The organism is Methylicorpusculum sp. (genome assembly GCF_030651835.1).
In the GTDB taxonomy this organism is placed as follows: domain Bacteria; phylum Pseudomonadota; class Gammaproteobacteria; order Methylococcales; family Methylomonadaceae; genus Methylicorpusculum.
On the sequence record NZ_JAUSBX010000062.1, the window covers coordinates 1 to 57,671 of the forward strand.

Consider the following 57,671-nt stretch of genomic DNA (forward strand, 5'->3'; position numbering starts at 1 on the left):
GTGGTCAGCGAAGACTCGGTGCGGCGCAGCTTCAGCAAAGCGCCGGAAGAGGAAGTCATTCCTTGGTTACAAGGAAGCCTTCAGCGAGTCTATACACCGGTGTTGAGTGAGCCTTGGATTCTGGATGCGGATACCACGGTAAAGACGATTTACGGCCAGCAGGAAGGCGCAGAAGTCGGTTACAACCCGCATAAACCGGGACGCCCGTCGCACACCTACCACACGTATATGATCGCCAACCTGCGCTTGATTCTGGATGTGGAAGTCCGGAGCGGCAAACAAGTCGCGTCCAAGCACAGTGCCCCCGGGTTATGGGCATTACTGGAACGCCTGCCGCGTGAGCACTGGCCGACGTTGATCCGAGGCGACCGCGACTGGGGCACCGAAGCCAACGCTTAAAATCTTGGAAACGGAGCGCCAGCGAAGTGAAGATTTTTAGTCCCCGATAGCCGTAGCGCCGGGCGGGTTTTCGTAGCTTGCGGAGAAAACCTGCAAGGCATCGCGAAAGGGCGTTAAGTCATGCGAGAGCCAATGTTTCGACCCCTTGTTGGGTCGAAACGAGGCGACGCGGACGAATCGGGGCCGCCGGAGGCATCAGTGGTCGCGTATTTTTTTGCTGCTTGATTGGGCTGGGATGCCCAAAACAAGCTTTCGCAAAAATAGCGACTCCCCGAGTATTCAAGCGTTGGGCCAGACGCGTGCCTATGCCCCAGATTTTATTAACCGGCACCTGACGCATCAGTTTCGCTCTGCGCTCAGTGTCAGCGAGATCCACGACACCGGCAGTTTTAGGCCATTTTTTAGCAGCATAATTTGCAAGTTTCGCCAATGTTTTGGTCGGTCCCATACCGATACAGACCGGGACGCCGGTATTTTGAACAATGGTGCGCCGGATGTCCTGACCGTATGCGAGCGGATCCTTATCGCAGATACCTGTCAAATCCAGGAATGATTCATCGATAGAATACACTTCCAGTGTTGGCGAGAAGCTTTCCAGCAATGTCATGACGCGGGCTGACATGTCCGCGTACAGCGTGTAATTGGATGAAAACAGCGTGATGTGATGTTGTATTATCAAGCGGCTGATCTGATAGACCGGGGTACCCATTTTTATGCCGAGTGCCTTGACCTCAGGGCTTCTGGCAACAATGCAGCCGTCGTTGTTGCTCAGTACGGCAACCGGTTTGAGGGTCAAATCGGGTCTGAATACGCGTTCGCAGCTGACATAGAAATTATTGCAATCCACTAAAGCGATGCGTGTCTGAGCGGCCATAACCGTTAAACCGAATGAATCACGTTGGTGACCACGCCCCAGATGACCATATCCATACCGTCCTGAACGACAATATCGGGATAAGCCGGATTCTCGGCGCCCAGCACGATGACGTCACGCTCACTTTTTAAGCGTTTTACCGTCAGTTCGCCGTTTAGTGCGCAAATAATAATTTTACCGGTGACAGGTTCCAGCGACCGGTCCACGACCAGAATATCGTTGGGATGAATGCCCGCACCCAGCATCGATTCGCCTTCCGCACGCACAAAAAAAGTCGCGGCCGGTCTTTGCACCAGCAATTCATTCAGATCCAGCGTTTTTTCAATATAATCGTCAGCCGGGGAGGGGAAGCCGGCCGCCACTTTACCGCTGAATAAAGGCAAGGCTGTTTTCGGCGCGTCTCTGTCAGGCCGGAAAGTTTCGAATGAAACCGGGGTCTGCTGACTTTGCCGTTGACGTTGTTGCAGCAGATTTTTCAATTCCGGAATCATACTTTCCGGGACCCGGATCACCTGTGTCGTTTCACCGTAAACCGACGAGCCTTTTTTACGGCCTGCGCCGGATCTGGCCCCGCCGCGTGCATTTTGGTGTGTGATAAGAGTCATGGTGAGTTACTTTAATAATGTACACTTTTCAAAGTGACATATTAGCACTGATTGTAACTGTTCAGCGTGTTTTATATTGTGAGGGACATAAGCAAACAGCGTGCTGCGCAGGAAAGAGGGCAGCAGAACGTCTGTTTTTGGATCACCGGCCAATTTAAAAAGATAACGGCTACGCCCTGTTCAGCAGAACGGCTATTTCAGCCAGCATAGTTTGATGCGTGAAATAATCAACGGTAATCGCCGACTGCTGCTCATCATGCAGCAAGCGTAAGGACGGATAAGTCGTTACGCTCATGCCTCGTGACGTTTCAATGTCATGCTGTAAAGCCTGCTCAATCGCGGGACTCCGTATAGCACGAGCAAACGCAACCGTATCCAGGCCCACCTCCGCAGCGCATTGTTCAAGCGTGTCAAGCAGCGATGGATTTCGGGCCTGTTGGTAATAGGCTGACTGAATCGTTCGTAACAGCCGCGTCTCGCACTCAGAACCTTGTTGCCTCGCGGCCAATAAGGCCCGGCAGGCCGGATAGGTGGAGCGCACCGGCGTGGTCAATGTCCAGAAATCAAAATTGAACTGCACGCCGGGCACCGTTGTTTCAATGCGTCGCCAAGTCTGCTGAAGGGCCTGCTGCATCTCAATCGGCATCGGTGTGGTGGTGTCCGGTGCCAAACCGCCCAGGACATAATCAAACACTATCCCCGGCGGCAAGTCCCGCTGCAACGCCTTTAAGCTCGCGCTGAACGCATAGCACCAACTGCACATCGGGTTATGGATATACATCAAACGCGGTTCCGGCATGATCTTTCTCCTCAGTTATCGGTTACAGGACAGGGCCTTAAGACCGATCAAGCCTATGCGCCATGGTCTATAGACCCATACCCCGTTCAAGCCAAGCACGAAATTCAAGAGACAAAGGAAAAAAGGGGGCAAATATTAAAACCAATTGGTCTGTCGTCGCTTCTCTGCTCTTGGCTCCAGCAATTCTCAGATTGATCTTTTCGGCGTTATTTTGGGCTGGAAAAAGCCTTTTGAGGAACGCCGTAAACCCTTCCATGGGGGCTTGACGGCAGCATCCCTGCTGCCGACATCCTCAAAAACCTTCCCCCAGTCCTTTTTTCTCTTCAAATTGAGAATTGCTGGTATTGCATGGCCCGATAATCAACTAGCCAGTCTCCACGACCGGAAACCTGAGCGCGATTAATTTGTTTATTTCGTAGGGTTAAGTTTAAGGCTTTAGAAAAATACTCTTAAAAAAGCATGTTATGACACTAAATCCAAAGCCGGTTATATGCCGGTTTTTTTGCGACTGTTTTTCGGCAAGTGTTGCGGTTGTTTTTTTGGAAATGGGGCAAAATTGGGGAAAAATTATTTCAGGCATAAAAAAAGGACTGGGCCAAAAAGCCTAAGTCCTTATTTTATCTTTGGTACCGAGGGCCGGAATCGAACCGGCACGATGTTGCCATCACCGGATTTTGAATCCGGCGCGTCTACCAGTTCCGCCACCCCGGCAAAGAGCGGATAATATAATCAAAGACTAGGCGCATTGCAAGCGTATATTTGAGGTATTTTTCAGTTTAATAAACTGGTAACATCGCATGCCATGAAAAAGAGCGATTATTTTTACCAGTTACCAGAGCATCTGATAGCTCAAAGGCCTCTACCTGAACGCAGTGCGAGCCGACTCTTATATTTAGATTCTGCGAACGCCCAGATCAGGGACAAGCATTTTTCCGATTTTATTGATTTGGTCAGTTCTGACGACCTGTTAGTTTTTAATAACACCAAAGTCATTCCTGCCCGGTTGTTTGGCCAAAAAGCAACGGGCGGTAAAGTTGAAATTCTGATTGAACGGGTTTTGGGGGATGATCAGGCGTTGACTCATATCAGAGCGAGTAAAGCACCCAAGCCGGATTCGTTAATTATCTTGGAGCAGGGCTATTGTTGCCGCGTGCTGGGGCGTGATAACGATCTGTTTCATTTATCATTTCAATGCGATAAAAGTCTGTTGGAGATGCTGACGCAAATCGGTCATATTCCGTTACCGCCTTATATCGATAGAGCCGACGACCAAACCGACATCACGCGTTATCAAACCGTCTTTGCACAAGAGGAAGGTGCTGTTGCAGCGCCAACTGCGGGGTTGCATTTCTCTGAAGAGATACTTGAAAAGCTGAGAGCTAAAGGCGTTCCTTCGGCTTTTGTGACCTTACATGTGGGTAGCGGCACTTTTCAACCGGTGCGGGTTGAAGACCTTTCGCAGCATATCATGCATAAAGAATATTTTGCCGTACGCGAAGAAACTGTTAAGGCCGTTGAACAGGCTCGTGCCAGGGGAGGGCGTGTCATTGCGATAGGAACGACGTCAGTGCGGGCTTTGGAATCGGCTTCGCAATCAGGCTGTTTGTCAGCGGGTTTTGGCGATACCGAACTCTTTATAACGCCGGGCTATCAGTTTAAATCGGTGGATGCCTTGCTGACTAATTTTCACCTGCCGGAATCTACCTTATTAATGCTGGTTTCTGCCTTTTCGGGATATGAGAACATCATGAAAGCTTATCAGCATGCAATTGAGCAACAATACCGGTTTTTCAGTTACGGCGACGCGATGTTGTTGACACGCTGACCCGCTGCGAACGGTTTAAGGTATACTAACGCCTTTTTGAATCACCGTTTTAAGCGCGCCTGGATATGCCTGAAAATCCTGATTTATTTCACTCTGCTCAACTTCCTAAATCTCCCTCGCAACCCTTGATCTGGACAGGATTAAACGGATGCGGCGATTCGCTGGCTCTAGCTACCGCGATAAAACGTGAAAACCGACTGTTTTTGATCGTGACTCCGGATAATCAAACGGCCTTGCGATTGGAGCATGAACTGGCGTTTTTTCTGCAAAATCAGCTGCCGATTCTGCATTTTCCCGACTGGGAAACCTTGCCTTACGACGTTTTTTCTCCGCTCCCCGATATCGTTTCTGAACGCCTGAAAACTCTGGCTTTGTTACCCCAGGTTTTGCATGGCGCATTGGTGGTGTCGGTGGCAACGCTGATGCATCGCTTGGCTCCCCGTGAACATGTGCTGGCCAACAGTTTTTCGATCAAATTGGGCGATTTGTTTAATCTTGAATTGAATCGTATCAAGCTGGAAAGCGTCGGTTACCAATGTGTGTCGCAGGTTTATCAGCATGGCGAATTTGCGGTCAGAGGCTCGATTGTCGATTTGTTTCCGATGGGCAGCAAAGTCCCTTTTCGCATCGAATTATTTGATGAGGATATCGAGTCGATTAGAACCTTTGATCCGGAAACGCAGCTTTCGGTAGGCAAGGTCGAGGCGATTCATTTATTTCCGGCTCGAGAATTCCCCTTTACCGATGAGGCGATCAAGCACTTCAGGCAATCGTTCCGTATTCATTTTCCTGAAAGTTCGCCCAAAAATACCTTGTATCTGGACGTCAGCAAAGGCATAACGCCTGGGGGTATTGAGTACTATCTGCCGCTTTTTGTGGAAGCGACGGCAACACTGTTTGACTACCTGCCCAAGTCCACGGTTCTGGTTGCCAACGATGCCTTCGAGACCCATGCCCAGGGTTTTTATGCGGAAGCACAAGACCGTTATCAGCAACGTAAATACGATGTTGAAAGGCCTTTGTTATCGCCCGACTTGCTGTTTCTGTCAGCCGAAGAATTGCTGAATCGGAGTGGTGGCTTTACGCGGATCACGTTAAGACAAACGCTGCTGGCAAGCGAAAGTGCGGTCGACTTTAAGTGCAGGCTATTGCCTGATCTTACGATTGATGCCAAGCAAAAAGAACCGGCCCAGGCATTACGCAGCTTCATGGATGGATTCCCTGGCAAGGTGCTGTTTGTCGCCGAAACAGCCGGACACCGAGAGGGGGTTCAGGACAAACTCGCCAAAAACGGTATCCGTGTCAAACCGGTAGAGAATTGGGACGCCTTCCTCAAGTCCGAACAATCACCTTGTTTGCTGGTTGCGCCTATGGATCATGGGCTCTGGCTGGATCATCCGGCAATAGTTATTATCACGCAAAGCCAGTTAACCGGCGAGAAGGTCGAACAGCGACGCCGCAGAAAAAAATCGGCGGCCAGGGAGCTGGAAAATATCGTCAACAATCTCACTGAGTTGACTATCGGTGATCCGGTCGTGCATCAGGAGCACGGGGTGGGCCGTTATCTGGGTTTACAAACGCTGGAACTGGGCGGTGTGACTCAGGAGTTTTTGATGCTGGAGTATGCCGGCAACGACAAACTCTATGTGCCGGTGTCATCGCTGAATGTCATTGGCCGTTATACCGGCGTCAGCCCTGAAAATGCGCCTCTGCACCGATTGGGTGGGGATCAATGGGGTAAAGCCAAGAAGAAAGCGATGGAGCGGATTCGCGACGTGGCCGCTGAATTGCTGGATATCGTTGCCAAGCGTGCGCTCAAAAAAGGCCATGCTTTTGTGATTGATGATGCCGAATATCAGGCTTTTGCTGAGGCATTCCCATTCGAAGAAACGCCGGATCAGCAAACCGCCATTGAAGCGATTCTGGACGATATGCTCAGTTCAAGGCCTATGGATCGGGTGATTTGCGGCGACGTCGGCTTTGGCAAAACCGAGGTGTCGATGCGGGCTGCCTTTATTGCCGTTCAGGGTGGCAAACAGGTGTCTGTTCTGGTGCCGACAACCTTGCTGGCGCAACAGCATTATCAAAATTTTCGTGACCGGTTTGCCGACTGGCCGGTGCGCATCGAAGTCATGTCGCGTTTCGTATCGCCCAAGCAGCAACAGGTCATTATCAGTGATTTGGAGGAAGGCAAAGTCGATATCATTATCGGCACTCATAAATTACTGTCCAAAGACATCCGATACAAAGCTTTGGGTCTGGTGGTGATTGATGAGGAACACCGTTTTGGGGTGCGCCAGAAAGAGCATTTCAAAAAACTGCGCAATGAGCTAGACATCTTGACGATGACGGCCACACCCATTCCCAGGACTTTGAATATGGCCATGTCGGGTCTGCGCGATATTTCTATCATCGCCAGTCCGCCGCCCAACCGGCATGCGATTAAAACATTCATCAGCGAATGGATAGATTCGCAGATTAAAGAAGCCTGTCAACGCGAGATCAAGCGGGGCGGACAAGTATTTTTTCTGCACAATGATGTCAAGACCATGGAAAAAATGGCCCGCGAACTGGAATCATTGTTACCCGAAGCACGTATTGAAATTGCGCATGGTCAAATGCCTGAGCGCGAACTGGAAAAAATCATGCTGGATTTTTACCATCAGCGTTTTAACCTCTTGCTGTGTTCCACGATCATAGAAAGCGGTATCGATATCCCCAGCGCGAATACCATTGTAATCAATCGTGCCGACAAACTGGGCCTCGCGCAGCTGCACCAGTTGCGCGGCCGGGTAGGGCGCTCGCATCACCGCGCCTATGCCTATTTTATTGTGCCGCCCAAAGCCGCCATCAGTAAAGATGCGATAAAGCGGCTGGAAGCTCTGGAAGCTTCCGGTGATTTAGGCGCCGGTTTCATGCTGTCTTCTCATGATTTGGAGATTCGAGGCGCCGGAGAATTGCTGGGTGATGAGCAAAGTGGTCAAATCCAGGAAATCGGCTTTACCTTGTACACTGAATTGCTGGAACGCGCTGTCAATGCCATGAAATCCGGTAAGCAACCGGAACTCGATGCGCCGCTGGATATGGGCCCGGAAGTTGACTTACAAGCCCCGGCTTTAATTCCGGAAGATTATCTTCCGGATATTCATTCACGTCTGGTGTTATACAAGCGTATTGCCAATGCCGAATCTGATGAGGATCTGCGGGAATTGCAAGTCGAAATGATCGACCGTTTCGGGCTTTTACCTGAACCGGTTAAAACGTTGTTCAGCGTTGCGGAACTGAAACAGCAAGCAAGCGAACTCGGCATTAAAAAAATCGAGGCTAATGCAGCGGGCGGCCGCTTTGTGTTCTCGTCAGAACCGAAGATCAATACGGATCAACTGATCCGGCTCATACAAACCCAAGCTCAGATTTATAAATTTGACGGTGCCGACAAACTGCGGTTTATAAAGCCGTTTGCCGATGTCGGTGAAAAATTGATATTTATCACCGAATTGCTGAGCCAGCTTACCCCATTGGAAGCATAGGCAGATCAGATGAGTCGGGGAATCGGCTAACATTAGCGAGTAATTAAAATTGGGTAATTTCGATGTGGCCGCAATCTTGTCAGGCTTTAGAAACTTCGGTAAGCCAGTTCTATTAAGGTAGAATGTGCGAAAAATAATAATTATTATAAAAAATGACAACACAACCAGATTTTCCTGATTTTCGCCTGATCAAAAACTACATCAAACGGGTTTTGCCAAATTCTCAGGCGGTTGCCTTGTTACTTATCATACTGATCAGCTTAGGGCTTATCCTAACCTTATCTGATTTGCTGATGCCCGTGTTTGCTTCCGTTGTCCTGGCTTATTTATTGGATGGACTGGTCGAAAAATTGGTAAAACACAACATGCCAAGATTACCCGCTGTCTATCTGGTTTTTTCATGTTTTTTAGCGTTGCTTGGCTTCTTTATTTTCATTTTGATGCCGATGCTTTCCGGGCAGGCCATAGAGCTGGTTCATCATATTCCTGACATTATTAAACTCGTCCAATTTGAAATTCTGCGGCTTCCAGAAATGTATCCTCAATTCATTTCACTGGAAAGAATTCGGGATTTTATGTACACCTTACAAAAAGAGATTTTGACCTACGGACAAGGCGCTATATCGTTTTCCGCCGCTTCTGTGGTTGGTTTGGTCACTGCGATGATTTATCTTTTTTTAGTGCCGATGATGGTATTCTTTTTTTTAAAAGATAAACGGGTTTTGCTGAGCTGGTTTGTTCAGTTTTTGCCTAGAGATAGAGTGTTAACGCAAAGTGTCTGGCGTGAAGTGGATATGCAAATCGGAAATTATGTCCGGGGGAAATTTGCCGAAGTAATCATACTCATGTCTATCAGTTACGTGACATTTTCGGCAATGGGTTTGAATTACTCCATTTTGTTATCCGTATTGATGGGGCTGTCGGTCGTTATTCCCTATGTCGGCGCAACGTTGGTAACCTTCCCTGTTCTTGGGATAGCTTATTTCCAGTGGGGTATCATCAGTGACAATTTTATGTATATTGTCATTGCCTACAGTATCATTCAGGCGTTGGATGGTGTCGTATTAGTGCCTTTGTTGTTTTCGGAAGCGGTCAATCTTCATCCTATTGCCATTATTGTCGCCATTTTGTTTTTTGGTGGATTGTGGGGATTTTGGGGAGTGTTTTTTGCGATCCCGCTGGCTACCGTTGTTAAAGCGGTTTTAACAGCCTGGCCCCGGATTAGCGATGCCAATGACACCATTCAAGTATAAGTGAATGGTGATCAGCATTTTTGTTTTATAGAATTTCGGAAGCATAGTCAGCCAAGCGAGACCTTTCTCCTTGTCTTAATGTGATGTGCGCGCCGTGCGGCCAAGTCTTGAAACGATCTACAATGTAAGTCAGACCTGACGTTGTTGCTGTTAAATAAGGCGTATCAATCTGGCTCAGGTTACCGATACAGATTATTTTTGTTCCTGGTCCGGCACGCGTTATCAATGTCTTCATTTGTTTGGAGGTCAGGTTTTGAGCCTCGTCAATAATCAGGTATCGATTGAGAAAAGTGCGGCCTCGCATAAAATTAAGCGACCTGATTTTAATTCTATTCATGATCAGATTATTGCTCACGCCTTGTTGCCAGTCGGTTTGGCCTGACTGACTCCCAAGCAATTCCAGGTTGTCCATTAATGCGCCCATCCAGGGTGCCATTTTCTCCTCTTCCGTACCCGGCAGAAACCCGATGTCTTCTCCAACAGGTATGGTCTCGCGGGTCATGATGATTTCGTTGTAGGCTTTATTTTCCAGCGTCAACGTCAAGCCCGCAGCTAGCGCCAGCAAGGTCTTTCCTGTGCCTGCCGTGCCTAACAGCGTGACAAAGTCGATTTCCGGATCAAGGAGAACATTGAGTGCAAAATTCTGTTCTCTATTTTTGGCCGTGATTCCCCACACATTATTATGTGAGTTGCGAAAATCCCTAGCTAGTTCCAGAACAGCCGTTTTACCATCGCAGGAGCGAACAATCGCCTCAAAATTGGACTCGTTTTCTATGAAAAGGTATTGGTTGGGGTACCATCCTGCGACGAGCGGGCCTTGAAGTTTATAAAAAGTCCTGCCCAATTGCTGCCAGGATTCCATTTGGCTGCCGTGTTTTTCCCAGAAATCATCATCCAGCGCTGAAGAGCCGCTGTATAACAGGTTGATGTCATCCAGGGTTTGGTCATTATGATAATCTTCGGCATGAAGCGCCAGCGTGGCGGCTTTAATTCTCAGGTTAATGTCCTTGGAGACCAGGCAAACTCTGATATCCGGGTGCTGTTTGCTGAGCGCCAGAACAATAGCCAAAATTGAATTGTCAGCCAGATGCCCCGGCATTGACTCAGGTAACATTGACGACAGTTGACTGGTTTGAAAAAACAGTCGTCCCGCAGTCTTGTCCTCATGGTCAGGTGTATGTTCGATGCGGGATAGCGGCAGGCCCTCGGATAGCGTCTCAAAGGTTGCCCCCTGAATCAATTCATCAAGAAAACGGCTGACTTGCCTTACGTTACGTGCAACTTCAGACAGACCTTTTTTGCCATGATCGAGTTCTTCCAGAACAATCATGGGAATGAACAGGTTATGTTCCTGGAACCGGAAAATAGCCGTCGGGTCGTGCATCAAAACATTGGTATCCAAGACGAACAGTTTTTTTTGAGGGTCTAACGGCAGGTTCAGGTCTGTTTATGCCTTGAGTTGATTAATGGCGTCCAGGACTGCTTCTACATGGCCTTTAACTTTGACCTTACGCCATTCCCTGATCAACCGGCCTTCCGTATCGATTAGAAACGTGCTGCGTTCTATGCCTCTTACCTGTTTGCCGTACATGGATTTCATCTTTATGACATCGAACAAATTGCACAGCGTTTCATCGGGATCGGAAATCAGTTCAAATGGAAACGCCTGTTTGCACTTAAAACCTTCATGCATTTTTACGCTGTCGCGAGACACACCTAAAATAACCGTGTTAAGCGTTTCAAAATCGGTGATGTGATCACGAAATGCCTGGCCTTCCTGCGTGCACCCCGGCGTGTTGTCTTTAGGGTAAAAATAAAGCACAACATTTTTCCCCAACAGGTCTGCTGATTTAATTGTAGTGTTTCCGGTTGCCGCACCTTCAAATGGAGGAACGAATTCACCTAGTTTTACGGTTGTCATATCAATATCCTAACGTTTAATGGGCTCAAGAATAGCGTCAAGGTTTAGGTTATCGCAAAAATCTAAAAATTCTTCCCGTAATTGCAACAATCGTTGATCGGAGGGGATGGTGATAATTAATTTGGTCGATAAAATAGGCATTTGCGTATAAGAATCCAGATACCGACTGCTTTTAATTTCGATAATATGGATGTTATGCGTTGACAAGAAAGCAATCAGATTAAGCATGATGTCGCTTTGATCAATGGTCATGGCTTCAATCATGTAGGGTAAACCGGCTGGGTTTTCACCTTTCTTGTCTTGCCGATATTTGTAGATTTGGATTTTTAATTGTTTTTCCAGGTTCTCGAAAATATTTTCGAGTTTGGCGATGTGATTCCAGTTGCCTTCCACCAGCAGATATCCGGCGGTCATTCCTGACAGATCAGTGGCTCTAATCTCAAGGACGGCGCACTTGCACTGGTTGATGGCCATCAACAGTTGCTCAATATAGGCGGTACGGCTTTTTCCTAAGACGGTAAGGGCTAATTGCATAGTCTCTTTTCCATGGTTTTTGGGCGAAGTGTACCACTAAATACAACTGATTCAGAATATTAGTGGTGTTTTATACGCACTGGGTGTGATGTCTTTAAGCCCTTTAATTTCAACATTAGTCTGAGAAATTACTATAATTCCCCTATTATTTTTAAAGAAAAGTTTAAGAGAAAATCTATGGCCGATTCAAAAGAAGTCAAAACCAACGCTTCTTCAACCCCAAAAAGAACGGCAGGCAAGCCTCCCAGCTTTGCTGAAGATCTGGATTCAATGCTGGATGATGCGGCTTCATCATTCGATGAAGTGGGCGAGCTCATGGATGATGACGATGCAATAGACAAGTTGTTGATGGAAAATTCCCTGTCGTCAAAGGAAGACAGTGACGAGCAAGAGACTGACGAAGATTTGGATGCATTATTTGATGACGATGAACTGGCGCTTGATGAAAAAAATGACATTCGCTCAGACAAGGCTGTAACTGAAATAGATGATGATCAATTTGATGGCCTGGTTTCCGATGTGCTTGATGACTCTTTTGAAGAGGCATCGGTAATGGCTGAAATTGATGAATTTGATGATGCACTATCGGATAATTTGCTTGAACTTCCTGAGGCTAAAGTGGCTGATGAACCTATTGAAACCGATAAATCACCAATGAATGCTCTGGACGAAGATTTTACTTTAGCCAGCTTTGATATCGGTGATGATGACGAAGAACCTGAAGCTGATGCTTTTGATGATGAAACACAAGGCGTAATGGCAAGTGCTGAGTCCGAGTTAGATGATTTCGATATAGAAATTGATGAATTTGCAGATGATGAGTTTGCGGATGATGAGGTTGCTCGTCCGAAAGAAACTGTTCCGGCGGCCTTGTCAGATGACTCGGTCGATGAATTTCAGGAAACTGTTGACAGCAAACAAGATGAATCTGTCTTCAATGCCGCGGTAAGCGCTCAGATCAGTCAGTTATTCAGTGAGCTTGAAGCTATCAAACATAAGCAGGCGGCACTTGCTGAACCGGCCGGTACCGATAATTCGGAGGAGTTCGAGCAGCTCAAAAAAGCTCAGAAAACCTTAAAAGCACAACTAGATGAAAAAATTGTAAAGCTGCCAACGATCAGTTATTCAGCCTTGGGTGTCGGAATGCTTGGCTTGATTTTGGGAGCCCTGTCTACCTACATGGTTGTGAGTTCACAATCAGAGTTAAGCTCAGTTTCTGAATCGGTGTCGACGTTGGAAGATGACATGGGGGCACTCATTGTCAAAACCGGTCAAAAGGAAATGGATGAGTTGAAAGCAACCGTTGAGCAATTATCGCAACAAGTTGCCAGTTTGACTTCGGCTACTAACCCTGTTCCTGTATTGCCGGCCACTCAACTGGCGGCGGAAGCCCAGAAATCAGCAGAATCTGTCCCGGTTGTAGTGGCTGGAAAAGCGTCTGAACCGACAGGTAAAACGCCGGATGATTCAAAAGAGAAAGTCAGTGTTACCGAAACAGCGGCGCCTGAATCGACTGCGCAGATAAAAGAAAATGATGCGTTAAAAACTAATGAGTCTGCTCCATTACCCGCTGAAAAACTTCCAGAGGCAATCAAGCCGCAAGAAAAGCCAGTAGATCAACAAAGCCCTAAAAAAACCGTTCGACCAGCAGTAAAGAAACCTGCGCCGAAACCGGTCGTCAGGAAAGCAAAAGCTTCCAGTTCTAGAGGGTGGGCGGTCAATTTAGTCGCATTTCGTCAGGATTGGTACGCAGAAAGAAAAGCGGCTGAATTCGCGCGTCAAGGTATACCTGTTCGAGTGGTGCCCGTAGAGAAGCAAGGTGAAATGTGGTACAGACTGGCCGTTCCTGGTTTTGTGGAAAAAAGTGAAGCACAGGCCTATGCGGTCCGATTGAAAAAAGCTTTAAATTTGGATTCTGTATGGGTTGGCCAGGAATAAAGAACCCGACTCGCAAAAGCAGCAATTCTCAGTTTGATATTTTCAGCGTTATTTTGGGCTGGGAAAAGCCTTTCGAGGAACGCCGTAAACCCTTCCATGGGGTCTTGACCGCAGTATGACATCCTCAAAAAGCTTGCCCCAGCCCTTTTTTTCCTTCAAATTGAGAATTGCTGCCAGCAAAAGTGAGCCTTTTCTTTCGCGGATTCAACTATCAATAGGCAGTATTGAATAAGTGATTGGGTCAAATATAAATTAGGGTTTATCTTAAGTTTAAATTAAGATGCCCCTCACTATTTTAAATATTATAATTTTCTGATCAGGGAAGTTGCCCTGAAATCAATCCTTAACTGTTTAAGTGAAATTAACAATAACAACAATCACTTTTCTATTAAGCTCATTCGATCTCTATGCCTCGCATATTGACCTTCAAAAGAGCATGCAACCGGATTTACTGGAAGATCCGGTCTATACGGTATTGTCTGCTGAACATAATTTATCAACCGGCGCATTAGATGATAATTATAAGGTTTTTATAAATCCGGTGTCTGCGCCTCAGGTTACAGCGACTAAAAACGCGTCTGTTCAACCGGATAAAAAGAAAACCCTTCCAGAAAAGCAATCGAATCAATCCCATTCCCCAATAAATCAGAGCTTTGCGTCTCTCTGGGGGAAAACATTAACCAGTAAAAAGGCCTCCGCGAGCTCACCCAATTATTTCAGTGAATTGACTCATTTATTGCCAGCTACTGAATGGTCTTTAACCGGTTTATACCAGCTTGACTTAGGACAGCTGGGTGATATAACCGAAGCGACCATCCACAAAATGAATACCCTAAAATCAGCACTCAATGATTTGGATGATTTATTGACCTATAAGCTTTATCAAGCTATGGGTTACCTTGGCAGTGACTATTCTTTTGGCCGAGAGAGCACTCGATTTGACGAAGCGTTAAAAAGAGATGATTTTTTTAGAGAAAATCTCCAAGCCGCCGGATTAGCTAACGGACTTTCTCATACAGCAGAAGCCTCAGGCTTTTTTGCATTTTTATACGACTTGCCAAAATTGCTTACACTGACGAACATCCTGGGTGTTTTAGGTGTCATGTTCTTTTTAAGTGTGGCTTGGCGTGTTTTTCGCTTCATCATTATCCGTCTTTGAAGATTGTCTTCTTTGTTTCAATGGTGCAGGGCAATTTTCCGGTTTAATTAGAACTTATCTTTCATCGCTCTCAGCCGGGTAAAAATGCTTAACGACGATTCACATTCCCGTCCAACGGAAGTTTGCAACGAGGGTTTGTCCGCTCTAAAAAAAGGATTGGTTTTTTTTTCTAATCCTATTGTTGAAGGTATTGTTGGCGCGTTTACTTTGCGCAGGTCCTCTACTTTGAGCAATCTATGGACTAAGTCCTGATTGTCGGGTTCAACAGTCAAAGCAAAACGGCCATTATTAAGCGTATATTCGTGCGCACAATACACTTTTGTTTCATCCGGTAAGTCTCTCAATAACTTTAACGAGTTCCACAATTGTTCTGCCGTTCCCTCGAAAAGCCTGCCGCAACCCATGGCAAATAAAGTATCACCGCAAAACAAAAGCCGGTCCTCTATAGCGTGGTAAACAATATGGCCGGAGGTATGTCCTGGTGTTTCCATTACCTGCAGCTTGACTTCTCCCAGCTTTATCCAGTCACCCTGAGCCACCGTCTTATCGATGCCTGGGATGCGCTCTCTGTCCTTATAGGCGCCGATTATCCGGCAGCCGGTTTGGGTTTTCAGTTCAATATTTCCGCCTACATGATCCTGGTGGTGATGAGTATTAAAAATGTAGTTAAGTTTCCAGCCTTGCTGGTCGAGTCGTTCCAGTACCGGAGAGGCCAGTGCCGGGTCTACTACCGCTGTTTCTTTAGATGCGGGATCATGCAAAAGATAAATATAGTTATCGTTTAAAACGGGTATTTGTATGATATCCAACATAAATTAAACCTGTAATGGGTAATGGCACTATCAATGCAGCAATTCTCAATTTGAAGGAAAAAAGGGTTGGGAGAAGCTTTTCGAGGATGTCGGCAGCAGGGATGCCGCCGTCAAGCCCCCAAGGAGGGGTTTACGGCGTTTCTCGAAAGGCTTTTCCCAGCCCAAAGTGACGCTGAAAATTTCAAACTGGGAATTGCTGCTATCAATGCCTAAGATTATGCATTTGTTTGAGAATCCAGGCTTGGCGTTTGATCAAATAAGGACTGGGATTGATCGGGCTGTAGCGTCTTGGACTGGGCAAAATGGCCGCAAGTAGTGCTGCATGTTTTGGTGTCAGCTGGTCTGCGGACACTCCAAAATAGTAACGGCTGGCCGCCCCGATGCCAAACAGATGATCACCAAACTCAGCAATATTGAGATACACCTCAAGTATGCGCTGCTTGTCCCATACAAGCTCAATCAGGGCAGTAAACCAAAACTCAAGGGCCTTCCTGCCCATGTTGCGAGCGGGCGTTAAAAACAGGTTTTTCGCGACTTGTTGACTGATTGTACTGGCTCCACGAAGTTTGCCGCCTTTTTGATACTGGGTCAGTGCTTGAGAAATCGCTTCGGTATCAAATCCTCGATGTGAATAAAAGCGCTGGTCTTCGGAAGCAATGACTGCTTGCCGGGCATGGTTTGAAATATGCGAACGATTTATCCATTCATATTTAATCGGACGAAAGGTCTTGCCTTGTTCAAATTCCTCTAAATGACGAATGAGCATGAACGCAGTAGTGGGCGGTGGTAAATATTTCAGTGTACCGATTGCGACCAATGATAAGACAATGAATAAGAGGCTAACAGCAATAACAAAGCGTCTGATAGCAAGTAGTATTTTTGACAAGGTTGATTACTGACCTGAAGCTGAAAAGAAGCCACCTCAAATTAATAGAGGCGCATAGAACTAAGTCAAAAACGAACTGAATCCGGCTGCAATATGAAATATCCGGCGGCTTTAGCGGCTTTTGATGACGCCGTGTTCATCCGATAGAATGATCTCCACCCGGCGATTTTGTTGTTTTCCCAATTCAGTGTCGTTGGACGCTATCGGGTAGGTTTTACCGTAACCCACGGCATTGATTCTGCTAGGGTGAATGCCTTGGTGATTTAAAGCAACTTTAACCGCTTCGGCTCTTTTTTCCGATAAAGTCTGATTATAAACATCAGACCCAGTGCTGTCCGTGTGACCTTCAATAAGCACATTGCGTTCCGGATATTTTTCAAGAAACTCGACCAATTTGGTGAGAATACGCAGTCCGCCCTCATTAATGTCAGCTTTGTTGTAATCGAATAATACGTCACCCAAGGTGAGGACCATGCCTCTGTCTGTAGCTTGGGCTTGCAATTCAGTTAATTGTCTTGCCAGATCTTCGGCTTTAAGTCGGGCTTCTTCGGATTCTCTTAAGGCTTGTTCGGCTTTTTTCTGGGCTTCTTGAGCTTGCCTCGCTCTTAAATCAGCCTCCATGGTCCGCGCTTCAAGTTGAATATTTTTTCGTTCCGATTGGGCTTGGGTAATGATTTCTTTGGCAATCGCACTGTCGGCCTTGTGTTGCGCAATTTGAGTTCTGAGCTGGGTTTTGTAGGCCTGTCTCTGAAGCGTAGCGTTATCGGCTCCTTCATTCTCCAGTGTTTTTAAAGCATGAAGCGATTCTTCTGCCTCTCTTAATGCGACCGGTGCTTTTTCAGCAATGATGGGGTCGTTTTGCAAGCTCCTTACCAGAATTTCTGCTTTTACTATATCCGGATTAGGTTGAGTGGCACAGGCGGATATTAAAAGAATCAAAGAACAAACAAAAGTCAGCTTAGCGGTCGTCATCATCGGTTTTTTTACAACGTTGAAAAAATAAAATAGGTAGTTTGGACTGCTTATTGTTTAACAGATTGATAACGCAGCGACTCTTGTTTCAACACCAGGATACTCTCCTGAATATCTTCCGCCGCCTGTTTGTTTTTAATGGCTTCTGTCTTTGATTTGGCTAATTCTGCTTCAATCTCTGCGATAGATGCGAAATTTCTGGCTTCTTCATAACGTTCATCTTTTAATGCCTGTTGGGCTTTTTCAAGGGTTTGATGAGCTTGTCTCAACTCCAGCGGAGCATGGGTTTGGGCTCCATCTTCCTGAGCTTCTTCAATTACATAGGAGCTACGGGTAATTTCTTCGTAAGGAGGCGGCGTGCTTGAGCAAGAGATAACGACTGAATAAACTGGAAAAAGTAAGAAGCAATTAAGCAAGGTAGGCCGAAAAATTCGACGGATGAGCATTAAAAATTTCCTCCGCATAGACTGGATATTGATTCTGGGTAATTAAAACAGTATCTTGATAATCGCTGTTTATGAGCAAATTTTCAAGTTAATTTGAATCACCGGCAGGTTATCGCATTATTTGTTATCACCAGAGTTAAAGTCATGGACTATAGTCTTGAGAATAAATAAAGAGATAATGGGTAGGTAAATTCAGCAGATCAAGAGTTTTCGAGCTAGAGAAATTAAGCGTTGCTCAATAAAAAACGCTTTACTTTGCAAAATTATCGCGATAAAAAGCATTTTTTAATTACGGAGGCAAAATTATGGCCGGTTCTACGTCAGATGTATTGTCCGAAGATATGGATTATGACGACGAAGATGCTGTTGTTATCGCGGTCGACGAATCAGACGAATCAGAGGGCTCGATCCAGGCAAAAGCAGGATCAAATTATGACAAAGTGGACTCGCGTAGAAAAATTGAATTGTATTGGGAAAAACGAAGGCTTAAAGAAGAATTTGGCGATATAGAAGATTTCGATTTGGACTTTTAAACTGTTTGACCTGAACCCATTTGATTTATAAGCGATTAGCACATTAAGCTTACAGACTTTATTCCTCTTAATTGTCATACCGGCATGGACGCCACGGTTTGACAGTTTTTTATAGACCCCGCCGAAACTAGATTAAATTCCATAAGATTGCGATTTAAGAGCAGTTACAGCAGGTTTGAATCAACTCATCAGTTTTGTAAACGCTGATTTTTACGGGAAAAACTCACTTTTTGCCGCATAAAAGTTACTATAAAACAGTTATTTCATCATCTTGTCTTGAAAAATCACGTCCATTTTTTGTGTATTATCGTTATTCAGATAGGTCTCGTTATATTGAACAGGAGGAGATGGCACAGGCGTCGGTACATTAACCTGCTCGGCGATTGGGGTGGGCCTGGGTTTTCTAATCTGTTTTGATTTGTCCAGTCTGTAAGTATCTCCGTAGGTGGTATCCGTATCAAAATCGTCCCAGATATAAACCGGTTGGGCAATAGGCTGGGTTGGAAGCGGAAAGGTAATCAAGTCGGCAACTCCTACGCCGATTCGACCTCCCATATTTACAATCCCCTTGAATGTCCCACCGACCAAACCATAGAAAATATTGCTTTGATTGGTCGTGTTAATTACGTTTTTCGGAATTTCAAGAGGGCTGGAGACTATATTGGTAAAGCCGGTCAATGCTTTATGACCGATTTTTTCACCATAGCTGCCGCCCGGGCGGAAAGACGTATCGGCAAGTACTGCGGAATTTAAAAAAGAGCAGAGCCCAAGGGTTGAGAGTCCCACAATAACGCGTCGATATTTTGTCATGTCAAATCCTGCCGGTCAGATTAATTTAGGGAAGAGTATAGCAGAGCATCGGCGTTTTATTTTTTCAGCGCCTTGGCAAAAGCATTAGCCATGGAGCCCTGAAGCGGTTTTTCCGGAGACTGTTTGGCCTTATGATTGTTTTGAGGTTGGGGTGTTGGTTTGACCGCATGTGTTGGTGTATCTTTTTTCATTGTCAAGGCGATACGTTGTCTGCTGACATCCACCTCCAGTACTTTAACTGATACCATGTCACCGGTTTTTACAACGGTGCGCGGGTCTTTGACAAATTCATCAGCCAGATGGGATATGTGCACCAGACCGTCCTGGTGAACGCCAATGTCGACAAACGCGCCGAAATTGGCCACATTGGTGACAACACCTTCCAGGATCATGCCCGGTTTTAAATCGGTAATTTTTTCGACGCCTTCTTTATATTTGACACTTTTGAATTCAGGGCGCGGGTCACGGCCCGGCTTTTCAAGCTCTTTAATGATATCGGTGACCGTGGGCAGACCAAATTTTTCATTGGTAAAATTTGCGGGCTCTAGAGTTCTTAAAAAACTGCTTTGGCCCAGCAGATCACGGATGGATTTGCCGGTTTTTCCGATGATGGCTTCGACGACCGGATAAGCTTCCGGATGGACGGCAGAGGCATCCAGAGGATTGGTGCCATTCATGACGCGCAAAAAACCAGCGGCCTGTTCAAATGCCTTTTCGCCTAAACGAGGTACTTTTTTAAGTTGCGCGCGATTTTTGAAAGGACCATTTTGATCACGGAAAGCGACGATATTTTCACTGACTCCAGCAGATAAACCAGAGACCTGTTTCAACAAAGCGACCGAAGCCGTGTTGACATCAACGCCTACTGCATTAACGCAATCCTCAACTACAGTATCCAGCATCCGGGCCAATTGCGCCTGATTGACGTCATGCTGATACTGGCCCACGCCAATCGACTTCGGATCAATTTTAACCAGTTCAGCCAGCGGGTCTTGGAGACGTCTGGCGATCGACACGGCACCTCTGAGCGATACGTCCAGATCGGGGAATTCTTTGGCCGCCAGCTCTGATGCCGAATAAACGGATGCGCCTGCTTCTGATACGGTCAATTTGCTGAATGTAAGCTCGGGGTGGCGCTTCATCACATCAGCGACCAGTTGGTCTGTTTCCCGAGATGCCGTGCCATTACCGATGCTGACCAGATCGACTTGATAGTGCTTGATGTGACGCGCCAGCCGAGCTATCGATTCATCCCATTGGTTCTTTGGCTGGTGGGGATAAATAGTATCGGTCGCAAGGACTTTTCCGGTAGGGTCGACGACTGCGACTTTTACTCCGGTTCGAATACCTGGATCCAAACCCATTGTTGCTTTTGGGCCGGCAGGGGCTGCCAGTAATAAATCACGTAAGTTATTTGCAAATACGCGTATAGCCTCTTGTTCGGCGGCTTCCTTTAGTCTGAGTTTCAAGTCCAGATCAATACGCGTGTAAAGCTTGATTTTCCAGGCATAACGCGCAGTTTCGGCCAGCCAGGCCTCGGCGGGTTTGCTGATGTCCGTGATATTAAGGTGTCTTGCAACCCATTGTTCGCAGCGTAAATGTTCTTCCTTTTCATCTGTTCCGGGTTTTAGCGAGAGATTAAGCAAATCTTCATTGCGTCCACGGAAAAGAGCGAGGGCACGATGCGAGGGGATTTTATCGATCGCTTCCTGATAATCGAAATAGTCTTTAAATTTTGCGGCTTCCTGTTCTTTATTCGGGACGAGCGTGGCATGCATGATGCCTTTTTGCCAGACCCGTTCCCTTAGTTCCGACAACAATGCAGCATCTTCTGAAATACGTTCCATGATAATTTGCCTCGCGCCTTCCAATGCGGCCGAACTGTCGTTTATACCCAGCTCGTTATTGAGATAAGCGAGCGCCGCTTCATCGGGGATCAGGTTGCGGTTTTCCAGAAGCGCGTCGGCAAGAGGTTCCAGTCCCGCTTCGCGGGCAATTTGCGCTTTAGTACGCCTTTTGGGTTTGTACGGTAAGTATAAATCTTCCAAAAGTGTTTTAGTGTCCGCATTTTGTATGGCTTGCTCAAGATCGGGAGTGAGTTTACCTTGGCTGCCAATGCTGTCCAAAATGGTTGTTCGACGCTCGTTTAACTCGCGCAGATAAATTAACCGCTCTTCCAGGTTTCTTAATTGGGTATCGTCCAATCCGCCCGTTGCTTCTTTACGGTATCGGGCAATGAAAGGGACAGTGGAACCCTCATCCAATAGTGAAACGGCGGCACTGACCTGATGGAGAGAAACAGCTAATTCTTCTGCGATGCGTTTTATGACGTCCATGGATCTCAATAAGTGTGTTTTTTGAAGGGGCCATTTTAACAAGAGCAAGGTGTCTAAAAAACATTTCTTTAGTGAGGGCTTAAGACTGCTGGATGAAAAACAAGTAATTCGTGATCTTCACCATTAGGAGGTCTATGCAGCAATTCCCAGTTTGAACTTTTAATGTGGTTTTGAGGGGCAGCGTAAGCCTTGCGAGAAACGCCGTAGACCCATCCATGGGGGCTTGACGGCAGCATCCCTGCAGCCGACATTCCCGCAAAGCTTACGCCTATCCCTTTTTTCATCAAACAGGGAATCGCTGAAAAGTATGAAATGATTTAATCGATGACGCTATCCGAGATTACAATACACCGCATTATTCAAGGAGCATTTATGAAAGTAAAAGAAAGACGCCACGGCATTGTTGTAGTCAATACCGGTGAGGGTAAAGGTAAATCCTCAAGTGCATTCGGCATGGTATTTCGGGCAGCGGGATGGGGGATGAAAGTCTGTGTCATTCAGTTTATCAAAGGCCAATGGCAAACCGGTGAACAGAGGGCGGCTGAGAAGTTTGACAATATCGAGTGGCATGCGCTTGGTGATGGCTTTACCTGGGACACCAAAAATCCGGAGCAGGATATTAAAACCAGCCGGGAGATTTGGGAATTCAGTAAGCAGAAAATTCTGTCCGAAGAGTTTGATTTTGTTTTGCTGGATGAGATCAATTATTGCTGCGGCTATAACTGGATTTCCGGACAGGAAATTGCCGACTTCATTGCCAACGACAAACCCAAATGGCTACATCTGGTGTTAACAGGGCGTAATGCATCGCCTGAAGTCATAGAAATTGCTGATACCGTCACGGAAATGATGCCGGTCAAGCATGCTTTTTCGAAAGGGATTAAAGCGGAGCAGGGCGTTGAATTTTGATTAATCCGGATAATTTGTAAGTTTATTATCTGGCGGCATTGCTGAGTCAACCGGAATGACATAGAATTTTCTGCCGGTTTGTATCTGGCAAATGAAAGTTCTGTTTTAAATTAATTCTTAATCAAACTTTATGAGGACATTTTATGTCTGAAACACAAAAAATAATCGGAGCCGTCTTAGGGGTCATCATTATTGGATTTCTGATTGTGGGTACCAGTAAGGAGAAGACCCCGGAAGAGATGGAAGCATCATCGATGATGCTTTCGTACAGCTCGATGCAGACTATGGCTGGCCAGAAATGTCCGGCTGCGGTATTAAAAGAGACCGGAGAGCAGGTCTATTTTCCTTCCGAGACAAAATCCGATAAATCCACTTTCATCACCTTAATGTACAAAGGTGAAACCGAAAAATTCAAAAACGCCTCCTGCACGCTACATTTAACGCTCGGAGGCATTTCCGAGTTAATTATTGATGACAAGGTTGTCATAAAAAAACAGGTTAAATAAGCCGTCTTTTTTGCCTTATCGTCCAGAGCCATAGGTTTAATCTGTATTTATTTATTTATTTATTTATTTATGGATGGCACTCATAGCCTATGGCTTGGACTTTAAGATTGATCTTTAAGAACAATGCGAGTTGCTCTGATTCCACCCGCCGTATTCTTCTCGGCAATTTCCGGTTTGAACTTTTAATGAGACTTTGAGGCTTGTTGTCAACCTCGCGAGTAGCGCTGTTGATGCATTCCAGCAAAGCTTTTTCCCGCCCAAAATGACGCTGAAAATATCAAACTGGGAATTGCTGAAACTATGTGGTTTTTTACCCAGGTGAATTGCGGATTTAAGCAGGAAAAGCCATCCTTGGCTCGCCGGTTTTGTTGTTCTTGATTGGTCTGTTAACTTAAACAGGCTTTAAGAACAGTTGAGATAAAATCCTTTAGTCCGGCGGAAGAGCTGCTTATTGAATGGGTGTATTTGAGCGATTATGCAGTTTTTTCTTTTTTACGGCCAAATGACATCAAGCCTACCAGACCACTACCCATCAGCCAGACAGCCGCAGGGACGGGAACTGGTGACGTGTTTGCAGCTGTGCTGATTTCCAGTTTGTAGTCAGCGACATTTGCGTTCCAGCGGCCTACGCCTGCCCCTCCCAAGTAAACAGAATAGATTTGACCGGCTAAGGCTAAGAATGACAACCCATTATCCGCGTCAACAGTTCCGCTGTGAGTTAAGTAAGTGAGGCCTGTTGTTCCGAACGGGTTGTCACTGGTAAAAGGTTTAGTGGCATTATTCCAAGAGCCATGGTGAGAGTAGTTTCCGGTGTTGGTGTCCATTCCGGTAAATACTGTGATGCCGAAGTTTTGAATATCAAATCCAGTTCCGGTAACCACTGACGGTTTTAACGTAACCCACATGTCTTCATCCGCTTTGATTAAGCCGATATCGGTTTGGTGCTTCCATCCGGTAGGGCCATCGGCATCCTGCCAAGCGCCAGCGCCGGTATCAATTTCCGCTTTAAAGCCGTATCTATCTAATGCATTTTGAGTGGATACTTCATAGGTATCGCCTGCAGAATGAAGCGCAGCCGCCCAGTTTAAATGAGATGAACCGGTGTAACCAAAAGGCAATGCATTGCCTGCAGTGCCAACCCAAGGCACGACACTGCCTTTATTGCCCTGGCTTTCAGGGCCGGTTTTTTTTCCATCATTATTGGTATCGGCAATACGGACCCAGCCATCTGTTGCACTGGGTGAGGCAGTTTGAAAAATATTGTACATAACGTGCGCAGATGCGCTTGAAATGGAACCGATTGTTAAGGCTGAACCTGCAATTGCCATAGATACAGCTTTTGCTAATTTAGTTGTCATCACTTTTAGAGCCCTCATGGATTATTTGCTAATAAAAGAAGTGATGTCTGCCGGCTTCATTAAAACGCAAAGCTAAGCAGACCTCCTTTTTGAAAGGAGGCGACCCGGCTATCTTGAAATCAAATGATTCAAGACCCATAGGCTTTCCGGCCCTGTCTCGCAACAGGTGTGGCGATCTACTGATATAATTGATTAAGTCAGTATGATCTTGCATTAAGCAATTAGTGAGCCAATAATTATCAAAAAGGGGAGTGTAATTTTCTTTTTTTTAAGGGAAAAATAAGTGACTGATTATATTGAAATTAAAATAATCATTTGATAGTGACGTGACGTTTTTAAAACCGATTTATTTATTGAGGCTTCAGATCATTTTTTTTAGGAAAAGAGAAAATTCTGTAATGCGTCATATGACACACTTCCATAAAGAAATTGCGTGATTTGACCTGAAATCTTTTGATGCCGCTTATTTGTTAAAGCGAAATTCACGGGAAGTTGCTGAACAATACAGTCTTCGTGTAAGGGACTAAGTTTTGGGATTTAACGCTTTTTGAGCCGAACAGCGTTAATCATTGAATCTATCACCCGCATTATTACGGGTGATAGGCCAAGCAGCTTTGATAAGGTTTATGAGTCTGTTTTCAGTTTTTCAAGTTCAGTTTTAGCTTTATCGGCATCATCAAAAGCGGTATTGAGGGAAAGCGCTTTTTCAAATGCTTGTTTTGCGTCTTCATTGCGTCCTTTTTTCAGATAGATCATGCCCAAGTGATAATAAAGGTCGGGAATTCGCGTTTCTTTCGCAACGGCTTTTTCTAACGCGGCTACTGCGTCATCTGTCTGATCATTCAGATAACTCAACCAGCCAAAGGTATCCAGAAATGATGGGAAATCCGAGTTTTTAAAGATTTGCGCTAACGTTAATCCCCGTTTAATATTTTCTTCACCACCTTTGTTGGCCAGTAATGCGGCTAAATTATTGGTAGCAAGCTGATGGTTTGGTTTAAGTGTGAGCACTTTTTCATAAGTAGCCATTGCTGCATCAGTATTTTTGGTGATTTCATTAATCGCTGCAAATTCCATTAACAGCTGAACGCTATCGGGTAATACGCCCAATCCTTTTTCATAAACGTTAAGTGCTTTATCGGTTTGTTCCTGTCTTAAATAAACAGAAGCCAGATCGCGATAGCCTTGTTCAAACTTAGGATAGAGTTCTACTACTTTAGAATAAAGTTTCTCGCCTTCGGCAAATTTGTTCTGTTTGAGATAGATTTCGCCGCGCATGGACAGGAAAGCACCGTTTTCCGGCTGTTTTGCTAATATGTCATCCAGCGTTTTTTCGGCCTGTTTGATGTCTTTTTGCGCCAAGTAACTGTTAACCAATCCGCTGACTGCATCGATAGCAAAAGGTTTGATTTCCAGTACTTTTTTGAATTCATCAGTTGCTTCTTTTGCCTTTCCTTGCGCTAAATTGACTTGGGCCATTTTATAATGGGCCAACTCTTTATTTTCGCTCAGATCCAGCAGCGATTGGGCAGCTGCTTCAGCTTTGGGCCAGTCTTTGCGTTGCCCGTATAAATCGACCAACATAACGACAGTCTCGACATCTTTGTCACTATTCGCTTGCGTTTTTTCCAGTAGCGCTAATGCCGCGTCGGCCTGGTTTTGTCTTACCATCAATCTGGCCAAGTCGCGGGATGCAATCAAATTCTTGGGATTGATAGCCAGGATTTTCTCAAGCGATTCACGGGCCAAATCGATTTTTCCGTTTTGGAGGTGGGTACTTGCCAGCAATAATAAGGCTTTTTCGGATTCCGGTTCATCACGTAAAACAGTTCTTAAATCGGCCGTGGCGGCGTCAAAATTTTTCTCGTTAAGAAATAAGCCTGCCCTCATCAAAAGCGCATTACTATTTTTTTGATCGGCTTTGATGACTTCTTCTAGAATCCCACGGGCTTTTTCCATGTCTTTTTCGCTGATTGCGATGGCAGCCAATCGAGTTTGTGCGTCAAGTCCATGTTTGCCGGCGGGATCATCCGCAACGATGCTATTCAGCACTTCCTTGATACGGTCCGGTTGATCCTGATAGATTCTGAGTAAGGCAAAACGCAGGCTAAAGTTTTTAGGGTTTTCCTTGATGAGCGCCAGTAATTTGGTTTCAGCTATTTCTTTGCTTCTTTGTGAGATCAAAAAATCGACCAAAGCTAACTTCGGGCCATCAGCTTCAGGCAGTTTATTAATTAAATTAATTAAAACCTGCTCGGCCTCATCAATACGTTTATCGCTTGCATAAAACTTGGCTAACCCATAATTTAAATTGTCATTCTCCGGAAATTGAGCAGTCAAGGCTTTCATCTCGGCTTCAACCTGATCTTTTTTACCTTGAGCAGTAAGAATATTTATTTTAACCAGTGCAAGATTGATCGCATCAGGATGAATTTTTAAAGACGATTCAACCAATTGCAATGCTTCATCAATTTTTTTCTCGTCACCCAAAATTTTGACCATCAATAAGGTCGCATCTTGTTGGCCGGGTTCCAGTGCCAAGACTTTTTCAAAAAGCGCCTTAGCTTGGACGGGGTCTTCTTTACGCAGGAATATCGCGCCTTTTAATGCCAGCGCATCAATGTTTTCAGGGGCTTTTGCCAGGACTAAATCGGCTTTTTCTTCCGCTTTCTCGATGTTGCCGCTGATTAAAAATAATTTGCCCAGTTTAACTTGAGCATCGAAACGATCCGGTTGACTTTCAACCACGGCGGACAATAAACCAAAAACTTTTTGCCAGTTTTGGCTTTTTTCTTCCACTTCCGCCAAAAGAAAATTGGCATCTATATTTTTGGGGTTGATTTGCAGAACATTTTTCAGTTCTACACGGGCTTTATCAAGATTATTCTGGTCGTAAAATGCCTGGGCTTTTTCCAGATACTTTTGCTCACGCTCTTGTGAACTGCCGCAGGCCGTAAGAAATACAAGCGTGGTAACCAGCAGCAACCGGTTGATGAAGAGTACAGCTTTCATTTGGGGGGTCCCTATGTTTTGTGAGAGTAATGGTTTAAATACTTTGTCATGCAGGCCGGATGAGACGTTAGCGGCAGCGCTGCATAGCGGAATTGAAGTATCGTGACACTTTTTTCAGGTTAGAGTGAAAGTGTAGGGTTTTTGGAAATCATTATTGCCAAATATTAAAGTAGCCCCAACTCTATTTGCAAATTAATCATTAATTGAAACTATTCAGCGGAGCAACAAAGCTAAGGTGATGCAACGTGTAGGTTAGGTTTGCTTGAAGAATCTAACCCAACAATTGAAGCATACAGCTTTCGAAAAGGTCATCTGTTGGCTTTGGGTTGTCGCCTAACCCAAACGGACAGTTTAATTAATTAAACGATATCAATCTTTGTAAGCAGATTTAAAGCAAGAAAGGTCTGATCCATGACTCTAAAGAAACCCGAATGTATAGCCTATATACCTCAATAGGAGGCGCTCCAGGGAGAGAGGATGGCACGGTGAGTATCTTCTTGTTCTGGCTATTCATGCTTTAAGTGACCTGCAGATTAGCATCGATTTGTAATTTCTCGGGTTTTTTGTGAATTTCGTGGCTGAAATGATTTTTCCAAGTTTCAAAATTAATCATCATTTTAGTCCATCAAAGTGACAGTTGATACATGATTAAGAGTATTTTTTAAGTGCGGGTGATTAAATCAGGGTCGAGGCTTAAACCTTGCAATGATTGCAGATTTGTCAAAGCTCCATGGCTTCTGGAGGAGGATTATTGATAGAGCGCCAATGGCAGTGAGTGCCATTGGCGTAAGGTGACGCATCCAAATTATGAGGCGATATCGACTATCAGTGATCTGGCTTGCAATTTTAATTCTCTGGCTTTTCTCAGCATGGGGTTCCTGATTGTTGGGACTTGTAACAGTGCCGCTGCCGCTTCCAGTTTATAGGCGGCTTCCAATTTATTTACCGCTTCGGGATAGGGTAATAATTGTCCTTCAGTCAGCACCTCAATGGCGTCCTCGGTATCCGCCATAGCGAGCTTAACCATTTCTCTTCCGTTTGCGGCATTCAGTTTCATGGCTTGATCCAGCAAATGATTGGAGTTACGAATATTTTCCAAAGCATTGATGCTTCTCAGAAAGAGGGCAACCGCAACTACTTGCGATGAGCCTATCTTGACTTGGCGATCTTTGCGAGAAGAGGTGAGGTGTCCGGGAGAATTGTTAAATGCCTCGGTGTTGTAGAAGGCAACGGCCTCTTCTATTGTATTGACGCTGTTATTATGAAAGAAGGGCGCCGTGTCTGCCGCTTCGACCAATGTGGGTGTGTTAAAACGTCCTTCACCATAGTTACAAGGCGCGTCTTCCTCCTGTTGCGAGCGTAAAAGGCTGCTGCAATCGCCATGAGGATCGGTACCGAAGCCGCCGTCCATTGGTGTGTCGGGATCAATCAGGACTGCGGCTTGATCCGCCATCATTTCTACGCCGGTATCACGGGTAGGATTCCCGTTGGTCGTGGAACTGATTGCGCCAGCATTGGAATGGCAGCCGTTACAGTTAGCTGTTTTACCGAATATCGGTTTCCCTGACGAGTCAACCGGATTTTCTTTGGTGTCGAATAAAACTTTTCCGCGTTGAACGATTTCTGACTTGAAGGTCATTTTGCTCAAATTCAAGTCTTCACTGCGTCCTAACGACAGCATGTACAGCTCAAGTGCGGTTAATTCCGCGTCGGTAGGTAAGCGGAAGTCTTTGCCTGGTTGTCTGTCTAACGTTTTAGGAAAATGCTGAACGACTGCGCCGATGGTAAATTCACGCAAGGAACCATTGCCGACTGAGCCATCACCAGACCAGCCCAAGGCGTGTACAAATTCTTCATCTTGTGGAAATTCGCCTTTATTGGCGACCAGCTCAGTCGCGATGCTGGTCGATAGTGCCAGTAAATGAGGGACACTGCGCATAACGCCGGGCTTGTCAAATCCATCGATATTGCTCAGCACCAAGCCCATTTCCCGCATCAGTCTGGGTTTCTCTAAATCCTTGAGAGCGGGTCGGGTTTCGGCAATAAACAAAGGGTCATTTTTAGGCAGCTTGGCAATATATTTGGGATCGATGGTATGGTTGTTATCCAGTCTATGGCAGGTAACGCAAGTGCGGCCGTTGCCATTGAAGGTTTCATTGATGAATAATCGGCGTCCTTCAGCGATTTCTGCGCCGAGTACGCTGGCCAGGTTGGTTTGTGTTGGATTGGCTGCCTGCGCGGATTTGGGTAATAGAAACTCAAAAGGTATCTGTGAATTAGGTTTTGAAATGACTTCGCCCACTTGAGTCAAAGCCCATAGCTTGTCTGAATAATACAGGCGTTGTAATGCGCCAGGTGCGCCACTGATGACAATTGCTTGATCCGGTTTCATGCCGGAGGGTGTGATGGCCAGCATATCTATTTTAAAATTTTGCAGCTCATCGTGTTTTAAGTGAGTAATCAACTCGGCAGAGTTACCCTTGTGGTTGAGCTCTCCAACCCGGTAATAGCCGTCAGCAAGTTCGGGTTTTACTGTCTGTTGGTCGCCCTCCTTATTATCGACTAGCCATAGGTCATAGCTTTTGTTATCGAGCCCATTCACCTGGACGGATATATCGCCTTTCATGAGATCCAGTTTGAACAGTCCTCGCGCTGATGTTGTCTTCGTCGAAAAAATGCGAGAGTAAGCTAATGGGATTTTAAGTGTCGTAGGGCTGCCGCCACTCGCTTCGTACTTACTTTTCCACTGACTGTATATTGTGCTTAACGCGTCTTGATTGCCATGTCCGAGCACCGGTTCATCACTGAATTCAGGTGAAGATTGAAAAGACATAAATGCAGTGATACTGAGGAGGGTCAATACGCCTGTTAGTGTGTATGCTTTTTTTTTATTCATGCTTAAATAATCTGGGTCTGGAAGGTGAATAGGGAAACTCAATAATTAGACTTATTCAGTGCTTTACGGAAGTCGTCAAATTGAGTGCTTAAAATTAGTAACTATTCAGCGAAGCAACAAAGCCAATGTCATGTACCGTGAAGGCTGGGTTGGCTCGCAGAGCCTAACTCCGAATAATTATTAAAATTCTTTGGGATAACACTTAGCAAAATTGTGGCCATTATAGAAAAACAGCCTTATAAACCATATGGTTACTGATTTAACTGTAACGTTTACGAGTGTTTTTTGAAGTGGAGGGATAAGCTTTTTTATGCAACAGGGCATATGACACAGGGCGCTGTGTTATTTAACCTATTTTAATTTTTTATGCGCTGTAAATTAAGCGATTGAATGAGAGATTTTTATGCGTTTATCTTGAAAAAAGCGTACAGGGCGGAATAAGGGCTTGGCTGACTGTCTCAGCACTATTCAGAATCTGGGGTCCACTTTAAGGTTCACATACTCGCTTACGCAGAAGGGGATGCACATTTAAACTGGCGCCGCGCCAAAGCCTAAGTTAGATAGGGCGGATGCTTTGCGATGGCATTAACCAAACAGTTGATTTTGATCTTGTCTGAGTTGAGCAATATTTTCTTCAGGGAAGTAAAACTGGTTTTTAAATATCCTATTCATGACGGCCATAATTTGACGAAATTTGTAGGCGTTATGATGCGATTCACCTTTCTGTTCTGAGGCCCGCCAACTTTGTTCATCAGATATTCTGATTTCAACACCTAAGGTATGTTGCTGGGTAATTTTGTTGATTTGATTTCTTCTCGCGTACAAAGGTGTTCCGGGGACCAGAATTTCATGCGTATCGGCTTTTCTATGGATGGGCAAGGAGAACGTTATTTTGCATTGGAATTTTCTATGGCCTTGCGATGAGTGCTCGTTTTTTGCGGCATTGACACTCAGCGCTTCATAGAATGCTCGTGCCTGGGTTGCCAGTTCTTCTTCATCCGGCTCATCCTGCCGGCCGGCACTTCTGGATAAACTGATCATCAGTTTTCTAACCGCTTCTTTCATGCTGGCTGGCGTATCGAACAGAGTTTGTGTAATCGAATGGGATGCCGTATTTTCCTGCAATATAACGCCTCTTTTCTGTAGTGCATGAAAGAGTTTCAACGTATCGTTTTTATCCTTGAGAATAAAGGTTAGCGCCAAAATATCCCGGATGTCATAGGCTTCGCCCTCTAAGTCTTTGCCCAATTTTGTGAACATGCTTTCCGGACTTTTCAAGCGGGCTTTGATCTCGATGATTTTTACTCTGACGCCATCACCGCTGTCGAACACGACGTAACCATGATTTTTATGATGGCAAATGGATTCGTTTAATTTATGGAAAAAAGTGGATATTTTAACGAATGCATTCTGCGCGGATTCGCATTCGGGTATATGGCGGGGATTTTCCCAGTCATAAATGAATAAATCATCCAGACTTTGTTTTTCGCTTTCCAAAAAAAAGCCTAATTGAGCAAAGTCATTGATATCCTGACTGTCTTCCTCAACCGATTTGATTAAATGACACATTTTCAGCAAGGCACAGGCGCTTGCCTGCCAATGTTTCGGGACCTCCATGTTCCGGTCATGATAACCATGGAATACCTTAGGGTATTTGCCCGAAGAGGCTAACAGAAAGAGATGTCTGGGGTCTTCAAGTGTTAAGTGTTGAAAATCAGGATCATTTAACGTTAATTCAAATTGACCGATGGTTTGAAGGCATTGTCGGTAAATTGCCAAATTAGCACCCGCCTTTTCACAAAGCGCGTTCAACTGATTTTTCACAAAAGGAAACATCCAATTGAAAAAATACTTATATGTTTGTTTGATGTATTGAGTGGCCCTGATTTTTTCACTGGCTTGCAGTTCATCATTGTTTACCGTATCAAACCCCCTGTTGCCCATCATTTTGGCGGCTTGTTTCAGAGCTATTGAATAATCCTTTGCCGGCAACAATAGATAGGGCGTCATCTCGGTTCTATCCAGGATGGAACCGAATATTTCATGATGCAGTTCGTGGCTTGATGGTGTGTCATCCATAGGGTTTGCCTGTCCGTCTCCGGATTAATAGGGGGTTGTATTGTTTTTCTTAGGGCAGAACGATCTGAAATTAATGTTCGGAAACAGATTGTCCATGGTTTCCAATGCGATAAGATAGCGTTCGTCAATACGATTTTTGCGAATACTGTCATGAAGATAATTAAATCGTGCCAAGTGATCTGTAATGCGTTTGTTAGCGTATTCGACAGCGGTACCCGATTTCATGATAAACGGCCAGTCCGACGCTTGGGCCAGCAGCACCGATCTTGCGGCTTGATTTAATGTTCTCTCTTGTAAATTGTCCACGGTGAGACGGGAAAGGTCACAGGCCAATCTTTCCATCTGGGCTTGGGCTTTAGAAAGGAACGGATAGATCCAGTCATTTGTCTCGTTAATCCAGTATTCGGAATAGCCGTGTTCACCCCATGATGATGCTTTTGGCGTAATGTCATGGCTAGCCGGAAATTGTTCCAAATAAGGCTGACAGCTGATTGTTTTCAATCCGTAAGCAGGGTGATCAGCCAGGCGTAAAACTTGTTCAAGCCAATAAGGCCCTTCAAACCACCAATGTCCGAACAGCTCTGCGTCAAAAGGTGCGACGATGATCGGCGGTGTTGCTGTTTCATCCGTCAGAGCATCGATTTGCTCTTGTTTTTGCTGGATAAAGTGTTGAGCATGACAATAGGCCTGATTAAGCGCCTGCTTAGGGTCGTACAACTCTTTTTCGTTGTCTTTTCCCGTAATGCGAAAGTATTTGATGCCGGTTTGGATGCGGGTAATGCCATCCAAAATATAAGGCCCTAGATACTCTAAATCCAGATCAAAGCCAATATCTCGATAATATTCACGATAAGCAAAATCTCCAGGATAGCCTTCCTGAGCACTCCAAACCTGTTTTGAAGAGGCCGGGTCTCTGCCAAAAACTGATATTCCGTTATTTAAACTGTGTGCAGAATAGACCGTCTGTTTGATTGAATGATCACTGGATGACAAACTGTGGCTGTCGACAAAAAAATAAGTAATACCGGCTTCTTTCAAAGGGTCTTCAAGGCCCGGATAATACCCGCATTCGGGTAGCCAGAAGCCAGTCGGTGCAAAACCAAAATGAGTTTTAAAAGTGTCAATGCCGACATTTATCTGATTGCGGACAGCGGTTTCACTGGTATTCAGCAAAGGAAGATAGCCGTGTGTGGCTGCGGTGGTGATCAATTCCAAATTACCCAGCGAATGGTGCCGTTTAAACTGCTTGAGCAGATCACCTTGATAACGATCTTGATAATCGGAACAAGATTTGACAAAGAATCGTCGGTACAGACGGGCCAGCTTTTGGTATTCGGGCTGGCTGCGGGTTCTGATAATTTCTTTTTCGGCCAGCTCTATCTGTCGGTGTAAAAACTCAAGATACCGTGACTGCAACAACGCATCGCTGAGCATGGATATCAATGTAGGCGATAAAGAGAGCGTCAGTTGATAATTAATCCGGTCTTTTTCTAATCGTTCTAAAACATTTAATAAAGGCAGATAGCATTCTGTAATGGCTTCGAATAACCAGTTTTCTTCGAAAAAACTGTCGTATTCCGGATGGCGCACAAAAGGCAGATGTGCGTGAAGAATGATGCTCAAGTATCCTTTTTTCATGTCCTGTTAATCAATGTAATTCAAAAATAAAATGTTCAGAGCGGGTCTGGGAAAAAGATGAAAATGTCTCGTTAGTGTGCTGTTTGTCCACTTGATTTGCTTCCAGCAGCGCTCTCATTTTTGTGAAAAACAGATGTTCATACTGAGTTTTCTTATCGATAAAAACAAAAGGCGTATTCGTTGAATAATGATCTGTATTTAAGCTTGGTTTTTCATGAGTTTGTTTGTACTCAGCTAAATCGGCATGATGCGTATTTACATGAATAGCAGAGTGCCCATTTTCAGGCGGTATCTGGACAATATTGGATTCAGCGACGGTATGCAGCGAGTGACTGGGACCTTTTTCTCCAATAACGGCGGTATAGGCTGTGTCGGAGATTGGAATCCGGATTCTTTGGCTGTTTTGATGTTGGGGGAGTGGGGTGTCAAAAAATAAGTTGGAATTGTTAAAAGTAATCGAATTATCGGGCAGCCAGTAAATTCTCAACGTTAGATGCGGCGTGTTGATCGTGTTTGTTGGCGCATTTTGTTGTGCGGGTTCAACAGACCATACCGCATGGACATGATGGGGATCGACAGGCATGAGTAACAGCTCTGGTTTATCAGTGCTGCGTGAGGGAGCAAAATCCCGGCTGACGGCCTGGCTGATTTCCAGCAACTCATTGGACGGTAATTTTAATTCGGGGCCGGTTGTTGAACGGGCAAGCTTACGGTTGGATGGATTGGTTCGGGTGCCATTATTGATCCGATCATTCGATACGATTTCTGACCGGTCCGGTGAAAATGTTTGGCTGATTTGCCGGCTGATATCAAGCATCTCTTCTTGTGACAGATTGACCGTGGAATCGAGTCCTGATTGAGAAAGTGTCATCACCCGCCTTTGGTAGTTATTTAAGTCATCCAAGTTAGGTTGTATTTTATCGATTAAAAACATGGGATGCGAGAAGTAACAGACAAATTAACATTCTACCCAGAGTAATCCGTTCTAAAAGCATTACCCGGCATGATTGAAAATCTTATGAAACAGGAATTTTTCAATTTTATTCATAACCGTGTCGTTTGAACGAAGAATGGAAACATAGAGGTAAGCGATAGCTTGAAATGAGCCGCTAGTTGAAAATAGGATGATATAAAAGATTCTATGAGTTTCTTAAAACACTAACCTTAGCTGATAATTTTTGCAAGGTAATTGAAAGCTTTTGCTGAAACGCTGACGGCGCAATTAATTAAAATTGTTTTTGATCAGTAAACAATCTATCAATTTATGACGTGTTGCTAACTTTGACTTACGTACTTATAGTTTAATCTGTGTTTTCAAACACATAGTGTAAAACTACCATGAGGATTAAATGATGAGTTATAACAAATATGAAGTTATTATTGGTTTGATGTTTTTTACAGGGATTTTTGCATTTATTTCAGGCCAATTTATTATTTCAACTGTTCTGTTTGCAACATCAGCGATATATAGCAACATTATTATGTCTCGCAGGCTTCGATCTCAAAAAAAATAATGAGTATCAAAAGTTGGAACAACTATTTTGCTTATAAAACACATGTATTATTTTATTTTTAACACCTTAATTCCCGCAAAACTTTGTTGCGGGAGTTTTTTCTTGGAAGCAAAATTTAATTTATAAATGTGTCATGTTTTAAAATTCTGACACAAGAGATGATGCTTCTTTTCTTTCTTTCCTGCCCAACTCAACGAGATTTCAGATTAAATCCAGCAAAGAAACTGGATTTTATTTTTTCGTATCACGGTTCTCATTTATCGATTTAAATTTCAAATAAACTTATTTCATATTTTTACGTATGGTAAAAGGAAATAAGCGCTAAGGTTAAATGTTTTTTATAGCCTGTTAAGGTGAATTCAGACTACAGTTGATGGTTTGTGCTGTCGCAGTTCGTGGCCAATGGATTCAGGCTTGAAATATCGGGGGGATTTAGGCCGCTAAACTGTCAAGGCTAGAGATTTTGCATATCCTTATGATATTGGCCATATTGAGGCTTTATTTCAGTAACAATTGATTCAATCGTATATCAACGTTCAGTTGCCATAACATTTTTTTGTAAGACGGATCGCTATCACATGTCAAATGACAATCCTATTGAAGTTGACAAAACAACTGAGAGTTCAACAAGAACAAACAGTTTAGCCCGATCTATTCTTAAAAAACCCGTCAAAGATTTGCAACTAATTCCGGCTGCGGCACTGAAATTGTTGAAGTTGACCAATGATGACACGTCCAAAGTTAAGGATTTGTCCAGAGTGATAGAGACTGAGCCTGCCTTGGCTGCAAAAGTGATACGGATAGTCAATTCTGCTGCTTTTTGCCTCCCCAAAAAAATCACATCGATCAAACATGCCGTCAACTTACTGGGGTTTTCTGCAGTCAGGCAGGCGGCAATGGATCAATTGATGTACAACAAGTTGATCCGTAATCGAACTAAAAGTCTTTTTAATCAATTATTTTTCTGGCAACACTGTCTGTTTGTCGCTTCATTAAGTAAAAGAATCGGTGTGGCTTTAAAATATCCGGACCCGGATATGCTGTATACCGGGGGGTTATTACACGATATTGGTAAAATCATTGTGGAAAACTACGGCGAGGTTTCATACAGCGATTATTTATCGGTAGTGGAAAAAACGGATTGTGCCCAAATGGAAAGTGAGAAAACATTTTTTGGCTTATCTCACACTGAAATTGGTCATCACTTTTGTTTGGAATGGCATTTACCCTCAGCTTTAACAGCTATCATTGCATTTCATCATGATTTCCCTCCGCCTTCTTCCGAATACCATCAGTATCAAACTGAAATTGCGATCGTTGCTTTCTCAAATTATATAGCCTGTATGCAGGGCATTGGTTCAGCTGCAAATTTGAGTGTGCCGGTGCTGCCGGAACAGGTATTTAAAATTATTGATATCAATAAACTGGATTTGGAAAGTCTGCTGGAGCAAGTGGATAAAGATATGCTGAATACACGTGAGTTTTATGGTATCCAGTTTCCTAACGTGAGCCGCTTGCGGGCAAGTTTGGTAAAAACAACATTAAAATTATCGTATTTTGGTGAAAGCAAAACGCGAATCAAACCAAAAGGTGCTGATCTCATGGCGCCTAATATTTCAAGTTTGACGATCCCGCACAGAAGTCTTGATCCCAATGAGTTTATTCCTTGGACGCTCGAAGCAATACACAATGATTTTCATGTGGACCGGGTCATGATGCTTAAAGTCGACCCGAAGCGAAGGGGTCTGGTTGCAACTTATTGGTGGCCAAGTTCCATACTGCAAAAAGACTTGGGGATATTTGAAATACCGATCAGTGCTATCAGTGGTCAACTACTGAAATGTTTACGCACAAAAAAGCCGGTACTTATCAAAAATGAAAGTGTTGAAGATGAAAAAATGCTGCACCGTCTTGCGGTTGATGAATGTATTGTGCTGCCCGTTCAGCGTCATCAGCGGATGGCTGGGCTTATCTATGTGGATAATGCCCTGACGCATCAACCCTTAGAAGCCCATCAGATATTCGAGATGTTACCTATAGCCAGTGAATTGGGCGTCGCTTTATTAAATGCCCAACTTTACCGGCTGGCGCAAAAAAAATCACAAATAGATCCTCTAAGCCAGTTATTCAACAAGCGCGTTATCAATGAGTTTTTGGACAAGCTTTTTAAATGCGATAAAGCCGTACTTGAAAAAACGGTATTAGGCTTTATTGATATCGATCGATTCAAGCTGTTTAATGACGATTGCGGGCATCAGGCAGGTGATGACGCATTAAAAATCGTCGCCGATATTCTGCGATCAATGACCCGTCCCGGTGATTTAATCGGTCGCTACGGAGGCGAAGAATTTTTGTTTGTCTTGCGCGATATTGACTCTAAAGGCGCGCTTAACTACGCAGAGCGTATCCGAAGGGAGATCGAGCAAAGAGGCAAACTGCTCAGTGAGCGTTTTCGTGGTCATGCATTGACCGTCAGTATTGGCGTGGCCGTTTACGAAGCGTCCTTTGCGACTTATGCCGATATGATCAAAGCGGCCGATGATGCTATGTATAGAGCCAAATCTGAGGGACGAAACAAGGTGGTGTTGAGTAATCTAAAGTTTCATTAAAATTAAAGTCTCATTTAAAACACTCAAATTCTAAGAGTTATCAATTTTTCTGCACAAGAAATGCACCAACGCATTTCACCGCTTTTACCCCATATCCTGATTACCTTATTTTGCTGAATAAGTCATATGACATAGTTTTTTAGTAAAATATTTTTGTCTATATTTATAAAGTCGTAATAAATCAAGCACTTAATATATTTTTACGTGGCAGGATTATTGCTTAGTAATTCCCGGCTAACGAATTATAAAAATACCCGTTCTAAGGAAATAACATGCGATTTAACAAAACATTTATTTTATTAAGCATGATGATGCTTATGCAAGAAGTGAATGCTCACGGGCCATTTCCGGCTTCTTTGCAGGGTGCGCCTATCCCGCCTGTGCCTGGATTGCTAGATGGGGCTGATCCTATTGTGGTCAACAAAGCTGAGGCTATTGCGTTGGGTAAGGCCTTGTTTTGGGATGCGAATGTCGGAAGTGATGGTATGGCTTGTGCGTCATGCCATTATCATGCCGGGGCTGATGATAGAGTAAAAAATCAACTTAATCCTGGTTTGCGAAGCCCAAAACCTTCAGGACAAACGTTTCAAACAACCGCTTCGGGAGCGGCAGGCGGCCCCAACTATACATTGACCAAAAGCGATTTTCCGTTTCATCAATTTGAGGACCCTTTCCAGCTTCCGGAAAACGGTTTAACAGGGGTTGTTAAATTTAGTAGTGATGATGTTGTTTCTTCAGCCGGAACGTTTAGTGGAGAATTTAAAGGGGTTACCAAAACCGGAATTACTGTCGATCAATGTGATAGAGCGGTTGATCCTATTTATCATGTTAACGGTATAGGGACGCGTAGGGTTGAACCAAGAAATACACCAACAGTGATCAATGCCGTTTTCAATCACCGAAATTTTTGGGATGGCCGTGCAAACAATACTTTCAATGGCAGTAGTCCTTGGGGAAATAGAGATCCTGATGCTGGTGTGTGGATTAAGCTAAATACAAGATCAGTAAAAAAAGAACGTTTGCAACTTATCAATTCATCACTGGCTTCTTTGGCAGTAGGACCGCCGATGGATGAGCTGGAAATGAGTTGCCGGAACCGCACGTTTTCAGCTTTAGGACGAAAGTTGTTGTCGCGGCGCCCTCTGGAAAATCAGAAAGTGCATTATCAAGATAGCGTCTTGGGTGGTCTGAGTCTGAGTACATCAAGTCTTTTAAAGCCGGGGCTTAATACTACCTATGCGGCCATGATCAAAAAAGCGTTCAATCAAAAGTATTGGTCTTATACGCGCATCGGCGAGTTTGGGGCTCCATCCGCAAGCAGTGGGTTACCCTACAATCAGATGGAAGCTAACTTTTCCATGTTTTTCGGACTGGCATTACAGCTTTATCAGGCCACTTTGGTCTCTGATCAGGCTCCTATTGATTTGAGTAGACGGAATGCCGACTTTACGCCCATTGATCTGAATGAGTCAGAGTTACGTGGGTTCAACTTATTTAGAGAGCTCCACTGCAACGCTTGTCATGCCGGTTCCGTTTTAACCTCGGCTGCCATCGTTACAAACGCAATGATATTAGAGGCTGATCCTGAAGCGTTCGGGCCTTTGCCGGAATCTTATGGCGCCAACTTATCGCGAAATGTGATAGGTCATGACAACACCCGACTCGGTGGTGGTGCCAAGTTAATGGACTTTGGATTTTTTAACACAGGTGTAGCAGATCCGGACGGTGATCCTGGATTGGCAGGTGTTGATGGATTAGGAAATGCGTTATCGTTCTCTGATCAATATCGCCGTTATTTGGCGGGCGATACCACCGGTGGAATTTCTTCCGGCGTAATGGATTCCGGTGTATCCCAAACCCGTCCTTGTGATTTCGTTGCGCCGTTTGCCAGGAATGCAACTGTAAGTAATGCGAACCATTTTACGCTGGTTGATGGTTTGTTGGTCGATCCAAATGGCAGTCAGAACTGTCTCGGTGTAGGAAAATCCTCTTGGGCATTTATCCCTACTAAAGATGCGGCAACTTTAAATCTTAATGATCCTTCATCCAAAAAAATGGATATTGCGACTAAAGCTGCCTTTAAAGTACCAACGCTAAGAAATATTGAGTTAACAGGACCTTACATGCATAACGGCAGTATGGCAACTCTGGAGCAAGTGATTGAGTTTTATAGCCGAGCCGGGAATTTTGCCAGCAATAACACGCATTCCTTTATTTTTCCGATGTCTGATCTTCAGTACGACGAAACACTTAGGGCTGATTTAATAGCCTTTTTAAAAACATTAACCGATGAGCGGGTTCGCTACCAAAGAGCGCCATTTGATCACCCTGAAATTGTCATTCCTCATGGACACACCGGCGATGAATCGTCTGTTCAAACGGGCAATCCTATCAGCCCCGAGTTCGCCAAACAGGAGTTTGAAGTTATTCCTGCTGTTGGTGCTAACGGCAGTGTTGAGCCTATCCAGTCCTTTGAAGCAAATTTTGCGGATTAATGATAAGAGCACTGGCCTGATTCAATCGGGCTGGTGCTGAATTTTATTTTTGGAAACAATGACATGAAAAATCAAATTATCAGCAACACAAAAAATTCTCCTATGATTCTTTTGGCAGGTTTGCTTTTGTTGGCTGCTTCAAACGCTGAAGCGGTAAGCACTTTCAGTGGGTCTGCGACGGTTAATTTTACCATCGATAGTATTGCTAACAGGGATGGCTCAGCTAGTCTAGATGGCTTAAGCGTGTTTGCTTCATTCGTTTTGGATGACTCGCAAACTTTTAATGACTTAGCATTAAATGGGATCGGCTCGGCCACGGCAATGCCTTTGACACCAGAATCAACCGAATTGTTGAGCAATGGGGGGCGTTTTTCCAAGACATTTCAAGTTGATGGGGTTGTGTCAAATGGTTACGGTGCGGTCAATTATTTTGCCTTGTTTGATTTGTTGTTTATTAACGAATCGGGATTTGACTACGATATAGGATTGTCGATTGACTACAGCTTGTCAGCAAATGCTGAAGGTCAAACTGCTGAGACAACGGTTTCTATCGCTTATGAGCACGTAGACGGTGATTTTTTCGGTAATGATTATTCGAATGCCTGGGCGGATTTAAATGGCGGCGTGAATCAGCAGTTAATTGAAGGTAAAAAATCTTTTTCTTTTGCTCTTTTAGCGGGTGAAGTGGAGATTGTAATTTTGGACGCTAATATTCATGGGTATGCTGAAGCGACTACTGTTCCCCTTCCTGCCGCTTTGTGGTTATTTGCTTCGGCTGTTATGGCTCTCCCTGTATTGAGAAAACAAAGTTTAAACAGCAAAAGGGTTTGACTGCTGCAATTTCCAGATTCGCTATTACAGGGCGGGATGAATAGCATGCTAAGACAGTCGTTTATTCACTCCCGCCCGTCACTCTTTTGAAAAATCAGCCTTTTACTTGAGTTGATTCATCTCGCTCAGTGATGTGATGGGCAGTCATTTAAAATAATGTGTCATATCACACAGTGAGTGAGGCATATGGCTCAGTATGAGTTTGTGGTATTTTAAATGCATCGTAAGTGATTGAATAAGCTGTAATTTAAAACTGGCATGAAAAATGCTTAATTTAGTTTGACTTTTTAAGGCTGGGCTTTTTCTAAAATTTTAATGAATTCAAACTTTTAAGCCTGATACCGGGAATAGGTTTGGATTCTTCACAATTTAATTTATCTTTATATCAACCGATAAACGGGCATGCGGTCAGTGACCCTTTTTTATTTTCTCGAGGCAGCAAAAACATGTACCAAACAAAAAAACAGAAACTTCGTAAAGCGGTGATTTCAGCATTGGGATTAACGGTAATGGCCGGTATTTCAAATCAGGCTAGTGCTTATGACAGTCTTTCTTTAGGTACTTATACGGGAACAGACATATCATTCAATTCCACAACGCCTTTCAAAGCGTTCTCGGATTATGCCGCACAAAATCAGGGTTGGGTTCATACTGCACGTTTTTTAACGTTAACAATAGGTTCTGCTCAGGATATTATTGATGGCAAAACGTACGATGTGCAGATGCAGATGACGGGGCGTGGAAATCTGGGCGTTTCAGGAACTGTAGCCATTGATAACCCTGCTTTTGCAATTTGGACTGCGGGTGCAAATTCAATAGACACAGGCTCGGTCGTTGGTATTGGGCATGCATGGAATCCAACGCGAGGACCCAATGAAGTGGCCTTGGATAGTACTGGTAATCTAGCCACGGTATTCACTAATGGAGTTATTGGCGGAGCCGGTGTGCTGGATGGTCATGAAGGCTGGATTGGCTATGTCAACTCAGGACCTGCTTACACTTTAATCAACTCCTTTGAGCCACTGGCTGGATTCAATCAAACCTCTACCGGTCATCCAGTAACTGATAGCGTCTCTAATGGCGCATTAAATACGACCAGTTTATCCTGGTTGACGAATCCTTCAGCTTCCAGCACCAGTTTTACCAATGATTATTACAGAAATGGTAATGCTATGGTGGGCGCTAACGCCGATTATGCGATGATGATTTTATACGGTTTAAAAGCCGGTAATTATCTGATTGCTACAGGAGGCAGTTGTCCAACCAATGTAACGCCCGCCGCCGTATGTGGAACGGGACAACAATTTACATTCAATGTCTCAGCGGCGCCGGCAATGGTTCCGGTACCAGGCGCTGTATGGTTTTTCGGTACTGCTTTGTTAGGCTTGGTGGGATTAGGGCGCCGCAAAAACGCATAATATTCCCCTAAAATAATTTAGGCTTATAAGTCCGCTTAAGATTTTCTCAAGCGGGCTTTTTTTTAAGGTAAGTTTTTTTAAGCTTGTTATTTTGTTGTTTCGTAGCCGAACGCTTTAATATAAGGTTCAAGAATAGGTTCAAGCGCATCAAAATATTCTGTATAGCCTTGCCAGCGACCCAGTGCGGAAGCATATAAGGGTTGAGTAACTGCGGAGAAGCTGGGAGTGGCAATGAATCGGCCTGTAGTTTTCTCATGGAAGCGGGTAACTTCTTCGGTCCAGTCTAAAGCGAGCAAGTTAAAAACGCGTTTAAAACTGGTTTCAAAATCAAGCACGGTGTCCTCGTAACGCAGCTCCAGATAGACGGGCTGTATATGGTCACGCAGATTCAGCCATAAATCCATAACAGCAGCATATTGCGTGGCTATGCCTTTCCACGACAATAAATTTACAGTACCTGCCGATATGGTGAAAGCTTGTTGAGCACAGCTGATACATATATCTCTGGGATCCCGCAATGCGAAAATGATCCTGGCGTCAGGAAACAGCGTGCTGATAAACCCTATTTCAATGCTGTTCAATGCCACTTTGTTGATAAAGCGTAGCGTTAATACCTGCGGGCCGTATTCCTCAGCGACACGCCGCCAATAGAATTGACGCAAATACAGGGTATCATCTTTATCCAGTCGTCTTAATGCGCCGGGGACATCGCCTTTCAGTTCGGTTATACGTTCCATTTCACGGATGACTTCCTGAATGAGGCTATTCTCGTCGGAGGTTAAAACATTCGTGTGAGCAGACAGAACTTGTTCAGTTAATGTGGTGCCCGAACGAAGAAAACCAACTATAAAGACGGGCATGGGCAGCGCATCATTGAGTTCTAATATTGACCAGCGCTGCAATAAGGTCTTGTCGAAACCTTTTTTATAAGCCTCAATTTGCTGGAAAATAAAATCAGCATCAAATTGTTGAATTGCGGGTAGCTGTCGAGACAACTCTCCTCCCTGGCTCATCAAGTCAAACGCTTCACCGTAACGATGTTGTTTGTCATAGACTTTCGCCAATTCCAGACAGGCCCTGGCACGTTGTTCCGGATCATGCTCCGTCTCAAGCAGTTTTTCCAAACGTAGTTGCGCTGTAGCCCAATCCTTTAATTCAATCTCGATGATGGCGAGTAGAATAATACTGCCTGAAGCGTCGTTGATCGTAGCTAATTGACAGGCTTTTTGTGCATGGGTAATTGCCTGTTTGAGTTGATTCATTCTATGCAGGCAGGCTGCCAGATTATGATAGGCGGCCGCACTCCTGGGTAAGAATTGCACGGCAGTTCTGGCCAGTTGGTGTGCAGAATCCAGCTCACCCAGATGTTGCAATTGTTCTGAGAGCGTTAATAAAGCTTTTGCGCGGGATTTATCAGGTTTTCTTAATAACTGTTTGGCCGCTTTAACTAATAATCGGCGTCCTTCAGCGTTATGGTTTCGCCAACAAAGGCATTGGCCTAAACCCGCCAAAGCCTCGGCATTATTGGGTGATTGTTGTAAGGCTTGGCTAAAACACTGTTCTGCCGCAATAAAATTGCCTTGTTGTAATGCGTAAAATTGAGCCTTACTCAGTAGTTCGCTTACTGGATTGGAATCTGTCAAATTAACTGGATAGGTTGGGGGTTAAAATCTTTGGTGACTGTTCAACTCGAAACTTTAATATCACTGTCTCAAGTGAGCAATAGTCTTGTAAATTGTATCTGCTCGCTCTCTCGAATTTTATTGGGTGTAGGTAGTTGATTAAAAGGCTTCTGCAACAGCCATGGTTTCACGCGTCATTTGAAATCAAGCACCTACGCCCTCAATTCAAAGAAGGCAAGTAGTTATTGTAAATTTAAGTCAAAATGCTTATCTAGGAAATTGAGAAGTTGGCTAAAACATAAAGCTCCAGCTCGCTGAAATAGCGCCTTGACGGTCAAGCTGGAAGCCATTGGCGTCCGTACTGACAGGCTGCAACCATTCGACGCTGACCGAGTGCCCGGCAAACTGGCCGGCAGGTATGAATGCGTTTAGACCCAAGCCGATATCCCATGTTTTGCCGCCGTAATTAGCCGGATAATCGACAGTAGCGGTTGTGTCATGGGGCTGGTTGGTTTCGCCGCGAATCTCGTCTTGCCAGGTATAAATACCTCGGACGGACGCGGACAACCAGTTAAAAATGGTATAGCTGCCCCAGCCGGTAGCCTGAAAAATATCGCCATAGGCATAACCATGATCGTTTTTTTCCAAGCGCTTGACGCCGCTCAACTGTGCTCCCCAGCCCCATTCATCTGCTTGCCCTGTATAAGTCAGGCTGGGCTTTAAATCCCATGTGCCGCTACCCAACTGCATACCATAGTCTTGCAATACCGCTGTGCCGGGTTCAACCTGGGTCGAACTGCCGCTGTTTTGCAAGGTGCCGCTGCTTAGCTTGGCGTTTATGCTGCCGGTCGGTGCGCTCATGCCTATGCCTAAATGAACCTTATGATTACCCGTGTCAGCTACTTTAACCAATGCGGTAATTACGGTATCGCCGATATCACTGCTGGTGTGCTCTGTTCCGCCATGGCTGTCATCGCCACCTGCTTGTAGCGATTCGCTCATGGTCATATCCATGCTCATGATCTGCGGCATAACCATCAAGTTTAGCCAGTCGGTTGGTGCATACATCAAATCCAGCATATGCATCTGCATGTTCATTTCGGCAGGTTTGTATAAACAACCGTTAGATAAGCCTTTGCATGCGTTACTGATCAGTAGTTGATCATTCACTTTATTACTGCCGTGCAACATTGAGCCGTCCTGCATGCTGTACATAAAGCGATAGCCTACCATGATATCGTCGGCTTTGTTCATCATGTGACCGAACATGATTCCAGCCGGCACCGGAGCGCCGTGGTGGTGCATGTGATGCCCGCTATGGTCATCGCCGGCGCCCATTTGCCTGGCTGAAAGGTCGACACTGAGATTGGCATGAGCCAGAAAATAATCAAAATCCGCATAATCCCCGACGCCACCACCCCCCAGCTTCAGTGAGCCGGAATGGGTGACATATTCAAAACCGGCTTCCACTTTGATGCCGCGGGCAAACTGTTTACTGACAGTCAGACCGCCGCTCAGGTCGCCGAAGGCAGACAAGCGGAAGTCACTGGAATAATTGCCATCAGCTCTGGGTGACAGAAAATAAGGTGCAAAGAAATCGGCTTGTGATTGCGAGTAATAGCGAATCCCCGGGGTAACGGTTAAACCTCCAGGCAAAGATTGATACCACTTTAATTCAAAGGTATGCGAGTTGACGCCCCAGTCGTCAATAAAAAAACGGTAATCCAGATGCGCCGTAGCATCCATTTGCGGCATGTAATGATTGATACGGTTAGAAAAAGACCAGATATTGCGTTGATCGGGACGTTTGTCGCGGAACAGCTCCAAGCCGACGACTTCCAGATCAGTGACTGATTTCCAGTCAGCTTCACCCGGTTCAGCATGCCATAACTGGTAATATTCTTCAGGAGTAATTTCACCTCTAACATAGACATACTTGTAGGGATTGCTCAAATAACCACGTTGATGGCTAAAATTAGCGGTTGACTGGAATAAGGTGTTTTTGGAGAGCACTTGAGCAATACTGGCATTAAAGCTATGAAAATCGCTGTCATCGTTCAGGTCGGTATAATCTGTGGGATTATGCGTTGGGTCATCGCCGTGGTGTGAATCGGTATGTCCCCCGTTACGCGTGATCGAATTGCTGGTCATGCCATAGCCACCGGAAATCGTCGTCAGTTTGTCGTTAAACTCGTGGCTGACATTGATGGAGCCAAAGTGAGATAAAAAGTCCGGTTCATCGGACAGTCCGCCCGATAAAGCCAGGGTGGTCGCATCAAAATAGTATTTGGCAGTGAGTTGCGGCATGGACCGCGCTTCCTGAGGTTGGATCTGAAAGCGTTGCACGGCAGGAGTGCCGGTAGGTACCATTTTGTTAAGGACTAGCCGGTAAAAATCTATCGCAGCTTGGGCGTTGAGCGCGTCTGCCGCGGCTTTTTGTTGCTCGGAGTTTTGCGAATACAGTTGTTCAGCCGTTGAGAGCGCGGCTTGATATTCACCGGTAATCACTGCTAATTCTTGGTTGAAGAGTTGGGTCAAATTAGCGAATTCAACGGGATTGTTAGAGCTAAGAGTGCCCAACTGACTATAAAAGTTAGCTTTTAAATCAGCTAGTTGCTTTTCGTAAAGTGCAGCAGTATTGTTAGTAGGAGGGGCAATTTTGATATTGTCGATCGTCAGTTCAAATTCTTTACCATCATCTGGCGTTTTTGGATAGCCATTAAAGTGAATCCAAACCGCATTGATATTATGAAAAGTAGCATCAAGAATCAGTTCGCCATTGAAACCATTGGCTATTTTTTGATAAGCGACCCGCGTGGCGTAATTGGTGCCGTCACCCTTATCTAAGCCAGGATTCAAGGCGGTATTGAAGCCCAAAATTTCCCAAAAATCGTTAACGCCATTATCCGGGTTTTTGTCGTTGATGGGAGCCAAGAAATCCATGGAAATCAATCCAAAGGCACTGCTATCCAAAGCTCTCATATAAATACCGGGAGAATCAGCATGATAACTTAATGCTCGGTTTGCTGCATTGCCGGCTCTATGGAGATGCGCAGTCGAATTTGAAGAATCCTCAATGATACCGAATACCATGTTATTTTGATAAATACAGCCCTGGGCTCCTGCTCCAGCACAGTTACCGCCTGCTATCGGAGTGTTGTTGGCAAAACCGGCATAGGAAGCTAGCCCCATTATAATATTGCCCGTGCCACCAAAATCGACAGTGAATTCATTTTTAATGATACTAACTGGTAGAGTTTCTATGTTGGCCCTGATGATTGATTTGGCATTCTTGTACTCATCGAATTCAGGGGTAATGGCAGGATTTAAACTCGCCAAAATCCCCACATAATCCTGTTCTAGACTGTCCTCATCAGCATTGAAACTGGTTTTAAGCGTATTTTTGGTAATATCTTTGGTTTGAACGAGGGCGCTAAGGGTATTGTTAAGATTAGAAGTAATAGTGGCATCAGCGGCTTTGTAATTGTCATTAAACTCTTGAAATCCGTTGAGTCCGCCGAGTACGGTCAGTCCTGATGCAGTGACTCCGCCCGATGCTGCTGATATTAAATCGACATAGCTCAGTTCATTGGCCGAAGTCCCGTCAGATTTTTGTTTGTATTTAGGTAAATTAGTCAGGCTTTCCGGTATGCTGAACGCCGGTGTCGCACCGCTGTAGATGTCTCTATCCAGGCTGAAGGCAAGTTCTACGCGGTCGGATAACGGAATGGTGGCATCGATATGATAAATATCCACCTTCATACGGTTATCGCTTTCCTGATAACGCCCGTAACTTGCATTCCCTGTTATCTGGGCAGCAGGTACTGCCGCTGAGATATCAAGTCCAGGCAGGCATAATGCGGCCGTAGTCAAAGCAGCCAGGGCCTTGTTTTTATCCGCTTTAATTGCAGCCACAACCGCCTCCGGCGCCGCTGTGACCTCCTTGTGATGCCTCTTTGCTGCTGAAAATATGATCGCGGAAGCCATTCAAATTCGGCGTAGGATTGATGCTCATCGTTTCTTTGGCGAGATTGCCTCTTTCCCACGCAGAAACGCTGCTACAACCTTGGCAAATCAAAAGGGTGCTGCCAACCAATGCTGGTAGGCAGGCATTGTAAAAAAAGTTTTTTCTAATCATTACTCAGCCAGTAATGCGGAAATTTGTTCTCTTAATACGGACTGATCTTCGTCACGAAACCCCAAGTGGACGTGCCTAATTTTTCCCGATTTGTCGACCAGATAAGATGACGGCATTGCTTTGACATCAAAAATGCCGGGACACTTGCCATTTGGGTCGAAAGCTATCGGGTAATCCACCGGGTTTCGGGCTAGATAGTGTTTGGCTTCCTCGCTATTCTCATCGACATTAATAGCCACGATTTCAAATCCCTGGTTGATAAGTTCGTTACGCAGGCTGTTTAAAAAGGGCATCGATTTTTTGCAGGGCGGGCACCAGGTAGCCCAAAAATCGACTAAAACGACTTTGCCGGAATAAGCGGTAAAATCGAGTCGATCCTGATTGCCGTAAATTGCGTCCGGACATTGCGGTAATACTTCGCCTTCTTTGGCAGCATGAACTGCGGAACTGAGGAGAACGGCGATGAGAATTAAAGTTTTTTTCATGTCAGGCTAATATGTCTTTTGCTAAGTGATAAAAAACAATTTATTAGCAATTTTTATTCCTTAGTTACTCATTTTGAGTGGGTTTAAGCCAAATGCGTTGAAAAGGCGGATGCTTTATGGCTTTTAAATCCTCGCAATCAAGGCTAAAGTTATTGAATTAAATCAGGTATGTCTTCTCTGCTACTACGTTTAGCAACTCCATACGGGTATGTTATTAGCCCCATTTAGCTTAATAAATCTCCAGCTTAGGCTTTATTGTCATACCTATGCTTTATGATTTCCTCCGAATGAAGAAAAGGAAGGTATAAAGAGGGGAGGATATGTGGTAAATGACCCATTAAAATACGGTATATAACATAGTTAAATTAATAGGGTGCTTTTTAAGTTGGTTTTAATGGCGATGTGACTCAAAATCATCAGAAAATTAAGTTAGGATCCTTGTTAATAATAACCTGAAATTCTGGGGAAACAGAAAGTCACTTTTATTGGCCTCTCCTTGAAAAAAGAGGCTAGCGGAGGTTTTTGAAAATAAATCCCCGTTTTATAAAAGAGAAGTCATTGTTGAGAAATCCTTAGAGGCCGACGATGTAATAGCGTAAAATTCGTTACGGGTGAATATCATCGAGTCTGGCTTGTATATTGCTTTACTGATTCTTGTATCGCTAGACCCGCTTTGAGGCCGGTGTGGAAAACTCCAGCTAATCTGAAAATCAGAAGATAGCAGGGTTGCAAGCCTTGAAAGATAATTATGCTGAATCGATTTTTTTCGGATCGTTAAGTTGTTAAATTTAAATCACTGTATTACGTACTGTCTTGTCAACGAATGATAGGCATCATCCTAATACAAAAATGGAGTGAACAAATGAATAAAACAAAAATGTTAAATGGCCTGATGTTTGGAGCGTTAATCTCTGTAGCAGGTTCTGCAGGTGCGACAGTAGTCAGTGAAACAGTCATTGATTTTGGCGGTAGTGGCAATGTTATCATGGGGCTAGCTTCCTATGCCGGTTTTGCCAACAACACTCCGATAGCAGGCGGTAACTGTGCTGGAGCAGGAGCCCAGGGCTGTATTTATCAAAATAACATGGTAATTGGTATCATTGAGGATTCCTCAAATTCGACTGCGCATCTCCATAGAGCAGGCAATGCAGGAAACCGAGCATTGAGCTATCATGCCGATTCCCCTGGTATTTATATGAGAGCTTTGGATGGCAGTGCATTTAGTTTGATCTCAATGGATTTTTTAGCGCCCATCAACGACAAAAACCCGGATAATGGAGAAGCTGATTTTTGGAATATTCTCGGTTTCAATACTGCTTTAAATCCCGGCTTGGACCAGGGCGACGGCGCCAATTATGGCACGCTGGTCGCGTATCAGAAAATAGCCAATGGTTTCAATGGCGAACTGATTCTTGATCCTGCTTTTCAAAATATCAATGCGGTTTGGATTAACTTTAACGGCTACCCGCAAACGCCAGACGATGGCAAAGAGTTTGAATTAACTTTGGATAATATAAAAGTGGGACCTGCTGTGGTCAGTCAAGTGCCTGTTCCAGCTGCCGCATGGTTATTTGGCACCGGTTTGCTTGGTTTGATTTCTTTTGGTAAAAAGAAGACAGGTTTAAGCGCCTAATTTTTTGCGACTAGATAAGGCGGAACAGGCAAAGCCATTCCGCCTTTTTTATGAATAGGAAAAAGTTAATTTGCGTTTAAATAAAGCTGGCAATTTACAAATGCTTTCCGAAATCTAACTGTTATTCGGAGCACCGTTTTAAAAATTTGATGGGCTTCGACTTTATTATTCTTATAATCACAGCAGACATTCTGTTGTTTTGATCATTATGGTTTTCGTTTTACAAGCTGAATTATGAAAAGCTCCAACTTTTTTTTCTAAACCAAATTGCCGCCTGTTTTTCCGCTCTGATCCATCCATACATGGGCTAAGCCCAGCTGTTTTATCCACTTTGCGCCGTTTTTTTCCATTAGCATCGAAATAGTACAGGCACTGCCGGCTACTACGCATTGATCGGCCACTACCGTAACACTCGCCATCCCTTGCACAGGCCAGCCGGTTTTGGGGTTTAGAATATGGCTGTAGCGTCGGCCATTAATCACGATACAGCGCTCATAATCGCCGCTGGTAGCCAGTGCGCCTGTATAAATATTGATAGTTGTGAGAAGCGTCCCTGGGATTCGGGGATGTCGAATTCCAACTGACCAAGGCCGCCCATCGGAATGAGGGCCGAGCACTTTGATGTCGCCGCCTAAATCGATGACGCCATGCTCAATTCCGTGTTGATAAAAAATCCCTGCAGCTCTATCAACGGCATATTCTTTGCCAATTCCGCCAAAATCCAATTGCATGTCTTTGACGGCAAAACTCAAAGCCGATCCGTGTATTTGCACTTTTTGCCAGCCGATCTGTTCAAGTGCTTTCCGGATTTCCGCTTTGCTTGGCAAGGTATTACTTTTGAAATTCCAGATTCTTCTCAACACGCCGGATGTAATGTCGAACAAGCCTTGGCTTTGCTGGTAGCAGGTGTTGGCGTAATTTAATAAGGCGGCAGTTTCATCGTCTATGGAAACGCTACTGCCGATTGATGCAGCCCGATTAATTTCAGATAACACACTGTCTTCACGGTATCTCGAGTATTTATGCTCAATACGTTTAACGTCTGAGATTATATGGTCTCTGACTATATCCGCACGTTGCTCATCCGGGCTGTAAAACTGAAGTTCACACGGCGACCCCATAGCCTGAAATTGATACCGGAAGAGGGATAAAGGCATTTGGTATTGAGGTATTTGCCCCTAGTCATTATCAGTGAATAAGCCCCTCGATTTTCATTTCGGCATGAATTTCGTCTGCCGATAAGGAATTTGTATCAAAGCTCAAATCCGCCATTTCGTAATTTAGACCCACGCACAAACACATTAATCCGGCATTTTTGATCGCTTCGGCGAATTCTTTGGGTTCTGTGAGCAAGGTTTCCAGTACGGTCGCGGCATGACCGTTATCAAACAATTTTCTTTCGAGAATATAAGCGGTTTCCTGAGCCTTTGCGCCGGTTAGCAGAATAATGCTGGGAATTTGTGCGAATCGGGCGGCGCGTTCTTCAGCAGTCACCGGGAGTAATTCCGATTCGTCGGCATTGTCGGTAATCATGCCCGCGCCTACGGTCACGTTGGTCAGGCGGTCAATAATGATGAACGAACCGGTACCCTTGCTTTTTTTATACGAATCAAAAACAACCGGTGCATTGACCGAGACGGTGCATGAGGCGATTTCGTTGAGCTTGAGCTCGGTTGCATCATGGTGTTCCAGGGTGTTCACATCAATGCGGTGATGAATCATCGCGATCGAACCGGAAATACTGCGTGAGGCCATTTTGAAAATGTATTGACGGCCTGGTGCCAGCGGTTTTTCTATCATCCAGACGATGGTTGCTTTGAATTTATCGGCTACCGTCATCGGTTGGATTTCATTACCGACAATCATATCGCCGCGGCTGATGTCAATTTCATCTTCCAGCGTAAAAGTCACAGCCATTTGAGCGAAAGCTTGTTCCAATTCGCCGTCATAAGTCACAATCGATTTGATTTTGCTGGATTTTCCGGAAGGTAGGGCCGTAATCTTGTCGCCTTTACTAAATACGCCTGCTGCAATCGTGCCGCAGAACCCGCGAAAATCGAGGTTGGGACGGTTTACAAATTGTACCGGGAAACGGGCATCCTGAAAGTTATGATCGGTGGCAATCTGAATGGAATTCAATAATTCCATTAACGGTTTTCCTGTGTACCAGGGCATGTGCTCGCTAGGATTAACGACATTGTCACCATTTAAAGCCGAAATCGGGAGAAATCGAACATCGTGCAAGTGCAGGCTTTCAGTAAAGTTCAAGTAGTCTTGTTTGATTTGATTGAATTTTTCTTCGCTGTAAGCCATTAAATCCATTTTGTTGATGGCGACAATAATATGCTTGATACCCAGCAGTGAGGTAATGAAGCTGTGCCGTTTGGTTTGGGTCTGCACACCGTAACGGGCATCAATCAGAATGATGGCTAAATCGCAGGTTGAAGCGCCGGTGGCCATGTTGCGGGTGTACTGCTCATGTCCGGGGGTGTCGGCGATGATGAATTTTCGAGTCGATGTCGAAAAATAACGGTAAGCAACGTCAATCGTAATCCCTTGCTCCCGCTCGGCCTGTAATCCGTCTACCAATAAAGCCAAATCGATTTGACCGGCACCCGTCGTGCCTGATTTGACACTGTCAGCTTTTACCGCTGCGAGTTGATCTTCATAAATCATTTTTGAGTCGTGCAAAAGCCGGCCTATGAGCGTACTTTTGCCGTCATCGACGTTGCCGCAGGTTAAAAAGCGCAATAATTCTTTGCGTTCATGCTGGGCGAGGTAAGCGTTAATATCGGTACTGATAAGATCTGATTGGTGGGACATGAAACTATTCCTGAAATCTGGGTGCTAACGAGTGATTAAACAGCGTATTCGAAAGGCTGGAACTGCCGACGATTAAAAATAGCCTTCGCGCTTTTTCTGCTCCATGGATCCGGCCTGATCGTGGTCTATAAGACGGCCTTGACGCTCGGAACTGGTAGTCAGCAGCATTTCCTGGATAATTTCAGGTAAGGTGGTTGCATGGGATTCCACCGCTCCTGTCAATGGATAACAGCCCAGTGTTCTGAAGCGGACCATTTTCATTTCAACTTTTTCGTCCGGACCAATCGGCATGCGGTTGTCGTCAACCATGATCAACATGCCATCCTTATTGACGACAGGCCGTTCTTTGGCGAAATAAAGCGGGACAATAGGAATGTTTTCCATATGGATATACTGCCATACGTCCAATTCCGTCCAGTTGGACAGCGGGAAAACCCGAATGCTCTCGCCTTTGTCGATGCGTCCGTTATAGATATTCCATAGTTCGGGACGCTGGTTTTTGGGATCCCAGCGATGATTTTTGTCTCTGAATGAATACACACGTTCTTTGGCACGCGATTTTTCTTCGTCTCGTCTGGCGCCGCCAAATGCCGCATCAAATTGATATTTATCCAGTGCTTGTTTGAGCGCATCGGTTTTCATCACCTCCGTGTGCTTTTTGCTGCCGTGAGTAAAAGGCCCCATGCCTTGATTTACGCCGTCTTGATTGATATAAACCAACAGTTCCAGGCCCAGATCTTTGGCTAGCTTGTTGCGAAATTCAATCATTTCGCGAAATTTCCAGGTGGTATCAATATGCATCAGCGGGAAGGGCGGTTTCCCGGGATAAAAGGCTTTCATCGCCAGATGCAGCATGACTGCAGAATCTTTGCCAATTGAATAGAGCATCACGGGTTTTTCAAATTCCGCAGCGACCTCTCTTATGATGTGAATGCTTTCGGATTCCAGTTGTTTAAGGTGAGTCAGTTTATAGTCAATCATTTAATAGTCCGTGAGCTTTAAATATCCAAGGCGCTGATAAATTAGCGAGTCAGTTTTCAATTGCGGCTATTTTAAGTGGATTGGCCGATAAATGCCAATTTGGGATTCTGGGTTTAGTAAACTCATTGAAGAGTTGTCTTGAGCTTTTGATAGTGGGCATTTTTTAAAGCTGAAAAATGCACTCTACAATTTATATTCTAAATATAAAAACAATCTATACGAAACTATTTGGCATTATAGGTGTATAAGTAATGCATGGTACAAAATGCCATGTGGATTTTAAGAGATGTTCTAACTGGAAACGATGAACAAGGATCAGATATTCTGGATTTTCTTTGGTGATGACGTAACGTCATTTTTCCGTAAAACGATAGCAAATCAAGTTTGTTATCGATCTGATTATATTCCCCTGATGACTTTATTAGCCGTTTTCAGTCACTTAGCGAAGATTGAATTTTTCGATTTCTTAAATTCTTGTTTTTTGTAACTACTCACCCGCTTTGAGTTGAGCGTGTAGGTGTTTGATTGGACACGCGAATACGACCCTGTAACATCTCTGTTGCTGATGCTTTTTCAATCATCCATCTATACACAATAGAACTGGAGGGGGCGGGCAGTTACTGTTTTTTAATGTTTCAAAATAAGGAAAAAATAATGAATAGCACTATAATGCCCCGCGTAATCATTGGTTTAACTGCTTTATTGTTGAGTTCAACTGTATTTGCAGAAGCTAAAAGCTTTACTGTTAAACCTTACGAAGCACCGGCTAAACCAGCAGTTGAAGCAGCCGCTCCTGAAACGGATGAAGCACCCGCTGCTTCTGACGAAGCAACTAAAGAATCTGAAAGCGAAGCTGATTCAGAGTAATAAAGTACTTTGGGGTTATTAAACCCAAGGTCAACGGGTAGCGCATTTTAGGATGTGTGCCCAAAAGCTAAATGTGTAGCCTGGATAAATTGGAGCGTAATTCGGGATAGCCCGTATTACATTTCTATTCATACGGGCTACTTACTTTTATCGCTGGTATTAAGCTTTATAAGCAGTTTCCATTTTTGCCCAAGTTCTAGGTCTGCGCAGTAAAGCAAAGAAAAGCATTAGAAAGAACAATAATGTCAATCGGGGGGCGTCAAAAGGACTGTCTACAAAGCCTACCACCATGAAGCCGGTAAACGATGACAATAAAATTGCGGCAAAAACATTCTGTCTTGATAATTGCTGGTAGCATTTATAGATTGCGTTGATAAATAACAAAATAAATGCGCAAACACCCAGCCAACCTTGATCAAATATTAAATGGACCCAAAAGTTAAAGATATGCCAAGGATTATGTTTTTCGGCAGCAAAGAACCAGAAATCTCTCCCCTCGTTGAAATCGCCATTGGCTAATATATTAGTTTCTGACGGATTCAGTAGCTGGATATTATCAACATCCAACAGTTTTCCCCGGCCATTACCGTTGTAAAAAGTCAACTTTACCGGACGTTTCAGTAAACCTGCTGCAACCGGCTCTCCAACATCATTGCTGTTAATGACCTGTTCGAAATGCTCCCAATCACTGTGCTTACTTTTTGTTATAACGGTGCTGCAACGAAATGAATATTGAACTGATTTTTCACAAAGCGAGCTGGATAAGGACATGTTCTGGTTTTCGCTACGTAAATCGAAAACCAGACGGTAGGGCGTATGGGGCTCGATACTCAGGTATTGACCCAAAAACAACGAGTCGCCGCCACGTAAGCGTAAATAGTTATTACTGTTTTCGTTAGCAATTTCATAGGTGGCAGGATGAGTGTTCTCAGTGTTTAACCAAAAGAAAGTCCTGGGGTAGCTGCCCAAGCCCATGCCAAATAGCAAGGTTGGTATATCATCATTTCTTATAGCCAGTGCATCTTGCCAATGGTAAGTGCGGCTTTCACGATCTTGGTCGACAACGCTGAACCGATGTTGAATCATATCGCCTTGTAATACAGGCCATGCTACTAAAACGCCGATTGCCGAAAGGCCCAATATCAATATCGGCTTTTTACTGACACGTAATTGATTTTTAAAACAGATCAAGAGCGCAATCAATAAAACCGAAAATCCAAAGACAAAACCGATGTAACCTCCTCGCGAAAAGGTCACTAGCAGTGTGTATAGCCCAATAGTAAATAGAGCGATACCGGATAGAATTCTAACCAGATTTTGCCTTGTATTAACAAACAATAACGTGATAAACGGCAGGCTCAACATTAGATAGGATTCAATATGACCGCCACCTGCATGCATACTTGAGAATAACGCGTTGATTCGATAGTCGCTGCTAAAATCGAATAAACCAACAAACACTATGCGTTCGAAAATGGCAAACACCGATACACCCGTTAAACCCAATAGCATGCCGTAACCAAAGTATTGGGGAGCAAGCCGATAGCGTCTGACGGCAAGTTGTAATAAAGGTAAAAGCAACAAGCTCCAAATGAAGCCTTTACCTACACGCAAACTGTTATATTGGCTGTAATAATTGTTGAACGCATTGGCATTCAGTTCTGGCAAAGGCAATAAGCCTCTTAATAAACTAACACTGTATAAAACAGCGAACACTATCAGTAATAAAGTGGCCGGAATCGACAGCAGTGATCTTTGATTCCATTTAGGCTTTTGCCAAAAATAAAACGCCAAAGTAGCCAGAATGACCAAATCGAACTCATCAAAGAAAAATCGTCCTGTCCATGGCGCAAAATCCATAATGGGTAATAATGCCGGGATAACAATCAGCCACGCGAAAGGAAAAAAAATCAAAAGCGCTGTGTAGGCGATCAAAAAAAGCCCTAGTCCGGGTGCAGCAATGGGGTAATCCAACAAGGCGGCAACCAGGATGGTCCATAGTATGACCGAAACGATACGCCATCTTTTATCGGTCTCCTCAGTAGGCAGTTCAGAATTAATGCTATTTTCGGTGGTTTGAGCCTCGACCTGAATTTGGTTACTGTGACTGTCGACAGCTTGAGTTTGATAGAAAGATGTTTTCCGGGTTTTAAGCCAGTTCACTAAATGGCTTAAGAATAGATAACATCCGGATGCCGCGGCAAAGGCAAGCCAAATATCGCTCG

41 protein-coding genes, 1 tRNA gene, 1 pseudogene and 1 riboswitch (1 of these 44 running past the window's edge) are annotated in these 57,671 nt (G+C 44.6%); of the genes and pseudogenes, 16 read left to right on the plus strand and 27 right to left on the minus strand.

Annotated features, from left to right (window positions below; translation table 11 throughout):
• A pseudogene (locus Q7V32_RS08055) lies at positions 1-399 on the plus strand (hypothetical protein); the annotation flags it as partial.
• A 118-nt stretch (positions 400-517) separates the two neighbouring features.
• Here Q7V32_RS08055 and Q7V32_RS08060 read toward each other — a convergent pair.
• The 4 genes from Q7V32_RS08060 to Q7V32_RS08075 form a co-directional block, all read right to left on the minus strand.
• Positions 518-1,273 (minus strand): Y-family DNA polymerase, encoded by a 756-nt coding sequence (locus Q7V32_RS08060; protein WP_370691437.1) that lies wholly within the window; start codon positions 1,271-1,273, stop codon positions 518-520.
• A 5-nt stretch (positions 1,274-1,278) separates the two neighbouring features.
• The gene (locus Q7V32_RS20805; protein WP_370691439.1) at positions 1,279-1,656 is read right to left on the minus strand and encodes a LexA family protein; all 378 of its coding nucleotides are present in this window, start codon (positions 1,654-1,656) and stop codon (positions 1,279-1,281) included.
• A 391-nt stretch (positions 1,657-2,047) separates the two neighbouring features.
• Positions 2,048-2,677, minus strand: coding sequence for a DsbA family protein (locus Q7V32_RS08070; RefSeq protein WP_304896468.1), 630 nt, complete (start codon positions 2,675-2,677; stop codon positions 2,048-2,050).
• Between the two features lie 624 nt (positions 2,678-3,301).
• Positions 3,302-3,388: transfer RNA gene (locus tag Q7V32_RS08075), tRNA-Leu, on the minus strand.
• 91 nt (positions 3,389-3,479) lie between these two features.
• Between Q7V32_RS08075 and queA the strand changes: the two genes are divergently transcribed.
• The 3 genes from queA (at position 3,480) to Q7V32_RS08090 (ending at position 9,285) form a co-directional block, all read left to right on the plus strand.
• Positions 3,480-4,502, plus strand: a complete 1,023-nt coding sequence (queA, locus tag Q7V32_RS08080) for a tRNA preQ1(34) S-adenosylmethionine ribosyltransferase-isomerase QueA (RefSeq protein ID WP_304896469.1) — start codon at positions 3,480-3,482, stop codon at positions 4,500-4,502.
• Between the two features lie 65 nt (positions 4,503-4,567).
• On the plus strand, positions 4,568-8,032 hold the full coding sequence (gene mfd, locus Q7V32_RS08085; protein ID WP_304896470.1) for a transcription-repair coupling factor: 3,465 nt from the start codon (positions 4,568-4,570) through the stop codon (positions 8,030-8,032).
• Between the two features lie 152 nt (positions 8,033-8,184).
• Positions 8,185-9,285 (plus strand): AI-2E family transporter, encoded by a 1,101-nt coding sequence (locus tag Q7V32_RS08090; RefSeq protein ID WP_304896471.1) that lies wholly within the window; start codon positions 8,185-8,187, stop codon positions 9,283-9,285.
• Between the two features lie 25 nt (positions 9,286-9,310).
• Here Q7V32_RS08090 and Q7V32_RS08095 read toward each other — a convergent pair whose 3' ends face one another.
• From Q7V32_RS08095 to Q7V32_RS08105, 3 genes are read right to left on the minus strand one after another with little or no spacing between them, the layout of a single operon-like run.
• Entirely contained in the window at positions 9,311-10,687 is a 1,377-nt protein-coding gene (locus Q7V32_RS08095; protein ID WP_370691438.1) for a PhoH family protein, read from the minus strand.
• 45 nt (positions 10,688-10,732) lie between these two features.
• Positions 10,733-11,206, minus strand: a complete 474-nt coding sequence (locus tag Q7V32_RS08100) for a peroxiredoxin (protein ID WP_304896472.1) — start codon at positions 11,204-11,206, stop codon at positions 10,733-10,735.
• Positions 11,207-11,215: 9 nt separating this feature from the next.
• Positions 11,216-11,740 carry a glycine cleavage system protein R gene (locus Q7V32_RS08105; RefSeq protein ID WP_304896473.1) on the minus strand — a complete coding sequence of 175 codons (525 nt, stop codon included), beginning with the start codon at positions 11,738-11,740 and terminating at the stop codon, positions 11,216-11,218.
• 177 nt (positions 11,741-11,917) lie between these two features.
• Here Q7V32_RS08105 and Q7V32_RS08110 point away from each other — a divergent pair, with 177 nt between their 5' ends.
• Positions 11,918-13,678 (plus strand): SPOR domain-containing protein, encoded by a 1,761-nt coding sequence (locus tag Q7V32_RS08110; RefSeq protein WP_304896474.1) that lies wholly within the window; start codon positions 11,918-11,920, stop codon positions 13,676-13,678.
• Positions 13,679-14,033: 355 nt separating this feature from the next.
• Positions 14,034-14,837, plus strand: coding sequence for a hypothetical protein (locus tag Q7V32_RS08115; RefSeq protein ID WP_304896475.1), 804 nt, complete (start codon positions 14,034-14,036; stop codon positions 14,835-14,837).
• A gap of 47 nt (positions 14,838-14,884) precedes the next feature.
• Here the strand turns inward: Q7V32_RS08115 and gloB are convergent, their stop codons facing one another.
• The 4 genes from gloB to Q7V32_RS08135 all read right to left on the minus strand — a co-directional run bounded on the left by gloB (position 14,885) and on the right by Q7V32_RS08135 (position 17,953).
• Positions 14,885-15,649, minus strand: a complete 765-nt coding sequence (gene gloB, locus Q7V32_RS08120) for a hydroxyacylglutathione hydrolase (protein WP_304896476.1) — start codon at positions 15,647-15,649, stop codon at positions 14,885-14,887.
• A 202-nt stretch (positions 15,650-15,851) separates the two neighbouring features.
• On the minus strand, positions 15,852-16,535 hold the full coding sequence (gene mtgA, locus Q7V32_RS08125) for a monofunctional biosynthetic peptidoglycan transglycosylase (protein ID WP_304896477.1): 684 nt from the start codon (positions 16,533-16,535) through the stop codon (positions 15,852-15,854).
• Positions 16,536-16,646: 111 nt separating this feature from the next.
• Complete coding sequence (locus tag Q7V32_RS08130) at positions 16,647-17,474, minus strand: OmpA family protein (RefSeq protein ID WP_304896478.1); 828 nt, start codon at positions 17,472-17,474, stop codon at positions 16,647-16,649.
• 83 nt (positions 17,475-17,557) lie between these two features.
• Positions 17,558-17,953 carry a DUF4398 domain-containing protein gene (locus tag Q7V32_RS08135; protein WP_304896479.1) on the minus strand — a complete coding sequence of 132 codons (396 nt, stop codon included), beginning with the start codon at positions 17,951-17,953 and terminating at the stop codon, positions 17,558-17,560.
• Between the two features lie 305 nt (positions 17,954-18,258).
• Between Q7V32_RS08135 and Q7V32_RS08140 the strand changes: the two genes are divergently transcribed.
• The gene (locus Q7V32_RS08140) at positions 18,259-18,486 is read left to right on the plus strand and encodes a PA3496 family putative envelope integrity protein (RefSeq protein ID WP_304896480.1); all 228 of its coding nucleotides are present in this window, start codon (positions 18,259-18,261) and stop codon (positions 18,484-18,486) included.
• Between the two features lie 258 nt (positions 18,487-18,744).
• Here the strand turns inward: Q7V32_RS08140 and Q7V32_RS08145 are convergent, their stop codons facing one another.
• Complete coding sequence (locus tag Q7V32_RS08145) at positions 18,745-19,296, minus strand: exosortase system-associated protein, TIGR04073 family (RefSeq protein WP_304896481.1); 552 nt, start codon at positions 19,294-19,296, stop codon at positions 18,745-18,747.
• A gap of 56 nt (positions 19,297-19,352) precedes the next feature.
• Complete coding sequence (locus Q7V32_RS08150) at positions 19,353-21,632, minus strand: Tex family protein (protein WP_304896482.1); 2,280 nt, start codon at positions 21,630-21,632, stop codon at positions 19,353-19,355.
• Positions 21,633-22,004: 372 nt separating this feature from the next.
• Between Q7V32_RS08150 and cobO the strand changes: the two genes are divergently transcribed.
• The gene (cobO, locus tag Q7V32_RS08155; protein ID WP_304896483.1) at positions 22,005-22,541 is read left to right on the plus strand and encodes a cob(I)yrinic acid a,c-diamide adenosyltransferase; all 537 of its coding nucleotides are present in this window, start codon (positions 22,005-22,007) and stop codon (positions 22,539-22,541) included.
• Positions 22,542-22,684: 143 nt separating this feature from the next.
• Positions 22,685-23,047, plus strand: coding sequence for a hypothetical protein (locus tag Q7V32_RS08160; RefSeq protein WP_159652669.1), 363 nt, complete (start codon positions 22,685-22,687; stop codon positions 23,045-23,047).
• A 473-nt stretch (positions 23,048-23,520) separates the two neighbouring features.
• Here the strand turns inward: Q7V32_RS08160 and Q7V32_RS08165 are convergent, their stop codons facing one another.
• On the minus strand, positions 23,521-24,315 hold the full coding sequence (locus Q7V32_RS08165; protein ID WP_304896484.1) for a VPLPA-CTERM sorting domain-containing protein: 795 nt from the start codon (positions 24,313-24,315) through the stop codon (positions 23,521-23,523).
• A gap of 22 nt (positions 24,316-24,337) precedes the next feature.
• Between Q7V32_RS08165 and Q7V32_RS08170 the strand changes: the two genes are divergently transcribed.
• On the plus strand, positions 24,338-24,481 hold the full coding sequence (locus Q7V32_RS08170) for a hypothetical protein (RefSeq protein WP_304896485.1): 144 nt from the start codon (positions 24,338-24,340) through the stop codon (positions 24,479-24,481).
• A gap of 19 nt (positions 24,482-24,500) precedes the next feature.
• Positions 24,501-24,588, minus strand: a riboswitch (cyclic di-GMP riboswitch).
• A gap of 441 nt (positions 24,589-25,029) precedes the next feature.
• Here Q7V32_RS08170 and Q7V32_RS08175 read toward each other — a convergent pair.
• The 5 genes from Q7V32_RS08175 to Q7V32_RS08195 all read right to left on the minus strand — a co-directional run bounded on the left by Q7V32_RS08175 (position 25,030) and on the right by Q7V32_RS08195 (position 34,901).
• Positions 25,030-27,417, minus strand: coding sequence for a tetratricopeptide repeat protein (locus Q7V32_RS08175; protein ID WP_304896486.1), 2,388 nt, complete (start codon positions 27,415-27,417; stop codon positions 25,030-25,032).
• An 805-nt stretch (positions 27,418-28,222) separates the two neighbouring features.
• Entirely contained in the window at positions 28,223-30,313 is a 2,091-nt protein-coding gene (locus Q7V32_RS08180; RefSeq protein WP_304896487.1) for a hypothetical protein, read from the minus strand.
• Positions 30,314-30,898: 585 nt separating this feature from the next.
• Complete coding sequence (locus tag Q7V32_RS08185) at positions 30,899-32,392, minus strand: hypothetical protein (protein WP_304896488.1); 1,494 nt, start codon at positions 32,390-32,392, stop codon at positions 30,899-30,901.
• Positions 32,393-32,416: 24 nt separating this feature from the next.
• Positions 32,417-34,030: a glycoside hydrolase family 57 protein gene (locus Q7V32_RS08190; protein WP_304896489.1), complete on the minus strand. Its 1,614-nt coding sequence runs from the start codon at positions 34,028-34,030 to the stop codon at positions 32,417-32,419.
• Positions 34,031-34,040: 10 nt separating this feature from the next.
• Positions 34,041-34,901 carry a DUF4912 domain-containing protein gene (locus Q7V32_RS08195; protein WP_304896490.1) on the minus strand — a complete coding sequence of 287 codons (861 nt, stop codon included), beginning with the start codon at positions 34,899-34,901 and terminating at the stop codon, positions 34,041-34,043.
• 1,221 nt (positions 34,902-36,122) lie between these two features.
• On the opposite strand from Q7V32_RS08195, the gene Q7V32_RS08200 reads away from it, so the two are divergent.
• From Q7V32_RS08200 to Q7V32_RS08215, 4 genes are all read left to right on the plus strand, one after another.
• On the plus strand, positions 36,123-38,153 hold the full coding sequence (locus Q7V32_RS08200) for an HDOD domain-containing protein (RefSeq protein WP_304896491.1): 2,031 nt from the start codon (positions 36,123-36,125) through the stop codon (positions 38,151-38,153).
• A gap of 272 nt (positions 38,154-38,425) precedes the next feature.
• Positions 38,426-40,648: a cytochrome-c peroxidase gene (locus tag Q7V32_RS08205; protein ID WP_304896492.1), complete on the plus strand. Its 2,223-nt coding sequence runs from the start codon at positions 38,426-38,428 to the stop codon at positions 40,646-40,648.
• Between the two features lie 63 nt (positions 40,649-40,711).
• The gene (locus Q7V32_RS08210; protein WP_304896493.1) at positions 40,712-41,479 is read left to right on the plus strand and encodes a hypothetical protein; all 768 of its coding nucleotides are present in this window, start codon (positions 40,712-40,714) and stop codon (positions 41,477-41,479) included.
• A 446-nt stretch (positions 41,480-41,925) separates the two neighbouring features.
• A complete protein-coding gene (locus Q7V32_RS08215) occupies positions 41,926-42,897 on the plus strand; it encodes a hypothetical protein (RefSeq protein WP_304896494.1) in 972 nt (323 codons plus the stop codon).
• An 86-nt stretch (positions 42,898-42,983) separates the two neighbouring features.
• On the opposite strand, the gene Q7V32_RS08220 is transcribed toward Q7V32_RS08215, so the two are convergent.
• The 4 genes from Q7V32_RS08220 to Q7V32_RS08235 all read right to left on the minus strand — a co-directional run bounded on the left by Q7V32_RS08220 (position 42,984) and on the right by Q7V32_RS08235 (position 49,142).
• Positions 42,984-44,540 (minus strand): sulfotransferase, encoded by a 1,557-nt coding sequence (locus tag Q7V32_RS08220; RefSeq protein WP_304896495.1) that lies wholly within the window; start codon positions 44,538-44,540, stop codon positions 42,984-42,986.
• A 270-nt stretch (positions 44,541-44,810) separates the two neighbouring features.
• Positions 44,811-48,434: a DUF3570 domain-containing protein gene (locus Q7V32_RS08225; RefSeq protein WP_304896496.1), complete on the minus strand. Its 3,624-nt coding sequence runs from the start codon at positions 48,432-48,434 to the stop codon at positions 44,811-44,813.
• Positions 48,421-48,657: a DUF4266 domain-containing protein gene (locus tag Q7V32_RS08230; protein ID WP_304896497.1), complete on the minus strand. Its 237-nt coding sequence runs from the start codon at positions 48,655-48,657 to the stop codon at positions 48,421-48,423. Before Q7V32_RS08230 ends, Q7V32_RS08225 begins: the two co-directional genes overlap by 14 nt.
• Positions 48,657-49,142 (minus strand): TlpA disulfide reductase family protein, encoded by a 486-nt coding sequence (locus tag Q7V32_RS08235; RefSeq protein WP_304896498.1) that lies wholly within the window; start codon positions 49,140-49,142, stop codon positions 48,657-48,659. Before Q7V32_RS08235 ends, Q7V32_RS08230 begins: the two co-directional genes overlap by 1 nt.
• Before the next feature lie 862 nt (positions 49,143-50,004).
• Between Q7V32_RS08235 and Q7V32_RS08240 the strand changes: the two genes are divergently transcribed.
• Positions 50,005-50,775, plus strand: a complete 771-nt coding sequence (locus Q7V32_RS08240; RefSeq protein ID WP_304896499.1) for a hypothetical protein — start codon at positions 50,005-50,007, stop codon at positions 50,773-50,775.
• A 257-nt stretch (positions 50,776-51,032) separates the two neighbouring features.
• On the opposite strand, the gene Q7V32_RS08245 is transcribed toward Q7V32_RS08240, so the two are convergent.
• From Q7V32_RS08245 to cysD, 3 genes are all read right to left on the minus strand, one after another.
• Positions 51,033-51,932 carry an FAD:protein FMN transferase gene (locus tag Q7V32_RS08245; protein ID WP_304896500.1) on the minus strand — a complete coding sequence of 300 codons (900 nt, stop codon included), beginning with the start codon at positions 51,930-51,932 and terminating at the stop codon, positions 51,033-51,035.
• Positions 51,933-51,963: 31 nt separating this feature from the next.
• The gene (gene cysN / locus Q7V32_RS08250) at positions 51,964-53,598 is read right to left on the minus strand and encodes a sulfate adenylyltransferase subunit CysN (protein ID WP_304896501.1); all 1,635 of its coding nucleotides are present in this window, start codon (positions 53,596-53,598) and stop codon (positions 51,964-51,966) included.
• A 72-nt stretch (positions 53,599-53,670) separates the two neighbouring features.
• Positions 53,671-54,579 (minus strand): sulfate adenylyltransferase subunit CysD, encoded by a 909-nt coding sequence (gene cysD, locus Q7V32_RS08255; RefSeq protein ID WP_304896502.1) that lies wholly within the window; start codon positions 54,577-54,579, stop codon positions 53,671-53,673.
• A gap of 654 nt (positions 54,580-55,233) precedes the next feature.
• On the opposite strand from cysD, the gene Q7V32_RS08260 reads away from it, so the two are divergent.
• On the plus strand, positions 55,234-55,446 hold the full coding sequence (locus Q7V32_RS08260; RefSeq protein ID WP_304896503.1) for a hypothetical protein: 213 nt from the start codon (positions 55,234-55,236) through the stop codon (positions 55,444-55,446).
• Between the two features lie 159 nt (positions 55,447-55,605).
• Here the strand turns inward: Q7V32_RS08260 and Q7V32_RS08265 are convergent, their stop codons facing one another.
• A protein-coding gene (locus Q7V32_RS08265; protein WP_304896504.1) for a VanZ family protein crosses the window boundary here: on the minus strand, positions 55,606-57,671 show its 3' portion. It continues 1,237 nt past the right edge of the window; the window shows 2,066 of its 3,303 coding nt (coding positions 1,238-3,303); its start codon lies beyond the right edge, outside the window — the gene reads right to left on this strand; it ends in the stop codon at positions 55,606-55,608.

What these genes read in the sequence shown, in the direction of transcription:
- Q7V32_RS08060 (WP_370691437.1), bottom strand. Translation starts at nt 1,273, where the DNA reads ATGGCCGCTCAGACACGCATCGCTTTAGTGGATTGCAATAATTTCTAT.
- Q7V32_RS08070 (WP_304896468.1), bottom strand. Translation starts at nt 2,677, where the DNA reads ATGCCGGAACCGCGTTTGATGTATATCCATAACCCGATGTGCAGTTGG.
- queA (WP_304896469.1), top strand. Translation starts at nt 3,480, where the DNA reads ATGAAAAAGAGCGATTATTTTTACCAGTTACCAGAGCATCTGATAGCT.
- mfd (WP_304896470.1), top strand. Translation starts at nt 4,568, where the DNA reads ATGCCTGAAAATCCTGATTTATTTCACTCTGCTCAACTTCCTAAATCT.
- Q7V32_RS08090 (WP_304896471.1), top strand. Translation starts at nt 8,185, where the DNA reads ATGACAACACAACCAGATTTTCCTGATTTTCGCCTGATCAAAAACTAC.
- Q7V32_RS08100 (WP_304896472.1), bottom strand. Translation starts at nt 11,206, where the DNA reads ATGACAACCGTAAAACTAGGTGAATTCGTTCCTCCATTTGAAGGTGCG.
- Q7V32_RS08105 (WP_304896473.1), bottom strand. Translation starts at nt 11,740, where the DNA reads ATGCAATTAGCCCTTACCGTCTTAGGAAAAAGCCGTACCGCCTATATT.
- Q7V32_RS08110 (WP_304896474.1), top strand. Translation starts at nt 11,918, where the DNA reads ATGGCCGATTCAAAAGAAGTCAAAACCAACGCTTCTTCAACCCCAAAA.
- gloB (WP_304896476.1), bottom strand. Translation starts at nt 15,649, where the DNA reads ATGTTGGATATCATACAAATACCCGTTTTAAACGATAACTATATTTAT.
- Q7V32_RS08135 (WP_304896479.1), bottom strand. Translation starts at nt 17,953, where the DNA reads ATGCTCATCCGTCGAATTTTTCGGCCTACCTTGCTTAATTGCTTCTTA.
- Q7V32_RS08140 (WP_304896480.1), top strand. Translation starts at nt 18,259, where the DNA reads ATGGCCGGTTCTACGTCAGATGTATTGTCCGAAGATATGGATTATGAC.
- Q7V32_RS08145 (WP_304896481.1), bottom strand. Translation starts at nt 19,296, where the DNA reads ATGACAAAATATCGACGCGTTATTGTGGGACTCTCAACCCTTGGGCTC.
- Q7V32_RS08150 (WP_304896482.1), bottom strand. Translation starts at nt 21,632, where the DNA reads ATGGACGTCATAAAACGCATCGCAGAAGAATTAGCTGTTTCTCTCCAT.
- cobO (WP_304896483.1), top strand. Translation starts at nt 22,005, where the DNA reads ATGAAAGTAAAAGAAAGACGCCACGGCATTGTTGTAGTCAATACCGGT.
- Q7V32_RS08160 (WP_159652669.1), top strand. Translation starts at nt 22,685, where the DNA reads ATGTCTGAAACACAAAAAATAATCGGAGCCGTCTTAGGGGTCATCATT.
- Q7V32_RS08165 (WP_304896484.1), bottom strand. Translation starts at nt 24,315, where the DNA reads ATGTACAATATTTTTCAAACTGCCTCACCCAGTGCAACAGATGGCTGG.
- Q7V32_RS08170 (WP_304896485.1), top strand. Translation starts at nt 24,338, where the DNA reads ATGGAACCGATTGTTAAGGCTGAACCTGCAATTGCCATAGATACAGCT.
- Q7V32_RS08175 (WP_304896486.1), bottom strand. Translation starts at nt 27,417, where the DNA reads ATGAAAGCTGTACTCTTCATCAACCGGTTGCTGCTGGTTACCACGCTT.
- Q7V32_RS08180 (WP_304896487.1), bottom strand. Translation starts at nt 30,313, where the DNA reads ATGAATAAAAAAAAAGCATACACACTAACAGGCGTATTGACCCTCCTC.
- Q7V32_RS08185 (WP_304896488.1), bottom strand. Translation starts at nt 32,392, where the DNA reads ATGGATGACACACCATCAAGCCACGAACTGCATCATGAAATATTCGGT.
- Q7V32_RS08190 (WP_304896489.1), bottom strand. Translation starts at nt 34,030, where the DNA reads ATGAAAAAAGGATACTTGAGCATCATTCTTCACGCACATCTGCCTTTT.
- Q7V32_RS08195 (WP_304896490.1), bottom strand. Translation starts at nt 34,901, where the DNA reads ATGACACTTTCTCAATCAGGACTCGATTCCACGGTCAATCTGTCACAA.
- Q7V32_RS08200 (WP_304896491.1), top strand. Translation starts at nt 36,123, where the DNA reads ATGTCAAATGACAATCCTATTGAAGTTGACAAAACAACTGAGAGTTCA.
- Q7V32_RS08205 (WP_304896492.1), top strand. Translation starts at nt 38,426, where the DNA reads ATGCGATTTAACAAAACATTTATTTTATTAAGCATGATGATGCTTATG.
- Q7V32_RS08210 (WP_304896493.1), top strand. Translation starts at nt 40,712, where the DNA reads ATGAAAAATCAAATTATCAGCAACACAAAAAATTCTCCTATGATTCTT.
- Q7V32_RS08215 (WP_304896494.1), top strand. Translation starts at nt 41,926, where the DNA reads ATGTACCAAACAAAAAAACAGAAACTTCGTAAAGCGGTGATTTCAGCA.
- Q7V32_RS08230 (WP_304896497.1), bottom strand. Translation starts at nt 48,657, where the DNA reads ATGATTAGAAAAAACTTTTTTTACAATGCCTGCCTACCAGCATTGGTT.
- Q7V32_RS08235 (WP_304896498.1), bottom strand. Translation starts at nt 49,142, where the DNA reads ATGAAAAAAACTTTAATTCTCATCGCCGTTCTCCTCAGTTCCGCAGTT.
- Q7V32_RS08240 (WP_304896499.1), top strand. Translation starts at nt 50,005, where the DNA reads ATGAATAAAACAAAAATGTTAAATGGCCTGATGTTTGGAGCGTTAATC.
- Q7V32_RS08245 (WP_304896500.1), bottom strand. Translation starts at nt 51,932, where the DNA reads ATGCCTTTATCCCTCTTCCGGTATCAATTTCAGGCTATGGGGTCGCCG.
- cysN (WP_304896501.1), bottom strand. Translation starts at nt 53,598, where the DNA reads ATGTCCCACCAATCAGATCTTATCAGTACCGATATTAACGCTTACCTC.
- cysD (WP_304896502.1), bottom strand. Translation starts at nt 54,579, where the DNA reads ATGATTGACTATAAACTGACTCACCTTAAACAACTGGAATCCGAAAGC.
- Q7V32_RS08260 (WP_304896503.1), top strand. Translation starts at nt 55,234, where the DNA reads ATGAATAGCACTATAATGCCCCGCGTAATCATTGGTTTAACTGCTTTA.